Here is a 56,003-nt window from a genome sequence, read left to right on the forward strand (position 1 = left end):
TGATAGACGATGCGACCGGCACCCAGATTGACATGACCAACTTCGGAGTTGCCCATTTGACCATCGGGTAAGCCAACATCCATGCCAGAGCCTGAAATCAAGGTATGCGGGTACTCTTGCCACAGGCGGTCCATCACTGGTGTAGCCGCTTGAGCTATGGCATTGGCATCCTTGTCTTCACGGTAACCCCAGCCATCCAGAATCATCAATACTAACGGTTTTTTTGCCTGGCTCATGCTGTTGATTTCTCCATCGTGTTAGGCCTCGTTCTTTGTCATTTATCTTACCTGTTTTTTCTGCAGGCTGCAGCCCTCAAGCTGGGCTGATGGGGCTGTTTTATTGATGCAAAGCGGGTATACTCTTGCTCTTTCAATTTGCTAAGAGTGCAAGAGAGCGTCATGGAGCAGTGGATAGAATTTATCGGCAACAACCTTATATTAAGTCTGATCTGGGCTGCGTTGGCATTTATGTTGATTTTTGGCATGATCAAAGCCCGCTTGTCCAACATCAAACTGGTGAGTCCAACTGAGCTGACCATGCTGGTGAACCGACAAAATGCAGCGGTGCTCGATATTCGCCCGGAAGCAGATTACACCAAAGGTCATATCACCGCCGCTAAGCACTTGCCATTAGACGACATTATTCAAGGCAAGGCCAAGGGGCTTGAAAAGCTTAAAGCCAACCCCATTATTGTAGTCTGTCAAGCTGGTATTTCCGCACAAAAAGCCGCCGCTGCTCTGGCGAAGCAAGGTTGTAGTGAGGTCAGAGTGTTACAAGGCGGAATGAACAGCTGGCTTGGCGCAAGTTTACCTGTTGTTCGTGCAAAGTGAGGAACCCTATGGCAGACGTAACTATTTACACCAAGGCGTATTGTCCTTATTGTGTTCGCGCAGTGACACTTCTCAACAGCAAAGGAGTAGCATTTCAGGAGATCCGTATTGATGTTCAGCCTGAACTGCGCCCGCAGATGATTGAAAAGGCCGGTGGCCGTAGCACGGTGCCGCAAATCTTTATCAATGATCAACACATTGGTGGATGCGATGATCTGGTTGCGCTGGATGCGGCCGGCAAACTGGACCCGCTATTTAATTAAATGAATCAATATTTTTAGGACTTATCATGGCCGAACAACAAGCAAACGGCGTTGCATCAGAGCAACAGGATCCACAAGCACTTCAATTTGCCATTCAGCGTATTTTTGTGAAAGACATTTCGTTTGAAGCTCCTAATGCGCCAGCCATCTTCCGCAAAGAGTGGAAGCCAGAAGTTAAGCTGGATTTAGATACCCGCAGTGACAAACTGGAAGACGATGTTTATCAGGTGACTCTGTCATTGACCGTGACCGCCACTGTCGGTGACGAAACTGCTTTTCTGTGTGAAGTGCAGCAAGCCGGTATTTTCAGTATCGCACAATTACCAGAAAATCAGCTGGCGCATATGCTGGCGTCGTTCTGCCCAAACATTTTGTTCCCCTACGCGCGTGAGGCAGTTTCTAACCTGGTGAACCGTGGTACTTTCCCGCAGCTAAACCTGGCTCCGGTAAACTTTGATGCTCTGTTTGCTCAGTATGTACAAAAGCGTCAGGCAGAAGCGGGCGAAGCTCCACAAATCAACTAAGTGATTCCGCTTTTAGTGACAACATAAAAAACGCGCTCTGACAGCGCGTTTTTTATGTTGTACAACTGTATTCACTGTCAGCCCGATTTTTGCTGGATGGCTCTGGATTCCCGGGTGAGTACTGCTGCCAGCTCGGAAGGCAAAACAGCCTTACTGAACACGTGGCCCTGGATGGTTTCACAGCCCATCACATGCAGCAAATAGGCCTGCATCTCATTTTCAACCTGACAGGCAACAACGGACAACTGCAAATAGCCAGCCATGCGGATCAGACTTGCTGTGATGTTACGATCTTGCTCCGATTGCTCCAGCTTTTGTATCAGGCGGCCATCAATCTTGATCTGATCAAAAGGGTAATCCCTTAGATGTTGTAAGGCTGATAAACCGCTACCAAAGCGGTCCAGCACCAGAAAAAAACCGGCTGCTTTGGCGTTGGCTAAAATCTGCTTGCTGAGTTCTGGTTGCTCGGTCAGGATGCTTTGATCCAGTTCCAATTCGAACTGTTCTGGTGAAAGATTATGCTGCTGTATCCGTTGCAAGTATTGCGCTAAAAAGCTTGGCTGGAAAAAAGTCTGATTGGCTATATTCAATGCCAGCCGGCCGCGCATTAGTCCTGTGCTTTGCCATTGAGCCAACTGCTGGCAAGCTTGTTGCAGCACCATCTGATCCAACTGCACCATGCACTGGCTTTCAGAGGCAATGGGGATAAATTGTTGGGGTAATAATAAGCCGCGTTTGGGGTGTTGCCAGCGAACCAGTGCCTCAAGCCCGGTAACTCGGTTGCTGCTAACGCAGAGCTTTGGCTGGTAGCTAAGGCGTAGTTGATGCTGTTGCAAAGCCTGTTGCAGCTCTTGCTCCAGGGCAAAAGACTCACTGGTGCGGGGCAGAGCCGCCTGATGAAAGAACTGCACGGGTTGGGCATCGGTAACCTGACTACGCTGCAAGGCATGATCAGCACTGCGCAGTAATTGATCATAGCTGTGACCATCTTCGGGATACAATGCAATTCCCAGGCATGGATTCAGTGCCATCTGTGACGATGCCGCCAGCGCGGACAATAGCCGCTGGGCCAGCCGGTAACTTTGCAAATCAATACGCTGACTGACTAAATGTGCCGGCAGCAACACAGCAAACTCATTGCTACTAAGGCGGGCCAGTATGGCCCCATGGGGTACTTCAGCACGGATCGTTGCAGCTAATTCGGCCAGTGGTATCTGGTGCTGCAGCTCATGGGAGGATAAGGCCTCAATACGCAAAATCATAACCGCGAATCTTGGGTGTTGCTCCGAAACGGTTTGTATTTCCCGCTCCAGGTAGTCTAAAAATACGGCTCGATTGGGCAGCCGGGTTCCCGGATCCTTGGTATTCACCCGTCGCAACTCCAGCTCGCTCATTTTCCGGGCACTGATGTCGCAGAAGGTTGCCATATACAATGCCGCTTGCGATTTGGTCGCCACACGAATACAACTGATAGCCAAATCCAAAGCAAAGACTTGCTGATTGGCTTTTCTGCTCCAGATCTCGCCACGCCAGTGCTGATGTTTTAGTAAAGCTTTTTGAATCGCACGTGCGATATTCTCTGGTTCGCCTTTGCTGTTAAACAGTTTAAGAGGCTGACCTATCGCCTGAGCATCAGTCAAGCCGGTAATGGCAGTAAAGGCGGGATTCACTTGCAGCATGTGCAGCTCGGCATTAAGCAGGCAGACAGCATCCTGATGGTGTTGCATGAAGTTATCAAGTTGCTGGGATTTTTGCATTGAACTGCGTAGTTTCCACCCTAAAATCAGGCACAGGATGCTAAGAAAAAGCAGCGCCAGGGAGCCTGGTAAAGAGACATAAGGAAACTGATACGCCGCCGCCGCCGGCCAGCTCGCAGCCAGCAAGGAGCCAAAACAAAGTAGGCGGCAGAACAGTGCCATGATCACAACATCCCTGTGTATACAAAAAAACCGAATTTAACTATAGCGCTCGCTTGTACGGAAAAGCAACTGTTAATCCCATTTCTACAGCACTTTGTCGAACAATTTGTTTAAGTGCAAGCTAATGTGACATTAAGTGTCGGAAGGCTTTACATAAGCGGTGCATGGCGAGTGAGTTAGGGCTGTCTTTCTGCTATATTTCAATCGTTTTCTGCGCAGCCAAACTATTGTTATGAGGTTCCCCTGTGATAATCGCCCTCTTTGAGCCACAAATTGCACCAAATACCGGAAATATCATTCGCTTATGTGCCAACCTTGGTGCTCAGTTGCATTTGATAGAGCCGCTGGGTTTTGAGCTGGAGGAAAAAAAGTTACGCCGTGCCGGTTTGGATTACCATGACTTAACCAGGGTGCATCGCCATCCAGATTATGCTGCGTTTGAAGCCGCCATTGGGTCTCGTCGTATTCTGGCCTGCACCACCAAAGGTAGTCAGAGCTACCACAAAGTGCAGTATCAACACGATGATGCGTTGTTGTTTGGCTCGGAAACCTCGGGTTTGCCGGATGCTATCCGAGATGCTTTTCCACCAGAGCAGCGGATCCGTATCCCGATGCAGCAAAGCAGCCGCAGCCTGAACCTGGCCAATGCGGTTGCCATTATCAGTTACGAGGCCTGGCGCCAGCATGACTTTGCCGGTGGTCTTTAGCCGCCAGAGACCTTATCGGTTGCGGTATAGCGCGCAAAAAATGCCAGTATCCAGTGCATGACTTGCTGACGGATAGGGGTATTTTCCAATAATAACTCATGTTTAGCGCCAACCAGAGTACGTAATTCGCGTAGCTCCGGGCGCTGGGCAACAAAGCGTTGTTGCGCTTTATTATCCACGACCCGATCGGCACCTGCCTGCAGAACCAGCAATGGCAGTTCTATACTATGGCCGCTGCTGGCTAGTCGTTGCATCACCTGATGAGCTGCCAGCAACCAGTCCAGGGTAACACCTCCCAGCTGCAAGGCCGGTTCAGCCTGATACAAAGACAGCAGCCACTGATAGTGGGCCGGGCAACTGGTCAGGCGGTTCCTATGAAACGGCTCAGGCCGGTAGTTGCCCTGACCTGGCAGGTACCAGCTTTGCGTTGCCAATTGCAAGTTTAACCAGCGCAGTGCCCGAACCAGTGGCATAGCGGCAGCAAAAGGCACCGGTCCGGAATAAATGCCCAGCATCGGTGAGCAAAGTACGGCCGCAGAGAACGGGTGATCCGGAGTCTGGAGCAGATAATTGCCAAAAATGGCCGAGCCCATAGAGTGGCACAAAGCCAGGTAGCCTTGGTGTTGGCCGGGAAGAACGACGTGTTGCATAAAGCGTTGCCAGTCATCGCTGTAGTGATCAAAATTGCTGATGTGACCTTTATGCGGGTTACTCAACTCACGCTGTGAGCTGCCTTGCCCCTGATGGTCCAGAATATAGACACTGTAGCCAGCCTGCACCAGCTCAAAGATCACTTCACTGTATTTAACCGCCATTTCAATACGGCCTGAGCTTATCACAACGGCAGTACTGATACCGGGCTGCCGGTAATGGCTGTAGTGCAATTGCAGCCCACGCTGATTGGCTAAGTTGCCATGATGCATCTGTTGCCATAAAGGCTGCCACAGCCGTTGCCAGCTTTGTTGTACCAGGTTGTCTGTTGCGGTGTTGTCAGAGGCTGTCATAACCAGTTTCCTTAGTACCAGTCGGGTGTCGTGGTAAGGTTAGCTGCAGGCAAAGACCTTGTGGCTGGTTCGGGGTAGCTGCCAATTGCCCGCCATGATGGCGAATGGACTCTGCTGCAATGGCCAGCCCTAACCCAAAGCCGCCGGTCTGGCTATTACGGCTGTCACTCACCCGGTAAAAAGGTGTAAAAATAGCGGCCAGTTGTGGCTCTGGCACACCCGGACCCTGATCACAGATACGCACCAACACCTGTGTTGTTGTTGTCGCCAACTGGCAGTGAATGGTGCTGGCCGGCGGACTGTATTTGATGGCATTGCGCAAAATATTCTCCAGCGCCCGGCAGAGCAGACGTTTATCAGCCAGCAACGCCACTGTGGCCGGACTATCCAACAGGATGGTCTGCTGTTTATTTTGGGCTTCTAACTGACTGCTCGCTATCAGTTGACGTACGATGTCAGCAGCATCCAGCCCTTCAGGTTCAAACGGATAATGACCACTGTGCAGCCTGCTGTAGGTAAGCAATTCATCCAGCAGCGCATCCACTTGCTCTAACTCCTGCTGCAGACGAGGGAGCTGCTCGCCAAGTTGCTGGCGCTCTTCCAAAGCCAGTGCCAGTTGCGCCCGGGTTAGTGGTGAACGTAACTCATGGGAGACATCCCGCAGTAAGCGTTGCTGGGCCTGCAGCAAGCCGCTGATCCGATCGGCCATCGCATTAAAGCCCCGACCCAAAGCGCCCAGCTCATCGGTACGCCTGGCCAGTTTGTTGCTGCGCTGAGTCAGGTCGCCGCCAGCAAAGCTCTGGTAACTATGCAACAGCTCCCGCAGAGGCCGCGTAATGGATACGGCCAGAAATAAACTGGCTACTGCAGACACCAGAAACAAACTGACCAATAACAGCGATTGCGGCAGAGCACTGAGTTGCCACCAGGGTTGCTTTGGTCGTTGTCGCTGTTGATAAAGTGCCAGGGTTTTTCCCTCTATTTCTACCGTGACCGGGCCGGCTAAATACAGGTTGGAGTGACGGAGCAATCGTGGTTGTTCCAGGTTGGATAGCTCGGTCAGCCAGTTGTGATCAAATTGCCTTGGCAAGCCATCGGGATTCAGGATTTGCTGCTGTTGTGGGTCGACCAGCAACCAGCGGCCTTGACGTCCTCGTTCCAGCCGCTGCAATAGATCTTCCAGCGAGCTTGCGTCGCTGTATGAGCGCGCAGCATTATGCAACTGATGTTGCAGTGGCGGCGGTAGACGTCTGATCTCGGTATGTTCTGGTAAGCCGCGGCCAATCAGCAAAGTACCTGCCACTGTGGCCAGAATCACCAGCCAGAACCAGAGAAAAATCCGGCTGGCCAAATAATGCATGGGATTTTTTAGCATGCTGCTGGCTCCGGGATAAAGCGAAAGCCACTGCCGCGCAGGGTCTGAATGTACTCTTGTTCACTGTATTGCGCCAGCTTACGGCGAATATTGCTCAGATGCATATCCAGGCTGCGATCATGCAATTGCAGAGTGCGGCCAAGCACCTGTTTACTTAACTCTTCTTTGCTGATCACCTGGCCGGCCCGGCGCATCAGATAATCCAATAGCTGGAACTCGGTCGCTGTCAGTGGTACCTGCTGTTGTTGCGCCATTAGTTGATGGCTGCTTGTATCCAGCCGCAGATCGTGCAGTTCAAGCACGGCGGTTTGCTGTTGCTTGTTATGCTGCACCAATTCGATGCGACGGAAGATGGCCTTAATACGTGCGACCAATTCACGCGGGTTAAAGGGCTTGGCAAGATAATCATCGGCCCCCAGCTCCAACCCAACAATACGATCCACTTCGTCGCCACGGGCTGTCAGCATCAACACCGGGCAACTGCTGGTCTTACGCAGTTCCTGCAGCAAGGTTAAGCCATCCATACCCGGTAACATCACATCCAGCAGCAGTAAATCGTGTTGCTCTTCCCGGGCCAGCGCCAAGCCAGTCGGGCCATCGTGGCAAGCAGAGAAATCGAAGCCATCCAACTGCAGGTAGTCTTTGACCAGCCCGGTCAGGGTGACATCATCATCGATCATCAGTATACGGTTCATGGCAGCCTCGGGTTATCGACTTTTTGGTTAGTCTAACGTTATCGTTCTCTGGCGAACAGGGCTTTACGGAACCTTTACACTGCCTTTGCACTGCTTTGCATTCAACCTGCTAATCTGAAATCGTCAAGCAAAAGGAGACAGACCATGAAAGCAACGTATTTGATGACCCTGGTAGTAGCCGGCTCTTTGTTGTGTACCGCAGCACCAGTGTTGGCCGGTAGCCATGAAGTCAGTGCCGAATCAGGCACCGCAACATTCGAGCCGCGCAGTACCCGGCGCTGGCAGCAGGGTACTGGCAAGCATAGCCCGAAAGCGGATAGAGCCGGACGCTACGGCTGGCAGCAACTGAACCTGACCGATGAGCAGAAACAGCAGTTGCAAGCACTAAGACGCGAGCATCGGCAGCAGGCTGGTGACAGAGCCGGACAGCGTGAGCAGCATCAGCAATTGCAGCAACTGGTGCAAGCCGACAATTTTGATGCCACGGCTGCACGTTTGCTGCTGGAGCAACGTCAGCAACAGCAATTGGAACGTCAGTTAGCAAGGCTCGAGTTTCGTCATCAGGTCTGGCAGTTGCTGACCAATGAACAGCGTGAGCAGTTGCAACAGCAACGCTCAGAAGCTAAGCCAAGACAACGTGGTGGTCGTCATGTTAACCATCAGGCCTGATGCTTACTAAGATCCAACTCTTTTAACTTACGTGTCAGTGTATTGCGGCCCCAGCCTAAAAAGCGGGCCGCTTCTTGTTTATGGCCGTGGGTATGCTGCAGTGCCTGTTGCAAAGCGATGCTTTCCAGTTGTTGGCTGGCGTCGTTCAGGATATCCATCCGGCCGAGTTTCAGTTGCTGCTGCATCCAATGCCGAAAGCTGTCCTGCCAGCTGCTGTTACCAGGCTCTGTTGCGCTGGCCATGTTTTCCTGCGGTGGTGGGCCACTTAACTCGGGAGGCAGATCCGAAATCAGGATTTGTTTGCCGCTGGCCATCACGGTGAGCCAGCGGCAGGTGTTTTCCAGTTGCCGCACATTGCCTGGCCAGTCCAGTTGCTGCAAAAACTTTTCCGCCTCTGTGCTGAGTTGTTTGGCTTCGACATTGAGTTCCCGGGAGGCTTGTTGCAAAAAGTGCCGCGCCAGGGCCGGAATATCTTCCCGTCGTTCCTTCAATCTGGGTAAATGTACCCGGATCACATTGAGGCGATGAAATAAATCTTCCCGGAACTGGTGTTTGGCGACCAGTAACTCTAAGTTTTGGTGGGTAGCGGCAATAATACGCACATCGACGCTAATCGCCTGATGACCGCCAACCCGGTAAAACTGGCCATCGGCCAGTACCCGCAGCAGCCTGGTTTGTACATCCAGTGGCATATCGCCAATTTCATCCAGAAATAAAGTGCCACCATCGGCTTGCTCGAAGCGACCTTTACGCACATTGGCGGCACCGGTAAAGGCGCCTTTCTCATGGCCGAACAATTCGGACTCGATCAGATCCTTTGGAATGGCTGCCATATTCAGTGCAATAAAAGGCTGGTCGCTGCGGGGGCTGTGTTTGTGCAGCGCTTGTGCAACCAACTCTTTGCCGGTACCGGATTGACCGTTGATCAGGACGCTGATGCTGGAACGGCTCAGCCGGCCAATGGCACGGAAGACTTCCTGCATAGCAGGAGCTTCACCAATGATTTCTGGTAACAGCTGTGGTTGAGTGGATTTACTTTTTTTACTGCTGGCTTTGCTGTGCTCCAGAGCCCGGCTGATCAGAGCCACAGCTTCGTCCATATCAAAAGGCTTCGGCAGGTACTCAAAGGCACCGCTCTTAAAAGCATTGACGGCACTGTCCAGATCCGAGTGTGCGGTCATAATAATGACCGGCAACTCCGGGGCTAATTGCTGCAAGCGTGCGAGCAAAGCCATGCCATCGGTACCTGGCATACGAATATCGGAAACCACCACCGCAGGCTGGTGGTACTCCAGCCGTTGTAGCATCAAATCAGCACTGGCGAAGCTTTCGCACGGGATCTCGGCACGTTGTAGTGCTTTTTCCAAAATCCAACGAATGGAGTTGTCGTCATCAATGATCCATACATCCTGATTCATACGCTTTCCTCTGTGTCACTGATGGGAAGATACAAGGTGAATTCGGTATGGCCTGGCCAACTGTCGCAGTCGATCCAGCCACCATGTTGGTGCAACAGAGTTTGCGCTATGGTGAGACCAAGGCCACTGCCACCGGGTTTGCCACTGACCATGGGATAAAATAGGGTATCGCGAATGTCGGCCGGAATGCCGGGGCCATTGTCGATCACCTTGATGGCAGCGACTAATTTATGGCGCTGACCATTCAGGGTGTGCTGGTACAGGATCCGGCTTTGCAGCAGGATTTGACCGCCTTGCTCCAGCGCTTGTTGGGCATTACGGACTATGTTGAGTAAGGCTTGCTCGATAAGCTCCGGATCAAAGCGGAAGACCGGTATGCTTGGATCGTAGTCGCGCTGAAAACGAATTTGCGCTGGGTTATCCAGTTGCGCCAGTTGGCAGACCCGCTCGATCACCTGATGCAAGTTGGCAAATTGCTGCTGCGGCGGCCGGTAAGGACCAAGGAGTCGATCGACCAGTTTGCGTAACCGATCGGCCTGAGCAATGATCAGCTGGGTGTATTCTTTTTGCTCGTCGGATAAAGAGGATTCCAGCAACTGGGCGGCACCACGCAAGCCGCCGAGTGGGTTCTTGATTTCGTGCGCCAGGTTACGAACCAACTCCCGGGCTGCATGGTGTTGGTGCTGCTGCACATTTTCCTGGCTGATTTTACGCTGGCGCTCAATTTGGCGCACTTCCATCAGCAAATACCATTGCTGTTGATGTTCAAAAGGGCTGAGATACAGATCCAGTAACGTGGGGTGACCATCGTGCAGGATGGTTTGTACATCACTGATGGCGAAGCTGGTCTGTTGCTGCAATGCACGGAGCAAGGGCTCTTTACCCAGATCGCAGTGCTGAAATAGCTCCGGGAATGGCTGACCATTCAGGCGTTTTTCGCTGATGGCCAATACCTGGCAGGTTGCGGCATTAAAAAAGCAGATACGCAGTTGCTGGTCCAGCACCAATACGGCTGTATTTAACAGTTCACTCAGTTGTTCAGCTTGAAAAACCGTTGTGTTTGTTGGCTGTTGCTCTGACTCGATCACGGTTCATCCTCTTCGCACCATAGTGGTGCATTTGCGATGCCAGTGTAAGTCACAAAGCTTAGAAATGCATCACAAATGCGCTATCTAGGGGGTATCACCGTTGCTCTGTGCAAATAAAAGGTGATGACCTCACTCTTTGCAATTAGCTTGCCGTTTTGATCGAGTAACTCCATTTGCAAGTGATGTTCACCGCGTTCCAGATCACGCAGTACAAAGTTGGTACCAGTTTGCGGGCTTTGGTAGGGCTCGCCATTCAGTAGCAGACTGATCTGAAAACCCCGGGGGTAACGGGGCAGTGCCCGCCCGGCAACATGGACGGTACCGGTATTGTCACGGATGGTGGCTTCTTGCTCTGGATTGGTAATTTCAACAGTAAAGGAGACGGAGGCTTCTGATGGTGGTGGCCGAAAGGATGGTGCGGTTTCCATCAGGTTGATTTTGGTGGTCAGGTTGACTTCTTCAGCCCCTGGTTTTGGACTGTCTGAAAATACCAGCACGCCGTTGGCATCTCGCCATACATAGACTTTGCCACTATTGGCCTGCACCGTGACCGGCAAACACAGCAGAAGCAAAACCACAGTGGTAAGGAGTCGTGTGATCACTGTATCAGTCCTGTTCGTTCAATGCTCAATACACCATTGTTAACTGTACGCTTGTTTGAACCATTTAGCCAGATTTGTTGGGCTCTTGGCACAAGCAAAGCAGACGCCAAAAAAAGCCCACCAAGCGGTGGGCTTAACAAACGGTATCAAGCTTAGACGCTGTAGTAAAGTTCGAACTCCAGCGGATGAATGGCAATATTCACCCGGCGGGCTTCTTCCCGCTTGATGGCGATGTAGGCATCAATCATATCGTTCGACATCACGCCACCTTTGGTGAAAACTTCGCGGGAGGCATCCAGCGCATCCAGCGCCTGATCCAGCGAGGTAGCAACCTGTGGAATGTTGGCCGCTTCTTCTGCTGGCAAGTCGTACAAGTCTTTGTCCATCGCATCGCCCGGGTGGATCTTGTTCTGGATACCGTCCAGACCAGCCATTAACTGAGCAACAAAGGCCAGATAAGGGTTGGCTGCCGGATCCGGGAAACGGCACTCAATACGACGTGCTTTGGCGCTGGGCACCATCGGAATACGGATGGAGGCAGAGCGGTTGCGGGCCGAGTAGGCCAACATCACCGGTGCTTCGTAGTGAGGCACCAAACGCTTGTACGAGTTGGTCGATGGGTTGGTAAAGGCATTGATGGCACGGGCATGCTTGATGATACCGCCGATGTAGTAAAGGGCGATTTCAGACAGACCGGCGTATTTATCACCGGCAAACAGGTTGACACCGTCTTTGGCCAGTGACTGGTGACAGTGCATACCTGAGCCGTTATCACCAAACAGTGGTTTTGGCATAAAGGTAGCGGTTTTGCCGTAAATGTCCGCTACGTTGTGGATAACGTACTTCAGAATTTGTACTTCGTCGGCTTTTTTGGTCAGGGTGTTGAAGCGGGTAGCAATTTCGTTCTGACCGGCGGTAGCCACTTCATGGTGGTGGGCTTCCACCACCTGGCCCATTTCTTCCAGTACAGTACACATGGCACTACGGATATCGTGCGACGAATCGACCGGAGGCAGTGGGAAGTAACCACCTTTGACGCGTGGGCGGTGGCCTTTGTTGCCATCGTTCATTTCAGCGCCGGAGTTCCAGGCGGCTTCGCCATCGTTGATTTTAAAGAAAGAGCCGGACATATCGGTATGAAACCGGATGTCGTCGAACATGAAGAACTCTGGCTCCGGCCCAAACAGCACAGTATCGGCGATGCCGGTAGATTTCAGGTACTCTTCGGCGCGCAGCGCAATAGAGCGCGGATCACGATCGTAGCCCTGCATGGTACCTGGCTCAATAACATTGCAGCGAATATTTAGAGTGCTTTCTTCAAAGAAAGGATCCATCACGGCAGTCTCTGGATCCGGCATCAGAATCATGTCGGAATCATTAATACCTTTCCAGCCCATGATGGAAGAGCCATCAAACATTTTACCGTCTTCAAAGAAGTCTTCCGAAATCTGGCTGACAGGCACGGTCACGTGCTGCTCTTTGCCTTTGGTATCGGTAAAACGCAGATCAACAAATTTGACTTCATTCTCTTCAATCATCTTCATTACAGATGCAGCCATGGGTTCCTCCAGTTGGTTCCATAGGAAAATTTTTATCGCCTGAATAGATGCCAGATATGTGCCATTCATTCAATGCCATTAAAATCAAATAGATAAAACTTGCACAATGCCTTTGCACTGCGTTGGCGCACCAAATTGATGCAGTCATTCTCTATGTTGGTGCATACCAGCCTAGCACAATTCCAAGGGACAGCAGGGGGCTTTGACTGCCAGAGGGAAAAAAATCCGACTTTTGTTCTTCTTTTGCGCGAAACAGAGTAGAATATGCGCCCTTATTTAAAGAGTTTGTTGTTTGCCAGGTGGTCACGTTGACGGTCACAGGGTGCCACAGAGGAAAGAGAAAGCATGAGCGTTACCGCGACCGATATTCAGAAACTACGTAATGTTGCCATCATTGCGCACGTTGACCACGGCAAAACCACGTTAGTCGATAAACTGCTGCAGCAGTCGGGTACCTTTGATGAGCGTGCCAAATTGCAAGAGCGGGTGATGGACTCGAACGATCAGGAAAAAGAGCGGGGTATTACCATTCTGGCGAAAAACACCTCGGTGCGCTGGAACGGTTACCACATCAATATTCTGGATACCCCGGGACACGCCGATTTTGGTGGTGAAGTTGAGCGGGTGTTGTCGATGGCCGACTCGGTGCTGTTGCTGGTTGACGCGGTTGACGGCCCGATGCCACAGACCCGTTTCGTCACCCAAAAAGCCTTTGCCCACGGCTTGAAGCCGATTGTGGTGGTAAACAAAATCGACCGTCCTGGTGCCCGGCCGGATTGGGTCATCGACCAGGTGTTCGACCTGTTTGATAACCTGGGTGCGACCGATGAGCAGCTGGACTTCCCAATTGTCTATGCTTCAGCCTTAAACGGTTGGGCCACGCTGGATCATAGCGAGCCAAAAGCCGACATGACCGAGCTGTTCCAGGCCATTGTTGATAATGTCACACCGCCGGATGTTGATCCGGAAGGTGACACCCAGTTGCAAGTTTCCCAGCTGGACTACTCCAGCTACCTGGGAATTATCGGTATTGGCCGGATTAAACGTGGTACCTTGCGGCCGAACCAGCAGGTTACCATCGTCAGTGCCGATGGCAAAAAACGCAATGGCAAAGTGGGCCAGGTTTTTGGTTACCTTGGCCTGGAGCGCATCGATACCACTGAAGCAACAGCGGGCGATATCGTGGCCTTTACCGGTCTGGGTGAACTGAAAATTTCTGATACCATTTGTGCGCCTTCGGCGGTGGAGGCTCTGCCTGCCTTGTCGGTGGATGAGCCAACCGTCACCATGACGTTCCAGGTTAACACCTCGCCATTTGCCGGCAAAGAGGGCAAGTTTGTGACTTCGCGCCAGATCTTAGAGCGTCTGCAAAACGAACTGAAACACAACGTAGCGCTGCGGGTACAGGAAACCGAAGATGGCGATAAGTTCCGTGTCTCCGGCCGTGGTGAATTGCATCTGGGTGTTTTGATTGAAAGCATGCGTCGCGAAGGTTTCGAGCTGGCAGTATCCCGGCCGGAAGTGATCATGAAAACCGTTGATGGCGTTAAAATGGAGCCCTACGAGCAACTGACCATCGACTGTGAAGAGTCGCATCAGGGCGCCGTGATGGAGAAAATGGGTGAGCGTAAGGCGGAGATGACCAACATGCAGCCGGACGGCAAAGGCCGGGTGCGGATGGATTTTGTGGTGCCCAGCCGTGGTTTGATTGGCTTTAGGACCGAGTTTATTACCTTAACTTCCGGTACTGGCCTGATGTACCACAGCTTTGATCACTACGGTGAGTTCAAAGGCGGTACCATTGGTCTGCGCAACAATGGTGTGATGATTTCCAATGCGATGGGCAAAGCGGCTGGTTATGCCATTTTCTCGTTGCAAGAGCGCGGTCGGATGTTTATTGGCCATGCTGAAGAAGTGTACGAAGGCCAGGTGATTGGTATTCATAGCCGCAGCAATGACCTGACCGTGAACTGCTTAAAAGGCAAACAGCTGACCAACGTACGTGCATCCGGTACCGATGAAGCCATCAACCTGGTACCACCGATCCGTTACACGCTGGAGCAGGCACTGGAGTTTATTGACGACGACGAACTGGTGGAAGTTACCCCAGCGTCTATCCGTATTCGCAAGCGTCACCTGACAGAGAACGAGCGGAAGCGGGCATCTCGGACTGCTTCCTGAGTATCCGTCGCTTGCTTTAGTGTGTGAAGCACCACTGTGACTTCAGTGGTGCCTAAGCTCACAGCTTTTATGGCCCTGTTGTTAAGCAATCATTGCTTTGCGCAGGGCCATGTTGTTTCTAGGGGGAAGGTGTGGGAGCGCGGCACCGAATTAGCTGGCAGAGGGGGCCGTAGTCTGCAGAGTTAACCCAGCTGCATCCTGGGTTCTGGCAATGGCCGCAGGCTTGCTTTGTGGTCGCTGTTGTTGTTGGCTGCTGGCTGCGTGCACTTCACCGATAAAGCGACCGCCTTGCTCAATGCTCAGGTTATCGCTGTAGATAGTCCCCCGGATCAGCCCGGATTGCAGCACATCAACCCGGTCGGCATAAAACTCGCCTTCGACCTCTCCTTTCACAATAATATGATCGGCTACTATTTTACCCAGCACCTTGCCTGGCTGGTTGATGGTGACCGAGTGACTGCAGCGGATATGCCCCTGCAACTGACCATAAACTTGCATCGGACAATCCAGCACCAGGTCACCTTCCAGCTCACAGCCTTCAGAAATAATGGTTGTGCCTTTGCAGGTTGCGTTGTTTGTAGCTGTTTTGGTTAAGAACATAGTCTGGACTTCCTGTAATAGTTCCAGCCAGGGTGCTTACAACGGCATCGCAGGATAGCTGGTACGGTTTTGCATCCCAGTCAGTTTGGCTAATAACTGACGCTGTGATGCCAATAAAATGCCATTTTTTTCATTTTGCGCGTGGCACAGCCGGGCTTTCAGTGTTAATTCCTGCAACAACAGCCTGGTACCTAGTTGCACCGGGATTGGCAGTCGACTGACCAGGTGGTGCATGCCGTCACTGCTGTGCTCAAGACCAAATTGTTGTAACAGTTGGTCCCGGCTCACCTGGTTGTGCTGCAAAGCGCTCATTAACTGCAGTGCTTGTTGATTCAGCTCCTCCAGCGGGCCGGAGCTGCGCTGGCTCATCAATTCGTATTGCTGCTCCAGCAGCTGGCTGAGCTGATCCAACCGCTGCACATCTTGTTGCAGCTTACTGATAAACTGTTTTAGCAGCTGAGCGCTCATCGTTTATGCATATCCAGCATGGCATTGATAATGGTGTCTTCATCCAGCTTCAGCTCGCCATTGGCAATCGCCAGCTTTACCTGCTGCACTTTGGCCATATCAATGCTGTCATGCTCCGACAGCGCCTGATAGCTTTGCTCCAGTGCCCGGCTAAAGGCACTGACCTGGCTTTGAGGCGCTTCGCCCTGGCCCGGTGTGACGGCCGTCTCCTTACGGGCAGCAGGCTGCTGCTCATTCTGCAGCCGGTTTACCGGGTTTACCTGCAGGGTATTTTTTGGATCTATATGCATGGTTTTTCTTCCACAATCTGGCTCTGTCTAGTTAAAGCGACCAAAAGGTGCTGCAACTTAAATTTATTTATGGCCGGTTTCTACTAAATCAGCACCGACCACTATGGCATCAATGATCTGGCCGGAGCTGAGGTTTTGCACGCTGATCCTTTCGCCTAACTGGCCATTGCTCAGGGCCAGGGCTCTGGTGCTGACAGCAAAGCCTTCGCCACTGAACTGCACGGTGACCTGAGCCCCTTTTTGCACCAGCCAGTTGGCATGCAGCAAATGGCGGCTTACTGGGCTGCCGAGGTTAATGCGTCGTCGCACGGTCATACCCAACAGCGCGTCGCTGTCAAACTCCAGCCCCCGACGGATACTGCTAATCGGCAGGCTTTGCAGGCTTAGCATGTCCTGCGTTAATACTTCATCGCGCTCCAGAGTACGACCGGCGACAACCAACTCCAGCCACAGCTCTACCCTGGCGGTGGCACGGCTTTGCCAGCGCTGCGGGCTGCTGCAGCTTAAGGTGTAGCTCACCCTGCCAAGTGGCGGCTCCTGTTGCTGCCGCCTGGAAATCTGCAAGTTATCGCACTGACTGCTGGCAACCGCTGCAGGTACGGTCAGTTGAATGTCTTGTTGCTGAGCGGGCCTACCCAACTGCTGCAAAAATTGGGTTAATTCCTGTTCCACATGCTGCTGCAGCTGCATTTCTATGGTGGCAGCAGTCGCAACCGGTAGTAAAGCAAGCCAGAGTAAGCACCACAGCGCAACCCATTGCAGCGCCGGCAAAATACGTCGCTTCCGCAGCGGAAGTACAGCTTCCGCTTTCTGGGGTTGAATGGTGCTAAATCTATAGTAGTTCATTGATAAATATCGCTTTTTAAATTTGGCATGGAGCTTGTACATAGAGCTTCAGCATGTGACAACCTGTGTGAAGAGGTTCTACAGAATATGTTTGATAAAGCACTCGGTGTACACCCGTTTTCATTGCAGCTGCGGCTGGACAGAGCAGAAATTATTGCAGGCAATCTGGCCAATGTCGATACGCCCGGTTTTAAGGCACGCGATATCGACTACAAGCAAGTGATGCAGGATGTCGCCTACGGCATCGAACAGGGTAAGGCACGGCCCTATGCGGCGGCAGAGCAGGGCCATCGCTTATTGTACCGCACACCGTACCAGCCATCCGCCGATGGCAACACAGCCGAGCTGAACATAGAACAGGCGAACTTTGCTGCCAACAGCATGGATTTTCAGACCAGCCTGACCTTTATGAATATGAAGATCAATGGCCTGCACAAAGCCATTAAGGGAGAGTAAGGATGTCATTTAACAGTATTTATGAGGTAAGTGGCAGCGCTATGCGGGCCCAGGTGATGCGACTGGATACCATTGCCTCGAACCTGGCTAATGCCAATACGGCAGCGCCGACCGAAGCGACGGCGTATCGGGCGTTAAAACCGGTTTTTGCTGCTTTGTACAAACAAACCACCGAGCAGCAAAGTTTGTCGGCAGAGGTGCAGATGCTGGGTGTGACTACCTCAACCAGGCCGGTAGAGCAGCGCTATGAGCCAAACAACCCGTTGGCGAATCAGGAGGGGTATGTTTTTTACTCCAACGTCAATGTGCTTGAAGAGATGGCCGACATGATGTCCGCATCACGCAGTTACCAAACCTCGGTAGAAGTGATGGGGCGAGTCGCCAGCATGCAGCAAAGTGTGCTGCGGTTAGGCCAGTAAGGAGTATCAAGTGACAACAATCAGCGGTTTTGCAGCGAACCCGGCCTCCGGACATGAGCATGCAGTTGCCAAAAATGGCACCGTAGCGGCCGAAGGCTTATCCACCATGTTTCTGGAGTTGCTGGTAGCACAAATCAGCCACCAAAACCCGCTGGAACCGATGGATGGCACTCAGTATGTCAGTCAACTGGCTGAGTTTGCCAATGTTGAAAGTCTGCAAAGTCTGAAAATCGACTCGGGTAAAAATCTGGCCCTGCAAGCCAGCCAGCAAGCCCTGCAAGCGACTGCCTTAATTGGTAAGCAGGTGGACGTAGCGGCAGACACCATTGTATTGGAGCAGCCGGCTGCGGTGACAGGCGCTATCAACCTCGGGGTCGAAGCGCAAAGCATTACGCTGCGCTTGTACAACGCCGAGGGGCAGCTGATGCAGCAGCAGGAGCTGCCCTATACCGGCATTGGTACGTTGCGTTTTGCCTTTGAACAGCAAGCGGCCGGCGGTTACTACGTGCAGGCTGACGCTACCATCAATGGCCAGCCTCATCCACTGCAAACCTGGTTAAGCGGTGACGTGGAGCGGGTATCGGTTGGCAGCAACAAAGACGATATTATCTTGCAGGTCAATGGCTTGGGTAACCATGCCTTGTTAGACACCAATCAGCTGGCCTTTGGCAGCAACAGTTAAGGAACTCTGTACTATGTCTATGTTTACTATTGGCTTAAGTGGGCTGAAAACCACACAAAGAGCGTTGGAAGTAACCAGCCATAACATTGCCAACTCCAGCACCGCTGGCTTTAAAAGCGGCAGTGCCGAGTTTGCCTCTGTGTACAACGGTGGCCAGCGTGGCGGTGTGACGGTCAGCGATATTAAAGAGAATTTCAGCCGCGAAGGTGGTGTGGTCAATACTGGCTCGGCACTGGATTTGGCCATTACCGGTCAGGGTTTTTTTGTGGTGTCTGAGAATGGCCGCATGGCCTATACCCAGGCCGGTCAGTTTGGGCTGGATAAAGATCAGCAGATTGTAAACGCCAATGGCAATCAACTGCAGGGCTATGGCATTGATGCCAATGGCAACCTGGTACCGGGCGTATTAACCAGCCTGAAAGTGGAAGCGGCCAATATTCCGGCCGAAGCCACGACCGAAGTAGAGTTCTCACTGAATTTAAGCTCGGCCAGTGATGTGATAAATCCGGCACTCAATCCATTCAATCCGACAGATGGCAGCAGCTATAACTATTCGCAATCGACCGAGATTTTTGACTCGTTAGGCAACAGCCATACGTTAACCCAGTATTTTGTGCATAACGGCGGCGGCAACTGGGATGCGCACTATTTTGTGAATGGCACAGCATTAGCTGCACCTTTTGATACCGCTGCACTGACCTTCGATGTTAATGGCCAGCTTACAGCTCCTGTTGCACCACCGAGTGTGTCGCTAAGTTTTGCGCCGGCTGGCGCTGCTGTGATGAATTTCGATATTAACCTGACCAACAGCACCCAGTTTGGCAGCGGGTTCAATATTTATAAAAACGATGGCAATGGTTTTACCGCCGGTGAGTTTGCCGGCATTGCCGTTGCGGCCAGTGGTGAGGTATTCGCTACTTTCACCAATGGTGAAACCAAATTGCAGGGCCAGGTGGTCTTGGCGAATTTCTCCAACCTGCATGGCCTGGAAACCGCCAACAGAACCATGTGGTATGCCAGCAATGAATCCGGTGCCGCTCTTTATGGAACGCCTGATTCCGGCAGCTATGGCTCCTTGTTATCCGGCGCTTACATTGGCTCGAACGTGGATATCAGCGAGCAACTGGTGGATTTAATGGCGTTTCAGCAAAACTACCAGGCCAATGCCAAAACCATCAGCAGTGCCGATCAAATGATGCAGATTTTGTTTAACGCCACCTAAAGGTGAACCGATATGGAACGCTTAATTTATACCGCAGTATCCGGCGCTGAGCTCAACCAAACGGCGCTGCGGGTATCGGCCAACAACCTGGCAAATGTCAATACGCCTGGCTTTAAAGCGGATATCGAGCAGGCTCAGGCCAGGATGATTGGTGGGGATGGTTTTCGTACCCGTTATCAGGCGCAGTTGATGCCCGTCTTTACCAGCCTGAGTAATGGTCCGGTGCAGCAAACCGGCCGGGATTTGGACGTCGTGCTGAGTGACGGTGGCTTTCTGGCGGTGACCGATGCTGATGGCAATGAAGCCTATACGCGCGCCGGTAACCTGATGGTGGAAGCCGATGGCCGCTTAACGCTCAACGGTTACGCGGTGCAGGGCGATCAGGGCGATATCCTGTTGCCGGAGTTCGGCGCCATCGAGATTGGCAGCAATGGCAGCATCAACTTGCTGCCAGTGGGTGGTGGTGTTCTGGTGCAGGAAGGTCAGTTAAAGCTGGTGAGTGCAGCCGGAGACACCCTGGTCAAAGGGCTGGATGGCTTATTGCGGCCGCAGCAACAGCAGCCACTGGATGCCGATGCCACCATCACCCTGCGCACTGGTGCGTTGGAAGGCTCGAACGTCAATGCGGTGGAAGAAATGGTGAATACCATGACCATCAGCCGGCAGTTTGAAATGAATATTCGCATGATGAAAACAGCGGATGAACTGGCGGTTTCCGGCAATAAATTAATCAGCGGCAACAGCTAACAGGAGCAGTGCAATGAATTCTGCCTTATGGGTAAGTAAAACCGGCCTGGCAGCGCAAGATATGCGTATGACCACCATCTCCAATAACCTGGCCAACGTTAGCACCGCCGGCTTTAAAAAAGACCGGGTGGTGTTTGAGGACTTGTTTTATCAGGTGCAGCGCCAGCCCGGTGCTCAGGCTGATGAGCTGAACCAGGTGCCATCGGGCATACAGGTGGGCACTGGGGTGCGGGTAAATGGTACCCAGAAAGTCTTTACTGAAGGCAATTTCGAAACCAGTGGCAATGCGCTGGATCTGGCGATTGCCGGCCAGGGTTTTTTCCAGATCGAAAATCCGGATGGTGAGGTACTGTACAGCCGCAATGGTCAGTTCCAGTTAAATGCCGAATCGCTGATGGTGAATGCCAATGGCTTACCGCTGTTGCAAAACATTGCCATACCGGAGAACACCATGAGTGTCACCATTGGTCGTGATGGTACTGTCAGCGCGACCGTTGCCGGCCAGGCACAGCCGGTGGAGCTGGGACAAATTCTAACGGTGAACTTTGTCAATCCGGCCGGGCTGGAGGCGCTGGGAGGAAACCTGTTCCGTGCGACCGCCGCCTCCGGTGAAGCCATAGAGGGCATCCCCGGTGAGGACGCCTTTGGTGCTTTGCAGCAGTACACCATTGAAGGCTCGAACGTCAGTGTGGTGGATGAAATGGTCAGCATGATCGCCGTCCAGCGTGCCTACGAGATGAACGCCAAAGTAGTGTCTGCAGCAGACGACATGTTGCGCTTTTTGAATCAGAGCCTGTAATCGGATGAACAAATTCTACTTTCTGGCGGGGGCTTTTGTGCTGATGGGCTGTGCCAGCCAGCCAGAGCCGGTGCATCAGGACGACTGGGAACAAGTGGTAGCTGAGCGCAGTGCCGATGAGCAGGTGCTGTCACAGCAACACGGCAGCCTGTACAGCGATCGTTATATGTTCACCTTGTACGAGGACAAGCGAGCCTACCGGGTTGGCGACATTCTGACGGTTGAACTGAATGAGCGGACGCAATCCAGTAAGCGTGCCGACAGCAGCGTCGACAGAAATACCGGCATTAATGTGGGGGTGCCGTTGGTTGGGGGCTTGAATACGTCGGAGTTGGCGATGCAGCTAAATTCCCGTTCGCAGTTTGACGGCGAAAGCTCAGCCAGTCAGCAGAACTTTTTACGGGGCTCTATCACGGTGCGGGTGACCGATGTACTGCCCAATGGCGCTTTGGCCATTCGTGGGGAAAAGAGAATTAAGCTTAACCAGGGCGATGAGTACATCCGGTTGCAAGGGCTGGTGCGACCGGAAGACATTGATGTTACCAACCGTATCTCCTCGCAACGCATCGCCGATGCCCGCATCAGTTACTCGGGGCAGGGCGATCTGGCCAGTGCCAGCCGGCCAGGGTGGTTCACCCGCTTGTTCAACCGCTATTTGAATCCATTTTAAGGCAGCACAGCTATGATGAAAGGTGTAATCACTGCGTTGGTATGCTTATTGTGTCCGTTGCTGCTGCAAGCCCGGCCTTTGCTGGATCTGGTTGATATTCAGGGGGTTCGGGATAACCAACTGGTTGGCTACGGGCTGGTGGTTGGCTTGCCGGGTTCCGGTGATCGGGCTCAGGTGACATTTGCGGCCCAGTCGCTGAATAATATGCTCAAGCAGTTTGGTGTGCAGTTGGATGAAAACAGCCTGCCCCGCTCAAGGAACGTAGCTGCCGTTGCGGTCACGGCGACGTTACCGGCCAATGCCAGTCCCGGCCAGCAGTTGGATGTCACCATTATGTCGCTGGGGGATGCCAGAAGTTTGCATGGCGGCAGCTTAATGCTCACGCCACTGCGGGGGGTGGATGGCAACGTCTATGCCCTGGCACAAGGCAATCTGGTGGTAGGTGGCGTCAGTGCCAGCGGCCAGAGTGGCTCTTCGGTCACTGTGAATGTGCCCACAGCCGGTATTATTCCTTCTGGTGCCATTATTGAGCGGGCTGTGCCGCAGCATCATTTACCGCACGAAGTGGTGCTGAACCTGAAACAACCGAACTTTCAAACTGCACGCAATGTGGTGACGGCCATCAATGATGTCTTTGGCCCCGATATTGCCCGTGCTGAACACCAGGGGAAACTGGTTGTGAGTGCACCGCGGGATGCCAACAGCCGCATCACCTTTATGTCATTGCTGCAGGATATCCGGGTGCAAGTGGGCAGCCAGCGCCCCCGGGTAGTGTTTAACAGCCGTACCGGCACCGTGGTGATGAACGACGTGGTGCGGGTGAAGCGGGCAGCCGTCAGTCATGGCAGCCTGACCATCACCATCAGTGAGCAGCATGGTGTCAGCCAGCCACCGCCTTTTTCCGGTGGGACCACCATGCCGGTGCAAAACAGCAATGTCAGTGTGGAAGAGCGCACCGCCAACATGATGTTGTGGCCGGAAGGCAGTTCGCTGGATGCCATTGTGCAGGCGATAAATGCGCTGGGGGCTACCCCGGCAGAATTGATGTCCATCCTGATCGCGCTGGATAATGCCGGCGCACTGGATGCTGATTTACTGGTGATTTGAATGACTATTCCCCCTTTGTCCGGCCAGACCCAAGTTGGTGCAGCTTTGGCCATCGATCCTCGCGCTGCTACAGCCATTGATGCCAATCAATCGCCGGCAGAGCGTCTGAACAAAGCCGCCGAGCAGTTTGAAGCCATCTTTTTACAACTGGTGCTTAAAAAAATGCACGCTGGTACCGATGCGATGGCGGGTGAGCATGGCCTGTTCAGCAGCAAAGAGGCCGGCACTTTCCGAGAGATGCATGATGCCCAACTGGCGCAAAGCTTAGCCGCGAATCAGCAGCTTGGTCTGGCAGAAGCCATAGTCCGGCAGTTGGGTGAAGGTTTAAGCCAAACCGAAAATAAATTTAAGCAACTGGCGGAGGCGGTCGCTTTACCAGAGAAGGAGGTGCTGTCGTCAACAGCACTTAAATACACAAACAGCGCCTTTAGCCAGCCATTATGGCCGGTTGAAAAGGGTGGGAAATCCAGCTTATGAGTATGCTTCTAAACGGTGTGTCCGGGCTTAACGCTGCCAACAGTGCCCTGAACGTGGTCGGGCAAAATGTGGCCAATGCGGCGGTCAAAGGGTATAGCCGGCAGACAGTGTACCTGGAAACCGCGGCCGGTGGTTTAAATGGCGTCAAAGTGGTCAAGGTGGATCGCATCGTGAATGAGTTTCTGAACGATGACATTTGGCGCACCGGCTCGGATCTCAATTATTACCAAGGGTTTCACAGCTATTTGGGCTATCTGGAGGAAATTCTCGGGACTGAATCACTGAACCTGAACGATGCAGTTGCTGGGATTAATGCTGCCTTTAATGCCGCCATGTCTGCACCAGACTCCAACGCCTATCGCCAGCAGGTGCTGTCTTCATCTCAGGCTTTGGTGCAGGACTTATCGCAAATCAATGGTGCCTTGTCGGATCAGCAGGATAAGTTGAGCAAAGAGCTCTCCAACCTGGCGGATAACAGCACTGCTTTGCTGCAGCAAGTGGCCGAGTTAAACAGCAAAATCAGTAAAGCTCAGGCGTTGGGCCAGGCAACTGCGGAGTTGGCCGATGCTCGTGAAGTGCTGATTAGCGAATTGGCCGGTTTTATCGGGGTGGACGTTCTTGATCCGGGAGACGGTACCCTGACGGTCAGCAGTAAAAATGGTGCCCCTTTGGTGGTTGGCTCCAAAGCATCCGAAGTGCATGTCAGCGGCACCAACGTTCATGTCAGCTTCAATGGCCTGGATTTTCCGCTGAATGAATTTATTGGCGGCCGTATCGGTGGCCTGCTGAATGTCGATGCGACTGTGCTGCAACCGGCCAGGCTGCAATTGGAGCAGATAGTCACTAATATTGCCGACTCGGTGAATACGGCTTTATCCGAAGGCTTTGATCTAAACGGACAGCCGGGAGAGCCATTGTTTCAGTACAACCCGGCTGATGTACTGGGCACTATCCGGGTAAACGACTCGCTGCAGCCAGATGATCTGGCATTTATCGGCCGGGTGGACGATGGCTTTGGTGGCTGGATCCCGGCTGGTGGTCGTGGTGATAATGGCAATATTGCCAATCTGGTGTCGTCTTTACAGGGGGGCACCGCCGGTTACGATACCCTGATTGGTGATCTGGCGATTCAAAGCAAACAGGTACAAAGCAGCATTAAAACAGCACAGCTGTTAAACCAGAATGCGGTGGCAGCGCGCGACAATGTCAGCGGGGTCAACCTGGACGAAGAGGCCGCAAACCTGATGTATTACCAGCAGCTGTATGATGCGAATGCCCGGGTTATCAGCACCGCCGATCAATTGTTTAAAACCCTGATTAACATTTTCTGAGGCAGTGGCTATGCGCGTGAGCAGCAATCAATACCACCTGAATACGATTCGCAATATTCAGCAAGCGACAGCTGAGTACAGCAAATTATCCACTCAGCTTGGCACCAATCAGCGTATTCAAAAGCCGTCGGATGATCCGCTGGGTACTGTCATGCTGTTGACATTAAACAGTGAACTGACCAAGCTGGAACAGTTCAAGGCAAATATGAATGCGGTGCACTTTAATCTTGGGCAGCAGGAAACCCAACTCAGCAGCATCATCAATACGCTGTATTCGGTGCAGGAAATTGTCACCACGGCAGCCGATGGATCCATGGGGCAAGCCGAGCTGCAAGCTTTTAGCCAGGAGTTGTCGGTGTTGTTTCCAGCCATTGTTGATCTGCTCAATGCTACCGACGGCAACGGCAATTATTATTTCTCCGGCAGTTTAACCGATGTCAAACCTTTCGAGCGGGATGCGCTGGGTGTCTATCAGTACCAGGGGGATGACAGGGTGCGGCAGATCGCCGTATCGGACAATTCCAGTGTGCCAGGCAACATCGTGGGCAGTGCGCTGGACCCGGGGGTTAACTTCTTAAATCAGATGCAGGATTACCTGGATCTGATCAGTTCTGCCCCTGCTGGCGGTGTCGGCGATGAATCGCGTGCCATGCTGGCTCATATCAGCAGTTTTATGGCCACAGTCAACGGTGAGGTAACCCGCATAGGTGGCACTTTGGCGTCGCTGGATGAGATGGCGATGGGCAATGATGATATCGCGCTTTTTACCGAAACTTTGCGTGATGATATTAAAAACGTCGATTACCCAACGGCTTTTGTGCAGATGAATCAGGCGATGGCATCGTATGAATCCTCGTTAAAAGTCTATTCCAGTGTGTCCAGGCTGACACTGTTTTCTTACGTCTGAATAAGGTTCGTTCATGCAGCTATCCGCTACGTCAGATACGATCAGCCTTAGTGCTCTTAGTCCCCTTAGTGCGACCGATCGGGCGGCGGTGATTCAGGCTGTTCGCCAGGATGATAGTGGTCAGCAGGTACCGATATCGCGTCAGGCGCGGCAAATTCAGGTATTAAGTAAATGGGCGCAGGCAGCGGATGTCAGCAAGCAATTAAGCCAGACTGAACAAACCGAACGACAGATCCGCCAGGCCTATCAGGCACTGGAGCGTTTAAAGCGACAGCTAAATTCACCTGCGTACACTAAGTTATCGGCCCAACAGCAACAAGACGCACAACAACAACTGCAGCAGTTGGAGCAGCGGCTGCAAGGGTCTGCTGGGGCTCTGACGACGAATCTGACCCTTGCCGGGGCCACAGCCGCCCCTTTTAAAGCCACCTTAAACCAGAGTATTGATTTGCTTAGTGAACGCCGTCAAACCGAGCAGGTTCAGATACTGCTGGGTCGAAGTGGCAGTGCGGTGAGTCTGACCCTGGCTGCCGGCCAAAGTGCCGGGCAAAATCTGCAGGCGGTGCAGCAGGCATTCAGTCGTCAGCACATCAGCGTCAGTGTGGATTCACAGCAGCAGCTGTATTTTTCTGCCGAAGCTCGTGACGCCCGTAAGTTGCAGGAACCCTGGCTGATGACTGGTCAGGGGGTTCGCGTTGCGGCCGGCAACCCTGTCAGTGTGCAGTTGCAGCCGGCAGACAGCTTGTTAACGCAACTGGGCAAGGCGGCAACCTCGGCTGACACTGTGCAGCAATACCGGCAACAGATACAACAGGCGCAGCAGCAATTAAAAGAAGTGCTAAGCAAGGTGCAGGCGCAGCGTACAGCCCTGCAGGCACAGCTGGCAGCCATCCAGCAGAGCCAGAGCAGTGATGCAGAGTTGCAGGCACGAAGTGAGCAGTTACGGCTGGATATGCAAAGCGGCACGAAAAGTACGGTGTCGGTGGTGATGTCTCAGGCCAATATTACCCGCAGTCTGGTTGCTTTTGGTTTAGGCTGAGTGTGTCGTCCTTAGTCTCGATGCATCCCGCTACGGCGGGATTTTTTGTTTTTGCCGGCGCAAAGCATCTCTCAGTCATCGTGAAAAAATTCGAGAAAAAATTTCAGTTCTGTTGGCGCCTTGTCGCTTTATATCTTTGAGCATCAATTACAGGAGATCCTACGATGGCTTTATCAATTCAATCCAATATGGCGTCAAAAGCAATTCAAAACCAACTGAGCCGCACCAACAGCGATTTGTCGGTAGCGCTGGAACGTTTAGGCTCTGGTTTCCGTATCAACTCAGCGAAAGACGATGCGGCTGGTCTGCAAATTGCTAACCGTCTGAATGCGCAGGTGCGTGGTCAGGAAGCGGCTATTTACAACGCCAACAATGCCAATTCTATGCTGCAAACCGCAGAAGGCGCGTTTGAAGAGATGACCAACATTGCTTATCGCATGAAAGAGCTGGCGACTCAGGGTGCTAACGGCACCAACAACGATTCAGAATATACCGCATTAAATGCTGAGTTTGATGCATTGTCAGCAGAGCTGACCAACATTATGACCAATACCTCTTATGGTTCAGGTACTACACTGTTGGATGCTGCTGGCAAGTTTGGTGCCGGCGCAGTAACTTTCCAGATTGGCTCTACTGCAGCAGAAACGCTGGCGGTTGACGTATCTACCGAGTTGGGTGAAATTACCACTACAATCACTGGCCTGACAGGCCTGGATGATCAGACTGACTCAACAGCTACTATGGCCGAGATTGATACACTGATCGACAATATCGGTGCTGCCCGTGCCAACCTTGGTGCGACCATGAATCGCTTGGATCATACCATCAATAATCTGACCAATATGTCAGAAAATACTCAGGCATCCGCTTCACAGCTGATGGATGCTGACTTTGCCAAAGAAACGTCCAATATGACCAAGCATCAGTTGCTGATGAACTCTGGTATTTCTGTGCTGAGCGCATCGAACAGCACCACTCAGATGATTGGTTCACTGCTACGTTAATCGCAGCTAGCCGGGGCCTGCGTGCCCCGTGCTTTTTGTATTCGCATCCTGGCGGCCATGGTCGCCGGGTGCTTTAACACCTTATTCTCTGGCAAAGGGGAACGACTATGTCGTCATTTCTTACGATAGATCCGCAGTATCTGGCCAGCCAGTACACCCAAATTGAACGGGCTGGCAAAGATAAAGTATTGGCCAATAAAGCGAATCAATTTACCGGCCAGTTGAATGCGATTCGAAAGTTACAAACCGCTTTAAAAGACTTCTCTACCCAGTTAAAAGATTTTCGCAGCGGCGACAACAGCATGCTGGCAAATACTGCCACTAGCAGCAGTGAGTCGACGCTTAGTGTGAAAGCCGGTGCGAAAGCAGTCGCCGGTAGTTATGAGATTTTTGTTGAGCAACTGGCACAAAATCATCAGTTGGCGATGTCCTTTGATCCCAATGCCACCCTGGCCACGGATGGTGAATTCAGTATCGATCTGGCTGGCAGCAGCTTTTCAGTCGACCTGGCCAGCTTGCCTGCCGGTGCAACGTTAACGGATCTGACGGCAGCCATCAATAATCATGTCGATAATCCAGGCGTGAAGGCAACACTGATGCGCAGCGGTACTGAAACCTTTCTGGTGATTTCCAGTGAAGAAAGCGGAGAGGCCAATCAGCTGACGCTTGATTTTACCCCCGGTGCAGATGCCGCCGGTGCTGATATCACCGCGGCCCTGGCAGCCAGACAAGAGCTGACTAAGGCACAGGATGCCAAAGTGCGGTTTGGTAGTGATGCAGCCATCAGTGTGACCAGCGCCAGCAATACGCTGACCGATGTGATTGAAGGCGTTAGCATCGACTTGCTCAGAGCCCAGGCTGGCACCGATGGTCCGGTTCGCGTCACCATTGGTCAGGATGAGCAGGCGATTAAAGATAACCTGCAACAGTTTATATCCAGCTACAACAGTGTGGTGAGCGGCATCAGCAAAGATGACAGCCTGAAAAGAGACAGTATGGCCCGCAGTATTCAGAATCAGTTCCGGGCTGCTTTGCAGGGCACTTTCGAAGGCAGCTCGTTGTACAGCATTGGTATTGAGTTTGATCGCAATGGTGTTTTGAGTATCAATGCAAGCCGGTTTGAGCAGGCACTGGCAGCAGATCCAGCCAAGCTGGAGGCCATGCTGACAGGTGAGGACGGCATGCTGGCAAAGCTGGAAAATACCATAGAGCCTTACAGCAAAAACTTTGGTTTATTGACCGATAAGCAGAAAACTTTACAGGCCAGTCTGGATTTAATCACCGATCAAAAAAAGCGGCATGATTATTCCATGGAGTTAGCCTTTCGACGCTATCTGGGCCAGTTTACCCAGATGCAGGTGACCATAGCGCAACTGGAAAGCTCGCTTGGCCAGTTTTGATTTTAGAGAGACAAGTTATGTTAGATTTTTCCAATGGGTATCAGGCGTACCAAAACACGTCAGTTGAAGGCAAAGCCGCCGGTGCTGACATTCATAAACTGGTGCTGATGTTGTTCGATGGCTTTCTCGATGAACTGGCACGGGTTGAGGGGCATATCCAGGCTAAGCGCTTTGATAAAAAGGCTGCGGGTATCGAGCGTATGCTGAAAATTCTTGGGGGCCTTGATGCTTCACTGGATCAGCAAAATGGCGGCGAAGTAGCGGCGACGATGCAACAGCTGTATCAGCACTGTGGTCAAGCCCTGCTTAATGCCAGCCTTAAAAACGATCTAGCCGAACTGGATACTGTTCGGGTTGTTATGACCAACCTGCAGGAAGGCTGGCAAGGGCTGGCACAACAGGCAGCCTGAACAGCAAAGGTTCTACCTGCTGCTTTTGTCATACCATACCAGGTTGCACCGCTGCTTTTGCAGCGGTTTTTGTATTGAATAACTGACACCCCCTTCATCATGGCAACCGCTGTCCGAACGGAAAACAGCATCGGCAGCAGTTCCGTTTGGCGGAAGTAACACTTCCGCATTCTTGGTTCCAATTGATTTAAATCCTTCAAAAACAACAGTTTAATTTGTGGCCCGTGACTTGCTAACCTTGATGGCTAACACGGGTAGCTGAAATGTATTGAACCGGGACTGAATGTGACATTAACCCCTCTACAGACAACTGAACTAGCCAGGCAGCTGATGCGGTTGCAGCACAATTTGTTACTGGCGGTACGGGCGCAGGACTGGCAGAAATTGCGCGGCCTGGATCGGCAACTGCTGGCTTTAGTAAAGCAACTGGAGCAGGCCGGGGTGAAAGAACTGTTTACGGCTCAGCTAAGTACCCTGCGGCAGAATTACCAGCATGTGCTGGAGCTGGCAAACAATGAACTGAAACGCACTGAGATCCAAATGAAGCAATTCAATAAAAAGCGACAGGGGCTGGTGGCCTACAGGCAAACGACGGAAGGAAAGCTGTCGTGACCCCGTTGCTAGCCGTCATTAACAAGTCGCAGCCAGCGGCGTTACCAAGCAACTCTGCGGTCTCTCAAGAGCCGGATGCCGGGTTGCAGGACTATGCTGCCTTGATTGCTGGTTTAACGCAGCAGACAACACCGCTGGCCGCGGCGGACGATACCGCTCTAAGCGACAGTGACGCAGCGTTGTTAACCGCAGCCGATCAGGCCGCGGCCGTGGTCGTGGCGGAGCTGACGGAAGCAACAACAAGCAGCCAGCAGTCTCTGCACAGCAGCCAAAGTGACAGCATGAACGCTGCAATGCAGTTGTCTTATAGCTTTGGCGCAGAGCGAAGTGTGTTTTACAGCACCATGCAGACCGGTGTTACTCCAGATCTGTCTGGCGGGCATGGTCTGAGCCACAGTATTACGGCAACGGTGACAGAGCCAGCCGCCGTGCAGCAAAGCATCGTGCAGGCAGCTGAGCAACGCTTAACTGTCTTGCCTGCGGCGCAGCATGCTGCCAGTTTGCATCAGGCGTTATCGCCGCAAAATACCAGCTTGCCGCCGTTGCTTTGGCAGGCGGTGAACATTGAGCAGCAGGATAACCCTGCTGCTGTCTCCGGCCCCTTGGCAAGTGCAACAGCTACCGGCAGTAGCGCCCAGGCGGCTGAGCCACTGACACACTGGAAAGCTGACCTGACCGGACTACAAAGCAGCCAGTGGGGGCAAAAGTTGGTGCATCTGCTGTCAGACAAAATCAATGTACAACTGGGGCAACAGATTCAGCGCGCGCAAATTCGGCTTGATCCACCGCAATTGGGTGTGATTGAGCTGAGTGTGAGTGTCGATGGCGATAGAACCAGTGTGCAGCTGTACGCCGCGAACAGCCAGCTGCGTGAGGCCATGCAACAGCATCTTGACCAATTGCGCCAGCAACTGACGCAGCGTTTTGGAGCAGAACATAGCCTGGAGCTGGATGTGCGTGATCAGGCGCAGCAGCAGACAAAACACCATCAAAGTGCAGTACAGACGATTGCCAGCCAGCAGGGCAGTGAGGAGGCCGAACTGAACACGGCGGCTTCACAGCAGGGTACAGGCTGGCTGGACCGGCTGGTATAGGAGAACCAAAAAGATGAAAACCTTAATTTTGATCGTTGCAGCCGTTTGCCTGATTGCGGTGGGTGTGGGTGGTAGTTATTGGTACAGCCAGCAAAACCCACAAGTAGCAGAGCCGACCAGGCCACTGTTTTTTCCGCTGGAACGCTTTGTGATCAGTGTCGACAGCCAGCATCACTCTCGTTATCTGGTATTGGAGCTGACCTTGGTCAGCCATGATCCTGTGGTGCTGGCTATGTTGCAGGACGCCGTGCCATTGCTGCGCAATGCGTTGGTCCAGCACTTTAGCAACAGCCAGCATCTTGATGTGAAGAATGACTTTAAAGATATTCCACAGGTGCAGGCGCAACTGCTGCACGAGTTCAATCAGGCTTTACGTTTGCACAAGTTCAGTCATCAGATTGAACAGGTGCTGGTTACGAATGTGTTTATCCAGTAAGGCGCGATGATGTTGGCAACCAATCAATGGTGTGAGCCTGAGCAGGCTGGCAGTTTTACACGGACAGAAGCGCAGGAAACCGCTGCACTGAACCGCTACGGATATCTGGTGAAGCGGGCGGCAGCCCACTTGCGCAGCCTGGTGGGCAGCATGGTCGATAAAGATGATCTGCAGCAAATTGGTTTGATGGGCCTGCTCAGTGCATTGCGCCGGTACGGCCGGGAGCCGGATGAGCAATTTGAATCCTATGCCTTTAAACGGATCCGGGGTGCCATGCTGGATGAATTTCGTCGGACCGATTGGCGCCCACGTCAATTGCGGCAGCAATCGCATCAATTACGGGATAAAACCCGTGAGTTGACCCGGCAGCTTGGGCATGTGCCGGGTGATGAGGCACTGTGTGCCGCCTTAGGTATTGATATGACAACCTTGCTGGAGCTGCAGTATGTCGGCCAGGCTGAAGCCATGGAAAGCCTCGATATGCTGTTGGAGCAGCAGTCCGAATCGCAGCTGGGCAGCAGCAATCTGAATCAGTTGGAGTTGAAACTATCGCTGAAAAAAGCCATGGCATCGCTGCCGGAACGCAACAGGCTGCTGCTGCTGCTGTATTACAGCCATGAGCTGAATATGAAGGAGATTGCGCTGGTACTGGAGCTGACAGAGTCCAGGGTATGTCAGTTGCATAAACAATCGGTCGAAATGCTCAGCAAAAAGCTGGCGCAGTGGTAAGAGTACAGGAAGCAACGTCATGCAGAGAATTTTAGGGTTTGCCATAGTGCTGGGTGCAGTGGTTGGTGGCTATATGTTTGCCGGGGGCAATGTCGCCACTTTGTGGCAACCAGCCGAGTTTTTGATTATTTTCGGTGCTGGTTTTGGCGCCTTAATCGTGGGGAACTCCGGCTATGTCTTAAAAGAAATGTGGAGTCAGGTACGGTCGCAATTTATCAAACAAAAAAACAGTGCGGACTTGTATCGAGAGCTGCTGTTATTAATGCATACCTTGCTGGATCTGGCCAAGAGTAAAGGTTTACGCGAGCTGGACGAGCATGTGGAAAACCCCAGTACCAGCTCCGTTTTTCTGGCCTACCCGCTGGTGCTGGAAAATGAGGACCTGGTGGTCTTTGTCTGCGACAACCTGCGGTTGATGAGCATGGGCAAATTAACCGCCCACGACTTTGACAGCCTGCTGGAGCAGGAAATCTACACCATCGAGCAACAAAAACTGAAACCATCGTCGGCGATGGGGGTGATTGCTGAGGCCATGCCCGGTTTTGGTATTTTGGCTGCTGTCGGCGGCATTATTATCACCATGCAGCATCTGGATGGGCCGTTAAGCAGCATCGGCTATCACGTCGCCGCAGCTTTGGTGGGGACCTTTATCGGTATTTTCGGCTGTTATTGTTTTATGGCACCGCTAAGTGCAGCGATGGAGCAGTATGTGAAAAAGCAGATCGCCTTGCTGGAGTGTGTACGGGCTATCCTGGTGGCGCACGCCAAAGGGCATGTTGCTATCGTAGCAACGGACTCAGGCCGGCGCATGATCAATGAAGAGCAAAAGCCATCTTTCACCACGATGGAACAATGGATCAATGACAGGGCCGCCTGATGAACAGCATGCCAATAATAGTTAAGCGCGGCCCACGCGCCTCAGGAAAAGGCAAAGGCGGTGGTGCCTGGAAGGTTGCTTTTGCCGATTTTACCCTGGCGATGATGGCCTTTTTTATGGTGCTGTGGATTTTAGAAGTTTCAAACGTGCAAGAGCGGGCGGAGATTGCTAATTACATGCGCACCCACTCCATTTTTGATGGCAGCCCACATCCCTTTGCCCCAAAAAACAGCCCATTTCCGGTTGATTTGGGGGGGACTCCATCGGTGGCGGACTCGCACTCGGCCAATCGATTGCCACCGGATAACCCGATACCAGGCATGTCGGAGTACCTGCAGGTTCCCTCTGGTGATGAGCAGCCGCTGGCTGGCATGGGGGACAAGCTAAACTCGCTGATTGACGGTCAGTTTGATAGCCCGGCCCAGCTAAGCTTACTGCTGCAGGCGTTTGAGCATCTGATGGCAGAACAGTTGGCGCAGGGACACATTCAACTGGATATAGTGCCATCCGGCTTACGAGTGATTATTCGCGATGCACAGGAGCGGCAAATGTTCGTGCGTGGGCAAATCCACATGACCCCCTTTTTCGAAGATTTGCTGCTTAGCCTGGGGCCGGTGTTCGTCAAAGTGCAGAACAAACTGATTATTTCCGGCCATACCGATAATACCCCCTTTAGCGGTAGCCAATACAGCAACTGGGAGCTGTCTGGAGATCGGGCTCTTCAGGCCCGCCAGGTGCTGGTGGCTGGTGGCATGCCAGCAGAGCGGGTGGCTCAGGTGGCGGCTTTTTCAGCAAACCGGCCGTTAAACAAAGCAGATAAAGGCAGCAGCGAAAATCGCCGGATTGAACTGCTTATTTTAACCAGTGCGGCCGAAGCCGAGCTGAATAAATTGTTTTCGCCGGATCATGGCGCAGACGCGGTACAGCATGCGGCCGATGCTGCACGTCGTAATCAGCCCGTCGGACGCTCAGGGGTACAGGTACACGATGCCAATCACTAAGACAGATGTATCCCGCAAGTATTTACGCTGGTACTTTTGTGCGGCAAATCAGCCTCATGAAGTGCAAACGAAGGGAGTGCCGGTGACGCTGTGGCAAAGCAGCTTGTTTGGCAGCCAGATTTGTAAGGCTGTCGTCAAGGATATGAGTTTAGGGGGTGTTGGCTTGCTGGCGCCGCTGAGTAAAAACGTGCCGGATGTGATTCTGGTTCAGTACGATGAACGGATCCGGATGGCTGCTGAAGTGGTTTACCGCCGTCAGGTCAGTGACAAGCTGGTGTTCCTTGGTTTGAGCTGGCTGGATGCTAAACGTGAACAGCGACTGAAGTTACTACGCCTGTTAAGTAAAAAAGCGTATCGCCTGTCGCAAGACAGTGCCCGCACCACACAAAAAACCGCAGATGAATAAGATGATGACACGCTCAAAAATCATACCTGCCGCTGAGGCAGCAGGCTATCCACCTTTTGCACTGGTGCTGGACCAACGCAACTATGGCCGGGCGCTGGTACTGGCCAGGCAGAGGCTGCCAGAGCTGGCTCAGGCCGTCGAGCTGGAGCTTAGCCGCCTGCTGCAAGATGTTGAATTTAGTATTGAGATGAATCTATGTCAGGGCACAGGCCTGGACAGCTGGTTGGCCGAACCCGGTCGTTTACTGTTGCACTGTCCGGTGTTGGTGCCGACAGACAGCAACTGCTATCTGGCGCTGGATTACACGGGTGTACACCACCTGGCGGATCTGATGCTGGGGGGACAACTGAGTAAAGCCGTTGCCAGCGAAGATAAAACCGAGTTGAGTGCCTCTGAGTTACGCATTTGCAGCCGCATTGCACAGCGCCAGTTACAGGCCATGCAGCAGCGGCTGTTTAAGGAGCAATCGGTGTTGCCAGCTACGGCGGTGAAGCAGCAGTTGGAGTCGGAACAGTTTCAATATCTGCCCTTGAAGGTGCGGCTGCTGCTCGATAGCGAAGCCATCAGTTGGTATTTGTGGTTACCACAGGACTTTTTTATCCAACCAGAAGACAACAGCAGCCCGGTACAGATAGCCGCGGTAGATGCTGCCCAATGGTCGCACGTACCTGTGCAGTGCAGCATTGAGATGGCACGTAAGAAAGTTAGCTTGCGCCAGTTGCAGGACTGTCTGAATGGCAAGGTGCTGCCTATTGAGCTGCACAGTGCTATGGCGCTTCACTTAAATAAAGAGCGGTTGTTGTACGGCAAAGTAGCTGAAGAAGGCAACCGTCTGGTATTCCAAATTACTGATATCGTCACCCGGGAGCAAGAACAATGAGCGACACTCTGAATAACAGCAATGGTCTGGATGCAGCCCTGGCCGGACTGGATATGATGGATATGGACGAGATGTTTGAGCCGGAAGGTCTGCCGCTGTCAGCCTCAACCGATGGCTTGTCAATGTTTCGTGATGTACCGCTGACCGTCACCCTGGAAGTTGCCAGTGCTGAGGTCACCTTAGGTGAGCTGAGCCGGGTTGCGGTAGGGGATGTACTGCCGCTGGAGAAAGCGGTTGGAGAACCGCTGGATGTGAAAGTCAATGGTGTCCTCTTTGCCAGAGCCGAAGTGGTGATGGTCGATGGCAAATATGGTCTTAAGTTTGTACAGCGCAATGCTGCGGAAGAACAAGATGCGTAACAAGCTGTCATCCGGTCTGTTGTGGCTGCTGCCATTGGTATTGCTGCTGGTACCAAGCTTGGCATCGGCGAATGAGCTTACCCTGCTATCGGTCCGGGATACCGATGGTGGCCAGGAGTACAGTGTCAAACTGCAAATCCTGTTGTTGATGACGGCGCTCAGTCTGATCCCCGGCTTGCTCATGGTGATGACGTCCTTTACCCGCATCATCATTGTGCTGGCGATATTACGCCAGGCACTGGGCTTGCAGCAAAGCCCGCCAAACCGCGTATTAATTGGTATCTCTTTGATGTTAACCCTGCTGATTATGCGGCCGGTATGGCAGGACGTCTACCAGAACGCCTTTAAACCCTACCAGGCCGAAGAAATGACCATGGAGCAGGCGCTGGCCCGGGCTGAACAGCCGATACGGCAGTTTATGCTGGCGCAAACACGTGAAAACGAATTGCACCAGGTGCTGCTGATTGCCAATGAGCCCACCAGCATGGCCGCGGCTGATGTGCCGCTGGAAGTATTAATGCCGGCCTTTGTGCTCAGTGAGCTAACCACGGCATTTCAGATTGGTTTTATGTTGTTTATTCCTTTTTTAATCATTGATCTGGTGGTGGCCAGTGTGCTGATGTCGATGGGTATGATGATGTTGTCCCCCCTGATTATCAGTTTACCCTTTAAGTTGATGGTGTTTGTGCTGGCCGATGGCTGGTCCATGGTGGCAGGAACCCTGGCAGCGACATTCGGAGCCTTCCCATGAGTCCGGAACAGGCCACGGAACTGATCTCCCAGGCCGTCTATACCATTATTCAGATGTTGTTGGTATTGATTGTACCGGGCCTGGTCCTTGGCATCGTCGTCGCCGTGTTTCAGGCGGCAACCTCGATTCAGGAGCAAACCCTGACCTTTTTGCCCAGGATGTTGCTGACGTTGCTGATGGTGGTGTTTTCCGGCCATTGGCTGATTAAAACCCTGCTGAACTGGTTTGCAAATTTGTCGCAAATTATTCCGGGTGTATTTGGATGAACTCGCTGATATCGCTAAGCAGTGGTGAGTTGATGAGCTGGATAGGCACTGTGTGGTGGCCTTTTATCCGGTTGTCGGCGCTGCTGTGGGCGATGCCGGTGTTTGATAACCCTGCGGTGACACCACGCTCGCGCATTATTCTGGCGCTATTTTTAAGTTTTCTGGTAGGGCCAACCCTACCGGCCATGCCAGAGGTGGATCCCTTTTCGCTGGATGCGGTGGTGATCACGGTCGAACAAATTAGTTTTGGCATTATGATGGGGTTGGCTGTCCGTATCTTGTTTGAAGTCCTGGCCCTGACCGGGCTTATTTTATCGATGCAGATGGGCTTGTCGATGGCGATGATGATGGATCCCGGCAGCGGTGATTCGACATCCTTGCTGGGCCATTTATTCTGGGTGATGTCAGCTCTGCTGTTTTTTTCGCTGAACGGCCATCTGGTGACGCTGGCTATTCTGGTCGACAGCCTGACCTTGTGGCCGGTAGGCAGTGGTTTGTATCAGTTGAATATTGGGGTGTTGCTGCAGTTGTTTGGCTGGATGTTTGGGGCTGCACTGCTGGTCGCTTTGCCGGCGGTGATAGCCATGCTGCTGGTGAATCTGACCTTTGGGGTGGCCACGCGATCGGCACCATCGTTAAACCTCTTTGTGCTGGGTTTTCCGATGACCTTACTGCTTGGCTTTGTCTGCGTGTATTTAACCTTAAGCCAAACTGGCGTGCACTATGCGGCACTGGCAAGCCAGGTGTTGGATAGCATGCGGTTGCTGGTGGGGTAAGGGATGTCAGAGCAAAACAGTTCGCAGGAAAAAACCGAACAGCCCACCGAAAAACGCCTGAAAAAAGCCCGTAAAGATGGTCAGGTCGCGCGCTCGAAAGAATTGAATACGGCCATCTTGCTGATGTTGGGAGTCGGTGGTTTGCTGTGGTTTTCGCAGTTGTTGTTCACGCTGTTTATGCAACTGATGCAAAGCAGCATGCAACTGAATAAAGAGATGCTGGCAAACGATAAACTGATGCCGCTGGCGCTTGGTCAGGCATTGCTGGCGATGCTGAGTGCGCTGACACCATTTTTAGTCTTGCTGTTTGTGGCGATGTGGGTTGTGGGGACCTTGCCGGGCGGTTTTACGTTTTCAGCAGCTTTGGCTGCGCCCAAGTTTAATAAGCTCAACCCGCTGACTGGTCTGGCACGGATGTTTAGCATGAATGCCCTGGTCGAGCTGCTGAAATCCATCATTAAGGTAGTGCTGCTGGGCGGTTGCTTGTATGGCTTTTTAAGTCAGCTCTGGACACGCTTGCTGTTTTTACAACGGATGGGGTTCACTGCCGCCCTGCAGGAAGGCTTTGCCCTGTTGGCATTGAGTTTGATGATCACAGTCACTTTGTTGTTGCTGGTTGCAGCGATAGATGTGCCTTATCAGCAGTACAAGATTTCCTCCAAGGTGAAGATGACCAAGCAGGAAGTCAAAGAAGAGCGGAAGTCGTCGGATGGCAGCCCGGAGATTAAAGGGCGGATCCGTCAGATCCAGTTCCAGATGGCGAATCGGAAAATTGAGGAGCGGGTGCCGAAGGCCGATGTCATCGTAATGAACCCAACCCATTATGCGGTGGCGATTCGCTACAGTGAGCAAGATGCCAAAGCCCCTTATGTGGTGGCGAAAGGCATTGATGAGATGGCGCTACGGATTAAAGCGGTGGCGCAGCGTCACCAGGTTGAAGTGCTGGAAGTGCCGGTATTAGCCCGGGCGGTGTATTACTCGACCCGGGTTGATCAGGAAGTCCCGAAAGGTTTATACACGGCGGTCGCCTATGTGCTGACCTATGTGATGCAGTTAAAGGCATATAAAAATGGCCGTGGTCAGCAACCAGCCCCCTTACCGGCGCTGGAGATCCCGAAAAGTTTGTTAGATAAAGCGAATGTCCGAGGTAGTTAAACAGTGAACTGGCGAACTCTTACCCAACCTTACACCGCAATACCGGTGCTACTGCTGGCCATTTTGGCAATGGTGGTGTTGCCATTGCCCGCCTGGATGCTGGATGCATTGTTTACCTTCAACATTGTACTGTCCGTGATCGTCTTGTTGGTGGCGGTATCCAGTAAGAAGCCGCTGGACTTCTCAGTGTTTCCAACTGTGTTGCTGGTGGCTACCCTGATGCGGCTAACCTTGAATATTGCGTCAACCAGGGTGGTTTTGTTGCATGGCCATGAAGGCTCTGATGTTGCTGGTCGGGTGATCCAGGCCTTTGGTGAAGTAGTGATTGGCGGCAATTACGTCGTCGGTCTGGTGGTGTTTGTTATTCTGATGGTGATTAACTTTGTGGTGATCACCAAAGGGGGCGAGCGGATTTCGGAAGTCGCTGCCCGCTTTACACTGGATGCCTTACCCGGCAAGCAGATGGCGATAGATGCCGACTTAAATGCCGGTTTAATCGGCCCGGAGCAGGCAAAAGAGCGACGCAATGAAGTGGCGCGCGAGGCCGATTTCTATGGTTCCATGGATGGTGCTTCCAAGTTTGTGCGTGGGGATGCCATTGCCGGCTTAATTATTCTGGTGATCAACCTGATTGGTGGCATCAGCATTGGTGCCTTCCAGCATGGTCTGAGCATGGGGGAAGCCTTCCAGCGCTTTGCCTTGCTGACCATAGGTGACGGCTTAGTGGCGCAAATCCCCTCGTTACTGCTGGCCGTAGCGGCGGCCATTATCGTGACACGGATGAACGATGAAGGCGAAATGTCCGATGAAGTGGGGCGGCAACTGCTGGCATCACCACGGGTACTGTTCACCACTGGTGGCATTATGCTGATCCTGGGGCTAGTCCCCGGTATGCCGGGGATGGCTTTTATTGGCTTTGCTTTGCCGCTTATTTATGTTGCCTGGCGTATGCAGCAGCGGGTGGATAAGGGCGAGCTGGCGCAGGTGGAGCAATTTACCGAGACCATAGTGCAAACCCCTTCAGCGCTTAGTTGGGAGGATATCCCTTATGTGGATCGTATTTCGATTGAGCTGGGCTTTCGACTGGTCTATCTGGCCGACAAAGACAAAGGGGAGGAGCTGGTGCAGACCTTGCGTGGCATTCGTAAAACCTTGTCTGAACAGAGCGGTTTTTTGTTACCCGAAGTGCGGGTGCGGGATAACCTGCAGTTAAACCCGCAGGAATACCGTATCAAACTGGCGGGGGTGCCCTTAGCAACCGGCCGGTTAAATCCGCAGCAGTTACTGGCACTGAACACCGGTGAAGTCTATGGCCAGTTGGATGGGGAAATAACCCGGGATCCGGCCTATGGCCTGGAGGCCGTCTGGGTTGAAGCTGACAACCGGGCGAAAGCTCTGAACCTGGGGTACTCGGTGGTGGATCTGGCTACCGTGATCGCCACCCATGCCGGCAAAGTCATTAAAGAGCATTTGGCCGATCTCTTTGTGTATGAAGATGTAAAACAACTGAATAAGCGACTGGCTGCGGTAGCACCAGTACTGGCCGAAGCCCTGGATAAAGCCCTGAGTGATACTGTGCAGCTGAAGGTATACCGCCTGTTGCTACGTGAACAGGTCAGTCTTGGTGATATTCTCAGCATTGCCAGCACCCTGCTCGACAGCAGCGAGGTGACCAAAGATCCTATTCTGCTCACGTCCGATGTGCGCTGCGCTTTGCAGCGGGCGCTGGTGCGGCAAATCAGTGGTGACAAAGAAGAGCTCAGTGCTTATACGCTGGATGAGAAGCTGGAGCAAACGCTGCAAAGTGCGCTGAACCAGGCGATGCAGGCGGGTAAGGTGGCGCTGGATAGTTTTCCGGTTGCGCCCAATCTGCTCAGTCAGTTTCAGCGCCATATGCCACTGATCAGCAGCCAGATGCAGCAGCAAGGTTTAACACCAGCCCTGGTAGTGGTGCCACAATTAAGACCTTTGCTGGCACGTTATGCCCGTACTTTTACGCAAAACTCACTGGCGGTGTTGTCCTACAATGAAATCCCGGAAACGGTGCGGGTTAACGTGATTGGGGCCTTGGGTTAAGTGGTGATTGAACGGTCAGCCAGGCTGAATAGTGGGCTGTCATCTGCTGGTCACAGCCCGGTGCTATGGTTGCATTTCCTGGCGAAATGGCACCGGTTTATTAACATTAATGTCTTGCATAAGCTACTCTGGTCCGAACAGTTACGGCAGTGTATTTGTGATAGGTGAAAAAATGTACGGCGATAAGCCTTTGATTTTAAAAAGTAAACACCATGGTGCAAGAAAATATGCTTGCCTTATGGTACTGATTTAGTTATCGTTTAATTTGTTCAGTTTCAATTCATAATCAGCACTGCTGTTTATGAAAAATGTTAAGACAATTAAAAGGCAAACTGCACCGAAAGGGCAGGACGCAAAGCCTCCGGTCTACAGCGTATGTGTACGCTACGATAGCGGGGTTGCATTAGCTTAGCGGCATCCTTCTGGGTTGCCTCTGTCTGCGCGGCTGTCCGCTGCAAAGCAGAGCGCTTTTCTATGCAGTTTTCCTTTTAGTTTCTTCAACCTTGGTGTTGCTGCCTGGCAGTGACCGTTGTGGTTTATTAAAAGGTTTACGATGTGTCTATGGTATTTCTGACTCTCTGGTTCACTGCCGCAGCTGGTGCCCTGCCTGCACCTGTGCTGGTGCAACCGGCGGAACGGGCTGACTGGCAGTTGCACGGCAGTGCCTTTTATTGCCGTATGCAACAGGAAGTTCGTGGTTTTGGCCAGGTAAGTTTCCTGGTAGAGCCCGGTTATTCTCTGCGGCTGGAATTGGAATTGATACAACCGCATCAGGCGTTAACCGAGGCCAGTGTGATGGCCCGGCCTGCAGACTGGCAGCAGCGCATCGTTGCCACTAGCTCCTATCCTTACAGTGCTGAGTTGTACCACGACCGGCAGGTTAGCTTTATCGCAGCGGCTTTGCCGCTATTGCAACAGATACAATCCGGCCATTGGCTGGAGTTCGAGTTGGGTGCTCCGGGTCAGGTACAACCACTGTTACTCACCAGTGTGCGTGGCGCGGAAGCTGTCGCGCAGTTTCGCCGCTGCATCGCACAGATGGCACCGCTGTCCTGGCAACAAGCCAGAGATAGCGACATTCCATTTGAAGCTGGCCAGCGTACTCTCACCCGACCACAGCTGGCGCAGTTGGCTCAACTGGTGCGTTATCTGCAATTTGATCCATCCGTCCACAAAATTCTGATTGATGGCCACAGTGATGATGTGGGTACCTCGTTAGCCAACCGACTGGTATCAAAAGAAAGAGCCGATGAAGTGGCTGCACAGCTGATCGAGCTGGGTGTCAAAGCCGCCATGTTGGAGGTGAGGGCCCATGGTAATCGCTACCCATTGTTACATCACCAAGGCGCGTCTGGAGCGACGAACAGTCGGGTTACCGTCCGACTTATTCGCGCAGGAACAGAACAGGAGGTTACTACTCGATGAATGTTGCTTATGTCCTTTGGATAGCACAACAACAGCCGGATGCGGAAATCCGCCAATGTATCTGTAGTGAAGGCTATCAACTGCTGCATACCGCCCAGGTTACTGACATCGTCAGCTTGTGCCATGATTATGAACCGGCGCTGGTGTTTATCGATTGCGATATGACACAAATGGCGTTGCCGGATTTGGTCAGTCTGGTGTGTCGCAAGCTGCCGTCAGCACAAATTATCAGCATGGTGGGTAACGACCAAAGTGTAGTAGCATCCGATACCTTACAAAGCGGCGCAATTGATTATTTACTGAAGCCTTTTTTTACGTCTCAGTTAAAAACGTCCATTCGCAATGCCACAGCAATGAGCCGGGGCTTACAAGATCTGGTCGCGGTTTCGCATGCAAGCCGGCAGATTTTGCAGTTGGCCAACCGGGCCGCGCAAACAGAAGCCAGTGTGTTGATCCTTGGCGAGTCCGGCACAGGTAAAGAGCGTTTGGCTAACTTTATTCATCAGGCTTCAGATCGTGCCGACCAGCCTTTTATTGCGGTGAACTGCGCTGCCATTCCTGAACATATGTTAGAAGCCATGTTATTTGGCCACAACAAAGGCGCCTTTACCGGGGCCGTAAACCAGCAGATTGGTAAATTTGAAGCCGCCAATGGCGGCACTATTTTGCTGGATGAAATTTCAGAGCTACCGCTGGCGCTGCAAGCCAAGCTGTTGCGGGTACTGCAGGAGCGTGAAGTAGAGCGGCTGGGCAGCAACCATCGCATCAAGCTGGATATTCGCGTGATTGCCGCCAGCAACAAAAATCTGCGCAGCCAGGTGGAGCAAGGCTTATTCCGGGAAGATTTATTTTACCGGCTGGATGTGTTGCCACTCAGTTGGCCGGCCTTGCGTGAGCGGCGGGACGATATTTTGCCACTGGCGGAGTTCTTTCTTCAAAAATACGGCAATGGCAACTATCGCTTAAGTCGTGACGCGGCGAATGTGCTGCTGCAATACAACTGGCCGGGCAATGTGCGTGAGCTGGAGAATGTGATGCAGCGGGCATTGGTGATGGCTCGTGGTATGGAGCTGCAAATTGCCGATCTGAATTTACCGCAATGCCATCCACAAGCGGCGGCGATTTGCGCCAGTTTGTTAAAACAAAGCAAGAAAAATGCTGAGTTTGATTACATCTTAAATGTACTCAACAAGTTCAACGGTCACCGTACACTCACTGCCCAGGCATTGGGGGTGAGCACCCGTGCCCTGCGTTACAAATTAGCTGCCATGCGTGAGCATGGTGTCAACATTGATGCATTAGCTTCTTAAGGATAACGATGATGATTTCACCCGTAAACAGTCAAAGCCAGATGCTGGACATGATGACCAGGTTGCAGCAAGTCGCCGGGAATGAAGGCATTGCGCCTGCCCGCAATGACAGCGGCATCAGCAGTGATTTTTCCCAGGTCATTCGCGCGGTAAACCAGCAACAGAATATTGCCGCGGATCTGATGACGGCTGTGGATACCGGTCGCAGCGATGATGTGGTTGGCGCTATGGTTGCGAGCCAAAAAGCGGATTTAAGTTTCTCTATGTTGCTGCAGGTACGCAATAAAGTATTGAGCGGCATCGATGATGTGATGCGGATGTCATTGTAAGGACACTGTGATGAAAGGTGAAATTGTAAAAGCCACGCCAGCGGCTGCCAGTGACAGTAACTTGCGGGAGAAGGTTATTAACCTGTCCAGCCGTTTCAGCTGGTTGCAGGCCGGGGACCGGAGCATTGCGTCCATTGCCTTGCTGGCAACGCTGGTGGCGGCCACCATTGTGTTAATTCTTTGGACTTCCGCCAAGAATTATGTGCCGCTCTATGGCAACCAGGAGCATTACGACAAAGCTGGAATTCTGGAAATACTGGACCGGGAGAAGGTCACTTTTCGTATTGATACCAACACCGGCAATATCATGGTGCCACAAAATCGTTTAGCTGATGCGCGCATTATGCTGGCGGCTCGCGGTGTCAAAGCTGCCATGCCTGAGGGGCTGTCGACTATTGGTGACAAAGTCACGATGGGAACCAGTCAGTTTATGGAGTCCATGCAGTATCAGCATGCCTTGGAAGGTGAGTTGGCACGTACCATTATTACCATGGATGGTATTCGTAACAGCCGGGTGCATATGGCTATTCCGAAACGGAGTTTGTTTGTTGGCCGGCAGGAAGAGAAATCCGCAGCTTCGGTGATGGTGGATTTAGCGCCGGGCTATGAGCTAAGCGGTAATCAGGTCGAGGCGATTGTGAGCCTGATTGTTGGGAGTGTCTCCGGATTGGATCCCCGCAATGTATCGGTGGTGGATCAACGAGGCCGGTTGCTGACCGGTGATTTGTACGACGATGCCCCAATCGGCAAAGAAACAGATAAGAAACTCGCCTTTGTGCAGAAGCTGGAACGCAATATCGAACAGCGTGCTGCCATTATGCTGCTCCCTATTTTAGGCGATGGCAACTACCGCATTCAGGTGTCGTCTGATGTTGATTTTAGTGTGGTCGAAGAAACCCGTGAAGCCATCGATCCTGCCTCAGTGCTTCGCTCCGAGTCGGTGAAAACAGATACCATGCTGGATCAACTGGCCATGGGGATCCCTGGCGCGTTGGCAAATCAGCCACCCCTGCCGGCCGATCAGCAAGCCGCAGACAATAATCAGCGTACCTCTGAACGCAATGAAAGCAGCCGGCAGTTTGAGAGTGGCCGGGCGGTGACCCACACCCGCTATGAAGTGGGGAGGCTCCGGTCAATGAGTGTGTCGGTGTTGGTGAATCAGGGAGCCGCCGGCGAGGAAGGCTGGACCGAGGCGCAACTGCAGCAATTGGGTGAGATGGTCAAAATTGCGACCGGCTTTCAGGCCGAGCGTGGTGACCAGTTCAATATTACCAGTTTTGATTTTATGCCGGTAGCGCCCCTGACCACCCCACTGGCGGGTTTGCCCTGGTGGCAGTTGCCGGAGATCAGAGAATACGCCCGTTACTTGTTTGGCAGCTTAATTGCGCTGGCGCTTATTCTGTTTGGGGTCCGGCCCTTGGTCAATCATCTGATCAGTGGCAAAAAGCAACGCCCTCTGGATACCGAACCGACGGCTGCTCTGCCGCAAGATGAGCCGGTTGCAGCATTGTCTGACCGTCAGGCAGCTTCGCTGAATGACAGTGCGACAGACAATCGTCAAGCAAACAGCGGGGATATGCCGCAGCCTGGCTTTAACGTCATTAGCTTGCCACAGGTTGGCTCTGAATTTGCTGAGCAAATTGCTCATATGCAGCTGTTAGCCAGCAAAGAGTCTGAGCGGGTCACCGCAGTGATTAAATATTGGGTAGAGCAGGGAGTCAGCATTGAATCAACTAAGATCTGAGTCTGGCCGCAGCATCACCGATCTGGATCGGGCGGCCATTTTATTGTTGAGCATGGGCGAAGAAAATGCAGCCGGTATCATTAAAAAGCTGAACCGGCATGAAGTCCAGGCTTTGTCTGAGCGGATGGCGAAAATCACCAATGTGACGCAAGAAGATGTTGCGTTGATTTTGCAGGACTTCTTTGATTGCTACCGCAGTGAGAGTGGTGTCAGTGGTGCTTCCCGGCTTTATCTGGAACGAGCGCTGGACAGGGCTGTCGGGCGCAAGCTGGCGCGGGGTATGCTGGATGATATCTATGGCGGTGCACTGGCAGATGATATTCGCCGGTTGGAATGGGTGCCAGCAGAGCTGTTGGCGCGCTTTTTAGAGCAAGAGCATATCCAGATGCAAGCACTGCTGCTGGCATTTTTACCAGCCGAGCAGGCATCTGCCGTGATTATGCTGTTTCCCAAACCGAAGCATGACGATATTTTGTATCGGATTGCCAGTTTACGCGAAGTAAGTGAACACGTGATGGATGATTTACGCCATACACTGGATGCCTGCATTGCTTACGTTGGAGAGCAGGTTGGGGCCCGGGTAAATGGGGTGGAAAAAGTAGCCGAAATCATGAACCGGTACCGCGGGGATAAAGCCGAGATCATGGATTTACTGAAACTGCACAATGTAGAAACGGCGGAAGCGGTGCAGGACAAAATGTACGACTTTGGCTCGCTGGCGCGGCAAAATGCGGATGTATTGGCGTATTTGCTCAATGAAATTCCGGATGAACTATGGGTGGTTGCGCTCAAAGGCTGTGAGGCAGAGCTGCTAAACAACATTATGGCGGCCTTGCCAAAGCGGCTGGCTCAGGTGTACCGGCAGCAAATTGAAAACACCAAAGCACAAACCATCAGCAAAGTTGAAGCGGCAAGGGCAGAGATAATGCAAATGATCCGGCAAATGATGACCAAAGGTGAAGTGGACTATCGCCTCTACGAAGAAGCAACCCTGGGGTAAATGATGGCGGACCTGTATCGTTTTCCCGGTGTGCAACGTGATACATCCCTGCAAAGCATTGAGCAGCAAGTGCAACTGGCCTATGAGCGCGGGTTGGCTGAAGGGAAGCTGTTGGGTATTGATGCAGGAAAAGAGCAGGCTTTACACCAGGCTGAGCAGCAGGCACAGCGTACGGTGGATGAACAATCCAGGCAGGCTGTACGGGCGCTACGGCAACAATTCGAACAGCAATTGCAGCAGTTACAGCAGCAATTGGCAGAGCATCAGCAACTGCAGGAACAGCAGTTGGCCCAGGCCCTGTATGAATTGGTCAGTACCCTGGCTGAAAGTACCCTGGAAGCAGAGCTCAGTGTGCAACCAAGGCATTTACTGCAGGCCGTGCAGTCATTGCTGCCGCTGTTGCAGTTAAAAGAACAGATCCACACGGTGAAGCTGGCACCAGAGGATATGCTGGTATGGCAGCAATTGGACGTCTCCACCCTGGGCAGTGTGCAGTTGCAGGCTGATCCCAGTGTCACCGCCGGCAGTGCGGTCTTTGTGGGGGCGGCGCAGTTGCACCTGCTAGACTTTCGTCAGCGCCTGACGGCTATGTTGCCGCAGCTGCAGCAGCAATTGCTGGGGGGGACCGATGCCGGTGCTTGAGCGCTTACAGCAAGCAACACAACAGGTGCAACCTGGCCCACTTAGCCTGAGTTTTGGCACCTTGGTGCGGGTGAATGGCATGATCCTCACGGTTGCAGGCGGTCAGTATACCCTGGGGCAGCGTTACCAGGTGGAAGGGCAACATGGCCACTGGATCGAAGCGGAAGTGGTTGGCTTTGATCGTGACCAGGCTTTTTTAATGCCTCTGACGGATGCCAGTGGTTTAACAACCGGGGCCCGGGTACGGCCGTTGATGCAGGATCAGGCACTCACAGTCAGCCATGCTTTGCTTGGACGTGTGGTCGATGGCTTGATGCAGCCGCTGGATGCCGGCCCGGCTTTGAACAAAGGTGAGCCTATCACAGCGCAATTGACCGCAGTGAATCCCATGCAAAAGAAAGGGGTCACCACACCACTGGATGTTGGTATTAAAGCCATCAATGGCTTGTTTACTGTTGGCCAAGGGCAGCGGCTGGGTTTATTTGCCGGCTCCGGGGTGGGAAAAAGTAAATTACTTGGCATGATGACACGCTTTACCAGTGCTGATGTGGTTATTGTTGGCCTGGTGGGAGAGCGTGGCTGGGAAGTTAAGGATTTTATTGAACACAGTCTGGGCCGTGATGGCATGCGTAAAGCTGTGGTGGTGGCGGCTCCGGCCGATCAGTCGCCATTGTTGCGAATGCGCAGTGCAGAGCTGGCGCACCGGTTAGCGGCCTGGTTTCGTGATCAGGGCTTGCATGTGTTGTTGCTGGTTGACTCGTTAACCCGGTATGCCCAGGCGCAGCGGGAGATTGCCCTCTCTGTTGGCGAGCCACCTGCTACCCGGGGCTATCCACCCTCGGTGTTTAGCAAGCTTACTCAACTGGTCGAGCGTGCCGGTAACAGCAACGACAGCTCTGGCAGCATGACGGCTATTTACACGGTACTGGCCGAGGGGGATGACCAGCAGGATCCGATTGCCGATGCCGCCCGTGCTATTCTGGATGGTCATGTGGTGTTAAGCCGGGAGCTGGCTGAGAGTGGTCATTATCCGGCCATTGATATCGGTGCTTCAATCAGCCGGGTGATGCCCAATATTGTCTCAGAGCAACAACTGAAGCACTGTTACAGCCTGAAGCGTTTGTATGGCCGTTACCAGGAAGTGCGGGAGCTGCTCCCGTTAGGGGCTTATCAGGCGGGACGGGACGCAGAACTGGATAAAGCGGTAGCCCTCTATCCAGACATCGAGCATTTTTTGTGTCAGGGCTTACAGCAACAAGTCACACTGGCAGAAACTGAAGAACAGCTGGCAACTCTGGTGGCGAAGTATGCTTAAAAAATATCTGGAAACCCAACAAGAAAACTTCAAAGTCATGCAAAGTCGTCACAGCCAGTTGCAGGCACTGGCGGTGCAGGAACAAGCACGGAGTTATTCACTGGCACAGCATTTAGGCAGCCTGGAATCCAATCAGCAGATGCTGTGCAGTTTAAGCCTGCAGAACTTATCCGGTTTAAAACATATCTTGCAGGGCCTGACAGAGCAGCAGCAGCAGCGGAGTGTGCAGGCAGAGCAGGATGTTGCCAGGCAGCAACAAGCTTGCAATAAGCAGGCGGCCTATAATCTGGCGATGACAAAGTTATTGCAAAAGCGTCAGCTGCATCAGCAACAGTTACTGCGGCGACAGGAGCAAAAACAGCAGGATGAACTTGCTATGCAGATGCATCTGCTAAGGCGAACCAGTTAAACAGCAGGCACCAAATCAACTAAAGTTGTTGTACGTCAGGCAGGTTCTTAGCGTATTTTTTTGATACCATGATAGCCAGGCGTCCAACGCAAGGAGATGGTGAGTGCACGCAATCAGGTGGCGGGACTATATCAATGCCAGCCCGCAATTTATCAAAGGCTATATTCAGCGTTGCCAGCAGGATCAGATCAATCTGGTGGGTGGCTATCTGGCCTATATTTCCTTGTTATCACTGGTACCTTTTATTGCCGTGATGTTTTCCATGCTGAGCGCTTTTCCGATGTTTTCGGAGTTCCGCCAAAGCCTGGAAAGTCTGCTCTATGCCAATGTGGTGCCGTCGCGTGGCGATGAAATCAAAGATTATCTGAATGAATTTATCGGCAATACCCGCGGCATGACTGCCATAGGTATTTCGGCGCTGATCGTAGTGGCCTTGCTGCTTATTCACAATATCGACAAAACGCTGAACAAGATCTGGCGGATTAGCAAGCGGCCACGGCCGGTGATTTCGTTTTCCATTTACTGGATGATTTTAACCTTAGGCCCTATCTTGTTTGGCACCTCGATCGCGGTTAGCTCCTATCTGGTCACGCTGACCCGCTTTGCCGATGATTTTACCCCAGGCTTGTCCAGCTTCTTATTGGGCCTGGTGCCTTATCTGATGTCCTGGCTGGCATTTTGTATTTTGTATTTGGTGGTGCCCAATACCAAGGTAAGGATCCGGCATGCTTTTTGGGGCGGTTTATTGGCCATGCTGCTGTTTGAAGTGCTGAAGTACGGCTTTGCGCTCTACATCACCCACTTTCCATCCTACCAGGTGATCTATGGCGCCATGGCATTAGTTCCCATCTTATTTTTATGGGTGTATCTGTGCTGGCTGGTGGTTTTAGTCGGAGCAGAACTGACTGCTTACCTGAAAGACTGGGAGCAACTTAGCGGGGGTGATACCAGCGAAGCGGAGGAATGCTGCGAATGAAAGCTTTAATTCAACGGGTCCGTCACGCCAGTGTCAGCGTGGCTGGCGAGCAAATTGCGCAGATAGAGCAGGGTTTGTTGGTTCTTTTGGGCGTGGAGCAAGCGGATACCGAGCTCAGTGCCGCCCTGTTGGCGGATAAAGTCTGTAAATACCGGATCTTTAGCGATGATAACGGCAAGATGAATTTGAATGTGCAACAAATCAAAGGACAGTTGCTGGTAGTATCACAGTTTACCCTGGCGGCAGATACCAACTCGGGGCTAAGGCCCAGTTTCTCGCAGGCAGCCGCCCCTGCACAAGCCGAGCTGTTATACCGGCATTTTGTAGAGCGCTGTGAAGCACATCAACTCCAGGTTGCAACCGGCCGATTTGCAGCAGATATGCAGGTTGCCTTAGTCAATGATGGCCCTGTAACCTTTTTACTGCAAACGGATAATCACTAATTTATGCGTATTCGACTAAGCAGTCCGCAATCGGATGCACAATGGCAAGCCTATTATCAGTTTCGCTGGCAGCAACTCAGAGCCCCCTGGCAGCAGCCGATAGGCTCGGAACGTGACGAGCTGGAGACAAGCAGCATTCATCGCATGCTGCTGGATGGCGAAACGGTGGTTGGGGTAGGGCGGCTGCATCAGGTGGATGCGACCAGAGCGCAGCTGCGTTATATGGCGGTTGCCTCCAGTTATCAGGGGCAGCAATTAGGTGCCAGGCTGGTTGCAGAGCTGGAGCAACAGGCTTTAGCTCTGGGCTGCAGCGAAGTGGTGCTCAACGCACGCGAAAATGCACTCGGCTTTTATCAAAAGCTGGGTTACAGCCAACAAGAGGAGCTGGCCAGCCAGTTTGGTGTTCGTCACTTTCGGATGCAGCGTTTCATTCGTTTCACAGCTAACACCGGGAGCTGGCAACAGCAATGTCAGCAGTTAGAGCAGGTTTGGCATCAGCAAATTCCACTCAGCCAGTTTATGCAATTGCAGATTACTGCCTTCGATGGCTGTGAACTACGATGCCAGGTGCCGCTGCCACCTAACATCAATCTGCATGGCACCATGTTCGCCGGTAGTATCTACAGTCTGGCGACGCTCACAGGTTGGGGGTTGCTGCATTTGCAGCTGCAAGCGCTTGAGTTGCAGGCGGACCTGGTGTTGGCAGATGCCAGCATCCGTTATCTGAAACCCATGCAAACTCAGCCGCAAGCACGCTGCTCCTTGCTGGGGGCCAAAGGTGATCTGACCGTATTGCGGCAGGGGAAAAATGCCAGCCAACGGATCGACGTGGAGCTGCTTAGTGCCAATAAAGTAGTGGCCCTGTTTTCCGGCCACTACAAAGCCTTGTTACCGAGGAATACGCCATGAAAATTATCATGCTTGGCTGTGGCTGGCTGGGGCAGCAACTGTTGCCGCTGTTGCAGCAGGATGGTCACCAGTTGATTGTGACCCGGCAATCAGCCGCCGCCGTGCAGCAGTTACCGGGTACAGTGCAAGGAGTGGTTCTTAGTTTGCCGCTGTCGGAGCCAATCACGGCAGAGTTGCAGGCGCTATTTCAGCAGGCTGTGGTGATTTGTTCGCTGACCCCGGGTTGGCGCAAGCAGGCTGGCGCTGGCTATGTAGCAGCACTGGAGTCACTGGCTGCACTGATGCAGACTGCCGGCAGTCTGGCTTGTATCCATTTCAGTTCTACCGGGGTGTATCAGGGGCTGAGTGGTGAGGTGGATGAGTCCACGCCATTGCAGCTCAGTGATGCCAAAGTACAGTTGCTGGTGCAAGGAGAGCAGATTGTGCGAGCCGCAGTTCCCACTTGCACTTTGCGGTTGGGAGGGTTATTCGGACCAGGCCGGCATCCTGCCAACTTTTTGCGCTCCGGGGTGATTGATGAGCCGGATGCAGCTGTGAATATGGTGCACAGTAGCGATGTGCTGGCAGCTGTGCAGCAGATTGTGCGGCAACAAGCCTGGCCGGCGCTTTTCAATCTATGTTGCCCGGTGCGGGCCAGTCGTCAGCAGTTTTATCAGCAAGCCAGAGCCAGTCTGGCATTGGATGCTCTGCAAATTGGAGTAGCACAAGGACATAATCAGCGGAGGGTGCTGTCGGATCAGATCGGCCGTCAACTGCCATTCCAGTTTCGCTATGCATCAGCACTCGATGCGTTGAAGTTGGTTGATAAGCCGCCATTGTCTGCTTCAGACACAAATTTATCAGAGTAAAAGTGACTTTATCGGAGTTTTATCAGGCTTTTGTCAGGACTTAGCGTGCCTGGCTACGCATACTAACCTTAGTAGTTTTGCCACTCAGGGTAGAGTCGTTATGCGTAGCCAATGGTTATTATTATCCACTATTAGTACTTTGCTAGGGATAGCGGCAGGTGCTATTTTTTTGCTTTTTTCTGAACACTCCATCGTTTTTTCCCAACCCGCTCTGGTGCTCTCAGAGTTCTGGTCCACTTTCCTGTTGTGGGCTTTTGTCCTGCTGTTTGTGTCGGCCCTGATGTTTAATTTGATAGCTTTTATTGAAATGGACTCTGGCAACCGCTGGTTGTCATTGCCACAACGGTTTCAACGAGAGCAGGAACGGCTCAGGCAGCAGGAATTTTTTTTCAGTCGCCTGAAACAGTCTTTGCAGCAACATGGTGAGTTGGAGCCTGCAACCGCTGATGATAACGAGGTATTCTTTTGGCACAATCCAGAGAGTAAAACATTGGTGTATTTTCATCCTGATGCCGACAGCATGGTATCCATGGAGTGTTTGCGGGAGCGCTTTCAGCAAATGCTTGGCTTTCATTGCCAGCAAGGCATGATTATCAGCTTTCAAAGTTTTACCAGTCAGGAACGTATTTTTGCCCGCGAAGCAAATATTGAACTGATCGAGTACCAACCAGCCTTGATGGAAAAAGAATTTCGTTTTAGTTTCGGTTTAACCCCGCAAGCGGAAGGTCGCACTGGCGTGCTCCAGTTCTGATGCCAGCTTGGTGACATCCTGACTATGCGCCTGGGTGCTTTCGGCTTTATCCGAGCTGTTTTGCACCAATTGCACTACCAACTCCATCGCCGTCTCTATGGTTTCGCCCTGACTCAGCTGTGTCGCGGTTGCATCCGCGATTTTGCTATTGATGCCATGTATTTGGTGGATAGCATGGTGTATTTGCTGCAGCGCCTGCAATAACTGCTGATTTTCCTCGACACATTGGCTGGCATCCTGATTGCCCTGTTGCACCGCTTTTGCTGCCGCCATGGTGCTGTGCTGCAAGGTCTCTATCATGGCTTGGATATCGTTGGTGGCTTGCTGGGTGCGGCCAGCCAGGGTGCGTACCTCATCAGCGACCACGGCAAACCCCCGGCCCTGCTCACCTGCTCTGGCTGCTTCTATGGCAGCGTTCAGCGCCAGCAGGTTGGTCTGCTCGGCAATGCTGCTGATCGTATCGAGAATGCCGCCAATCTGTTTGCCTTGCTCACTCACCTGTTGCATCAAAGCATCAATACTGTGCAGTTGTTCAGCTAAGTGGCCTATGCGTTGATTGTTTTGCTCTGATAGCTGATGTACCTGCTGGTTGTGTTGCATGCCTTGCTGCATTTCGTGCACTGCTTGCTCTGCTTGCTCGGCAATATGCTGGCTTTGTGTGCTTAATTGGTGTGTGCTGGTGTTAATGTTGGCAATTTGGCTGGTTTGTTGCTGCAAGGCCTGACGAATATCCTGCACATCCAAACCGGAGCGCTGTGCATTCTGGTTCAGTTCGCGGGCGTAGTTTTGAATACGCTGGACCAGGCTACTAAGCGACTCGACCAACTGATTGACGTTATTGGCCAACTTGCCAAACTCGTCATCGCGCTGAATGGTCAAACGCTGACTAAGATCGCCTTTGGCCATCACGCCCAGCACCTGGTTGATTTTGGCCAATGGTTGCAGCATAGCGCGGATGGTCACCCAGGCAATGGCTGTGGCCAGCACGATAAGCACCAGCAATATGATGACATTGCGCCAATTGCCTTGTGAAATAGTACGGCTAACGGCTTGCTGCAGTTGACTGACTTGCTGATCGGCGGCACTGGCCATTTGTTGCAGGGCCATGATGCCGTTGCTGAGCTCCTGTTCCGCCTGGTACAGATGCTGGCGAGCTTGTTGCTGTTGCGTTAGGCGCTGCAGTTGCAGGCGAAGTAACGGTTGCTCCTGAAGTAAGTTCTGTTCCAGTTGTTGTCGCTGAGCCTGAAAATCCGACCAAAGCCCACCGGTGTCAATGTTTGCCACCAACTGAGCCAGGTAGTCGATATTGACCTGCATATCACTATAGGCGAAGTTGATATTGTCTTCACTGCGCTGCAACTGGCCGAGCTCGGTGGCATTCGCCACCTCTCGTAAGGTATTGATGAGGCCAAGCAACTGGCCGTCAATACGACCAGCGGTGCCTTCGATCAGCTCCAGCGTATCGCTATCGACCCCATCCAGATAGGATAGATCCAGTAACAGAGCACCAAGAGCATCCAATTGCTGCTCTAATTGCTGAAATACCTGCTGCACCTCCGCCCGGCTTTGCTCCACCTCCAACCTGAGCGCAAACATCTGCTGCACCGATTGCCGGTAGGCACTGCTGTATTGTTCGCTCTGCTGCAAAGCCTGTTGCAGCGCACTGTGTTGTTGGGAAAGTTCTGTCACTTGCTGCAGCAATTGCACCAGACCGTGGTCGGCTTGTGCAAATAGCTGGTGTTGCTGATTGATCAAAGCAGGTTGTTCGGCGGCAAACCCCTGAGCACTGGCGTTGGCCATGCTTAGTAGCTGAATTTGCGCTTGATTGCTAAGCTGCTGAGCAGGAATAGCGCGCTCATTCACATTGCGGGTGGAGGCTTCGATGGATAGAAAGCTCAGCAGCGCAGAGCCGCTGGCCACAATCAGCAGAAGGACCATCAAGCCAAATCCAAGGATGATACGGTGAGCAATGGTTAGCGTCATGGTAAGGTTCCAGCCTGATTGTTTTTTTTATTATAGCTGGTCCTGACCTTAGCAAACTTTGCACAACTGGTCTAGCCAGATGGGCTTAATGGTGTTTTAGCATTGCGCAATCAATCTGGCCCAGGCCCACTGCGGTGGACCTGGGTGTGAGCGCTTACTGGCTGGGCAGCATGGCCGCAGGCAGCAGGCTGCTTAAGCGGCCACTGGCCAGCAGCTCGGCGGCGGCTTTGATATCCGGCGCGAAGTAGCGATCTTCGGCATAAAAGCTGACCTGGTCGCGCAACAGCGCCCGGGCCTGTTCCAGCCGCTCGGTGGATTTAAGCGGTGCGCGAAAATCCAGCCCCTGCACCGAAGCCAGGTACTCGACGGCCAATACACCACGGGTATTGTCGGCCATCTGGGCCAGCCGCAGGGCGGCGAAGGTCGCCATCGAGACATGATCTTCCTGATTGGCCGAGGTCGGCAGGCTGTCGACACTGGCTGGGTGCGCCAGCGACTTGTTTTCCGATGCCAAGGCCGCGGAAGTAACCTGGGCAATCATAAAGCCACTGTTAACACCGCCATTGTTGACCCAGAAAGCGGGTCGCTTGTTCAGGTTAGCATCGTTCAATAGCGCCATCTAGCCTGTAAACACCTCAATCTATTTGGCATTGAAGGTGTCGGAATTATTCATTAAATTGCGCGCGGTTAAACTGTGAGCGTTTTTCAGTTAATTTGCGAGCTAAAAGTTATGATGAAAAACCTATGAGTTACATTTTGGGTGCTTGGTTTAAGTTGCAGGGAAATCGTTAAT

At 52.6% G+C, this 56,003-nt stretch carries 62 protein-coding genes, 1 pseudogene and 1 riboswitch (1 of these 64 running past the window's edge); of the genes and pseudogenes, 48 read left to right on the top strand and 15 right to left on the bottom strand.

The window, feature by feature from the left end; translation table 11 throughout:
• Positions 1-236 carry the 5' end (the start) of a 2,3-bisphosphoglycerate-independent phosphoglycerate mutase gene (gene gpmM, locus QWF21_RS07100; RefSeq protein ID WP_330087349.1) on the bottom strand. Its footprint begins 1,309 nt before the window's first position, so the window shows 236 of its 1,545 coding nt (coding positions 1-236); its start codon is at positions 234-236; the stop codon falls past the left edge of the window.
• 162 nt (positions 237-398) lie between these two features.
• Between gpmM and QWF21_RS07105 the strand changes: the two genes are divergently transcribed.
• The 3 genes from QWF21_RS07105 to secB are packed head-to-tail and all read left to right on the top strand — an operon-like array spanning position 399 to position 1,617.
• Positions 399-830: a rhodanese-like domain-containing protein gene (locus QWF21_RS07105; protein WP_330087350.1), complete on the top strand. Its 432-nt coding sequence runs from the start codon at positions 399-401 to the stop codon at positions 828-830.
• An 8-nt stretch (positions 831-838) separates the two neighbouring features.
• The gene (gene grxC / locus QWF21_RS07110; protein ID WP_330087351.1) at positions 839-1,093 is read left to right on the top strand and encodes a glutaredoxin 3; all 255 of its coding nucleotides are present in this window, start codon (positions 839-841) and stop codon (positions 1,091-1,093) included.
• Positions 1,094-1,119: 26 nt separating this feature from the next.
• On the top strand, positions 1,120-1,617 hold the full coding sequence (secB, locus tag QWF21_RS07115) for a protein-export chaperone SecB (RefSeq protein WP_330087352.1): 498 nt from the start codon (positions 1,120-1,122) through the stop codon (positions 1,615-1,617).
• Positions 1,618-1,694: 77 nt separating this feature from the next.
• On the opposite strand, the gene QWF21_RS07120 is transcribed toward secB, so the two are convergent.
• On the bottom strand, positions 1,695-3,536 hold the full coding sequence (locus QWF21_RS07120; RefSeq protein WP_330087353.1) for an EAL domain-containing protein: 1,842 nt from the start codon (positions 3,534-3,536) through the stop codon (positions 1,695-1,697).
• A gap of 245 nt (positions 3,537-3,781) precedes the next feature.
• Here QWF21_RS07120 and QWF21_RS07125 point away from each other — a divergent pair, with 245 nt between their 5' ends.
• Positions 3,782-4,243 carry a tRNA (cytidine(34)-2'-O)-methyltransferase gene (locus QWF21_RS07125; RefSeq protein ID WP_330087354.1) on the top strand — a complete coding sequence of 154 codons (462 nt, stop codon included), beginning with the start codon at positions 3,782-3,784 and terminating at the stop codon, positions 4,241-4,243.
• On the opposite strand, the gene QWF21_RS07130 is transcribed toward QWF21_RS07125, so the two are convergent.
• From QWF21_RS07130 to QWF21_RS07140, 3 genes are read right to left on the bottom strand one after another with little or no spacing between them, the layout of a single operon-like run.
• Positions 4,240-5,247: an alpha/beta fold hydrolase gene (locus tag QWF21_RS07130; protein ID WP_330087355.1), complete on the bottom strand. Its 1,008-nt coding sequence runs from the start codon at positions 5,245-5,247 to the stop codon at positions 4,240-4,242. The genes QWF21_RS07125 and QWF21_RS07130 overlap by 4 nt on opposite strands.
• Positions 5,234-6,622, bottom strand: coding sequence for an ATP-binding protein (locus QWF21_RS07135; protein WP_330087356.1), 1,389 nt, complete (start codon positions 6,620-6,622; stop codon positions 5,234-5,236). The genes QWF21_RS07130 and QWF21_RS07135 overlap by 14 nt, the downstream gene beginning before the upstream one ends.
• Positions 6,616-7,317, bottom strand: a complete 702-nt coding sequence (locus tag QWF21_RS07140) for a response regulator transcription factor (protein ID WP_330087357.1) — start codon at positions 7,315-7,317, stop codon at positions 6,616-6,618. Before QWF21_RS07140 ends, QWF21_RS07135 begins: the two co-directional genes overlap by 7 nt.
• Before the next feature lie 144 nt (positions 7,318-7,461).
• Between QWF21_RS07140 and QWF21_RS07145 the strand changes: the two genes are divergently transcribed.
• Entirely contained in the window at positions 7,462-7,986 is a 525-nt protein-coding gene (locus QWF21_RS07145) for a Spy/CpxP family protein refolding chaperone (protein ID WP_330087358.1), read from the top strand.
• Here QWF21_RS07145 and glnG read toward each other — a convergent pair.
• The 4 genes from glnG to glnA all read right to left on the bottom strand — a co-directional run bounded on the left by glnG (position 7,977) and on the right by glnA (position 12,653).
• The gene (gene glnG / locus QWF21_RS07150; RefSeq protein ID WP_330087359.1) at positions 7,977-9,404 is read right to left on the bottom strand and encodes a nitrogen regulation protein NR(I); all 1,428 of its coding nucleotides are present in this window, start codon (positions 9,402-9,404) and stop codon (positions 7,977-7,979) included. The genes QWF21_RS07145 and glnG overlap by 10 nt on opposite strands.
• On the bottom strand, positions 9,401-10,492 hold the full coding sequence (glnL, locus tag QWF21_RS07155) for a nitrogen regulation protein NR(II) (protein WP_407935269.1): 1,092 nt from the start codon (positions 10,490-10,492) through the stop codon (positions 9,401-9,403). The genes glnG and glnL overlap by 4 nt, the downstream gene beginning before the upstream one ends.
• An 80-nt stretch (positions 10,493-10,572) precedes the next feature.
• A complete protein-coding gene (locus QWF21_RS07160; protein ID WP_330087360.1) occupies positions 10,573-11,094 on the bottom strand; it encodes a DUF4124 domain-containing protein in 522 nt (173 codons plus the stop codon).
• A gap of 152 nt (positions 11,095-11,246) precedes the next feature.
• A complete protein-coding gene (gene glnA, locus QWF21_RS07165) occupies positions 11,247-12,653 on the bottom strand; it encodes a glutamate--ammonia ligase (protein ID WP_330087361.1) in 1,407 nt (468 codons plus the stop codon).
• 345 nt (positions 12,654-12,998) lie between these two features.
• On the opposite strand from glnA, the gene typA reads away from it, so the two are divergent.
• A complete protein-coding gene (typA, locus tag QWF21_RS07170) occupies positions 12,999-14,834 on the top strand; it encodes a translational GTPase TypA (RefSeq protein WP_330087362.1) in 1,836 nt (611 codons plus the stop codon).
• Positions 14,835-14,984: 150 nt separating this feature from the next.
• On the opposite strand, the gene QWF21_RS07175 is transcribed toward typA, so the two are convergent.
• The 4 genes from QWF21_RS07175 to flgA form a co-directional block, all read right to left on the bottom strand.
• Positions 14,985-15,434, bottom strand: coding sequence for a bactofilin family protein (locus QWF21_RS07175; RefSeq protein WP_330087363.1), 450 nt, complete (start codon positions 15,432-15,434; stop codon positions 14,985-14,987).
• A gap of 36 nt (positions 15,435-15,470) precedes the next feature.
• Positions 15,471-15,902, bottom strand: a complete 432-nt coding sequence (gene flgN / locus QWF21_RS07180; protein ID WP_330087364.1) for a flagellar export chaperone FlgN — start codon at positions 15,900-15,902, stop codon at positions 15,471-15,473.
• Positions 15,899-16,192: a flagellar biosynthesis anti-sigma factor FlgM gene (gene flgM / locus QWF21_RS07185; protein WP_330087365.1), complete on the bottom strand. Its 294-nt coding sequence runs from the start codon at positions 16,190-16,192 to the stop codon at positions 15,899-15,901. Before flgM ends, flgN begins: the two co-directional genes overlap by 4 nt.
• Before the next feature lie 63 nt (positions 16,193-16,255).
• Positions 16,256-17,038, bottom strand: coding sequence for a flagellar basal body P-ring formation chaperone FlgA (gene flgA, locus QWF21_RS07190; RefSeq protein ID WP_330087366.1), 783 nt, complete (start codon positions 17,036-17,038; stop codon positions 16,256-16,258).
• An 87-nt stretch (positions 17,039-17,125) separates the two neighbouring features.
• Here flgA and flgB point away from each other — a divergent pair, with 87 nt between their 5' ends.
• The 42 genes from flgB (at position 17,126) to QWF21_RS07400 (ending at position 53,227) form a co-directional block, all read left to right on the top strand.
• Positions 17,126-17,494, top strand: coding sequence for a flagellar basal body rod protein FlgB (gene flgB, locus QWF21_RS07195; RefSeq protein WP_330087367.1), 369 nt, complete (start codon positions 17,126-17,128; stop codon positions 17,492-17,494).
• A gap of 2 nt (positions 17,495-17,496) precedes the next feature.
• Complete coding sequence (gene flgC, locus QWF21_RS07200; RefSeq protein ID WP_330087368.1) at positions 17,497-17,913, top strand: flagellar basal body rod protein FlgC; 417 nt, start codon at positions 17,497-17,499, stop codon at positions 17,911-17,913.
• Positions 17,914-17,923: 10 nt separating this feature from the next.
• Positions 17,924-18,595 (top strand): flagellar hook assembly protein FlgD, encoded by a 672-nt coding sequence (locus QWF21_RS07205; protein WP_330087369.1) that lies wholly within the window; start codon positions 17,924-17,926, stop codon positions 18,593-18,595.
• Positions 18,596-18,608: 13 nt separating this feature from the next.
• Entirely contained in the window at positions 18,609-19,817 is a 1,209-nt protein-coding gene (flgE, locus tag QWF21_RS07210; RefSeq protein WP_330087370.1) for a flagellar hook protein FlgE, read from the top strand.
• 12 nt (positions 19,818-19,829) lie between these two features.
• Positions 19,830-20,564 carry a flagellar basal body rod protein FlgF gene (locus QWF21_RS07215; RefSeq protein ID WP_330087371.1) on the top strand — a complete coding sequence of 245 codons (735 nt, stop codon included), beginning with the start codon at positions 19,830-19,832 and terminating at the stop codon, positions 20,562-20,564.
• A gap of 13 nt (positions 20,565-20,577) precedes the next feature.
• Positions 20,578-21,363 (top strand): flagellar basal-body rod protein FlgG, encoded by a 786-nt coding sequence (gene flgG, locus QWF21_RS07220; protein WP_330087372.1) that lies wholly within the window; start codon positions 20,578-20,580, stop codon positions 21,361-21,363.
• Between the two features lie 4 nt (positions 21,364-21,367).
• Positions 21,368-22,033 carry a flagellar basal body L-ring protein FlgH gene (gene flgH / locus QWF21_RS07225; RefSeq protein WP_330087373.1) on the top strand — a complete coding sequence of 222 codons (666 nt, stop codon included), beginning with the start codon at positions 21,368-21,370 and terminating at the stop codon, positions 22,031-22,033.
• 15 nt (positions 22,034-22,048) lie between these two features.
• Positions 22,049-23,140: a flagellar basal body P-ring protein FlgI gene (locus tag QWF21_RS07230; protein WP_330087565.1), complete on the top strand. Its 1,092-nt coding sequence runs from the start codon at positions 22,049-22,051 to the stop codon at positions 23,138-23,140.
• A complete protein-coding gene (locus tag QWF21_RS07235) occupies positions 23,141-23,617 on the top strand; it encodes a rod-binding protein (protein ID WP_330087374.1) in 477 nt (158 codons plus the stop codon).
• A complete protein-coding gene (gene flgK / locus QWF21_RS07240; protein ID WP_330087375.1) occupies positions 23,614-24,948 on the top strand; it encodes a flagellar hook-associated protein FlgK in 1,335 nt (444 codons plus the stop codon). Before QWF21_RS07235 ends, flgK begins: the two co-directional genes overlap by 4 nt.
• A 10-nt stretch (positions 24,949-24,958) precedes the next feature.
• Entirely contained in the window at positions 24,959-25,855 is an 897-nt protein-coding gene (flgL, locus tag QWF21_RS07245) for a flagellar hook-associated protein FlgL (RefSeq protein WP_330087376.1), read from the top strand.
• Between the two features lie 13 nt (positions 25,856-25,868).
• Complete coding sequence (locus tag QWF21_RS07250) at positions 25,869-26,894, top strand: flagellin (RefSeq protein ID WP_330087377.1); 1,026 nt, start codon at positions 25,869-25,871, stop codon at positions 26,892-26,894.
• Positions 26,895-27,058: 164 nt separating this feature from the next.
• Positions 27,059-27,898, top strand: a complete 840-nt coding sequence (locus QWF21_RS07255; RefSeq protein WP_330087378.1) for a flagellin N-terminal helical domain-containing protein — start codon at positions 27,059-27,061, stop codon at positions 27,896-27,898.
• A 107-nt stretch (positions 27,899-28,005) separates the two neighbouring features.
• Complete coding sequence (fliD, locus tag QWF21_RS07260; protein WP_330087379.1) at positions 28,006-29,298, top strand: flagellar filament capping protein FliD; 1,293 nt, start codon at positions 28,006-28,008, stop codon at positions 29,296-29,298.
• 17 nt (positions 29,299-29,315) lie between these two features.
• Positions 29,316-29,708, top strand: a complete 393-nt coding sequence (gene fliS / locus QWF21_RS07265) for a flagellar export chaperone FliS (RefSeq protein WP_330087380.1) — start codon at positions 29,316-29,318, stop codon at positions 29,706-29,708.
• Positions 29,709-29,993: 285 nt separating this feature from the next.
• Positions 29,994-30,320, top strand: a complete 327-nt coding sequence (locus tag QWF21_RS07270; protein ID WP_330087381.1) for a hypothetical protein — start codon at positions 29,994-29,996, stop codon at positions 30,318-30,320.
• Positions 30,317-31,414 (top strand): flagellar hook-length control protein FliK, encoded by a 1,098-nt coding sequence (locus QWF21_RS07275; protein WP_330087382.1) that lies wholly within the window; start codon positions 30,317-30,319, stop codon positions 31,412-31,414. Before QWF21_RS07270 ends, QWF21_RS07275 begins: the two co-directional genes overlap by 4 nt.
• Before the next feature lie 13 nt (positions 31,415-31,427).
• Positions 31,428-31,850 (top strand): flagellar basal body-associated FliL family protein, encoded by a 423-nt coding sequence (locus tag QWF21_RS07280; RefSeq protein WP_330087383.1) that lies wholly within the window; start codon positions 31,428-31,430, stop codon positions 31,848-31,850.
• A 9-nt stretch (positions 31,851-31,859) separates the two neighbouring features.
• The gene (locus QWF21_RS07285) at positions 31,860-32,579 is read left to right on the top strand and encodes a FliA/WhiG family RNA polymerase sigma factor (RefSeq protein WP_330087384.1); all 720 of its coding nucleotides are present in this window, start codon (positions 31,860-31,862) and stop codon (positions 32,577-32,579) included.
• 19 nt (positions 32,580-32,598) lie between these two features.
• Positions 32,599-33,456 (top strand): flagellar motor stator protein MotA, encoded by an 858-nt coding sequence (gene motA, locus QWF21_RS07290; protein WP_330087385.1) that lies wholly within the window; start codon positions 32,599-32,601, stop codon positions 33,454-33,456.
• 8 nt (positions 33,457-33,464) lie between these two features.
• Positions 33,465-34,457: a flagellar motor protein MotB gene (locus tag QWF21_RS07295; RefSeq protein ID WP_330087386.1), complete on the top strand. Its 993-nt coding sequence runs from the start codon at positions 33,465-33,467 to the stop codon at positions 34,455-34,457.
• Positions 34,444-34,863, top strand: coding sequence for a PilZ domain-containing protein (locus tag QWF21_RS07300; protein ID WP_330087387.1), 420 nt, complete (start codon positions 34,444-34,446; stop codon positions 34,861-34,863). The genes QWF21_RS07295 and QWF21_RS07300 overlap by 14 nt, the downstream gene beginning before the upstream one ends.
• Before the next feature lies 1 nt (position 34,864).
• A complete protein-coding gene (locus QWF21_RS07305; protein WP_330087388.1) occupies positions 34,865-35,743 on the top strand; it encodes a FliM/FliN family flagellar motor switch protein in 879 nt (292 codons plus the stop codon).
• The gene (locus QWF21_RS07310; protein WP_330087389.1) at positions 35,740-36,102 is read left to right on the top strand and encodes a FliM/FliN family flagellar motor switch protein; all 363 of its coding nucleotides are present in this window, start codon (positions 35,740-35,742) and stop codon (positions 36,100-36,102) included. Before QWF21_RS07305 ends, QWF21_RS07310 begins: the two co-directional genes overlap by 4 nt.
• On the top strand, positions 36,095-36,853 hold the full coding sequence (gene fliP / locus QWF21_RS07315) for a flagellar type III secretion system pore protein FliP (protein WP_330087390.1): 759 nt from the start codon (positions 36,095-36,097) through the stop codon (positions 36,851-36,853). Before QWF21_RS07310 ends, fliP begins: the two co-directional genes overlap by 8 nt.
• Positions 36,850-37,119: a flagellar biosynthetic protein FliQ gene (locus QWF21_RS07320; RefSeq protein WP_330087391.1), complete on the top strand. Its 270-nt coding sequence runs from the start codon at positions 36,850-36,852 to the stop codon at positions 37,117-37,119. The genes fliP and QWF21_RS07320 overlap by 4 nt, the downstream gene beginning before the upstream one ends.
• A complete protein-coding gene (gene fliR / locus QWF21_RS07325; protein ID WP_330087392.1) occupies positions 37,116-37,895 on the top strand; it encodes a flagellar biosynthetic protein FliR in 780 nt (259 codons plus the stop codon). The genes QWF21_RS07320 and fliR overlap by 4 nt, the downstream gene beginning before the upstream one ends.
• A 3-nt stretch (positions 37,896-37,898) precedes the next feature.
• A complete protein-coding gene (gene flhB, locus QWF21_RS07330) occupies positions 37,899-39,050 on the top strand; it encodes a flagellar biosynthesis protein FlhB (RefSeq protein WP_330087393.1) in 1,152 nt (383 codons plus the stop codon).
• Between the two features lie 3 nt (positions 39,051-39,053).
• Positions 39,054-41,126 (top strand): flagellar biosynthesis protein FlhA, encoded by a 2,073-nt coding sequence (flhA, locus tag QWF21_RS07335; protein WP_330087394.1) that lies wholly within the window; start codon positions 39,054-39,056, stop codon positions 41,124-41,126.
• A 316-nt stretch (positions 41,127-41,442) separates the two neighbouring features.
• A riboswitch (cyclic di-GMP riboswitch) is annotated at positions 41,443-41,532 on the top strand.
• A 155-nt stretch (positions 41,533-41,687) separates the two neighbouring features.
• Positions 41,688-42,551 carry an OmpA family protein gene (locus tag QWF21_RS07340; RefSeq protein WP_330087566.1) on the top strand — a complete coding sequence of 288 codons (864 nt, stop codon included), beginning with the start codon at positions 41,688-41,690 and terminating at the stop codon, positions 42,549-42,551.
• The gene (locus QWF21_RS07345) at positions 42,548-43,861 is read left to right on the top strand and encodes a sigma-54-dependent transcriptional regulator (protein WP_330087395.1); all 1,314 of its coding nucleotides are present in this window, start codon (positions 42,548-42,550) and stop codon (positions 43,859-43,861) included. Before QWF21_RS07340 ends, QWF21_RS07345 begins: the two co-directional genes overlap by 4 nt.
• A 14-nt stretch (positions 43,862-43,875) precedes the next feature.
• On the top strand, positions 43,876-44,190 hold the full coding sequence (locus QWF21_RS07350; RefSeq protein ID WP_407935275.1) for a flagellar hook-basal body complex protein FliE: 315 nt from the start codon (positions 43,876-43,878) through the stop codon (positions 44,188-44,190).
• Between the two features lie 10 nt (positions 44,191-44,200).
• Positions 44,201-45,934, top strand: a complete 1,734-nt coding sequence (fliF, locus tag QWF21_RS07355) for a flagellar basal-body MS-ring/collar protein FliF (RefSeq protein WP_330087397.1) — start codon at positions 44,201-44,203, stop codon at positions 45,932-45,934.
• The gene (locus QWF21_RS07360; RefSeq protein ID WP_330087398.1) at positions 45,915-46,934 is read left to right on the top strand and encodes a FliG C-terminal domain-containing protein; all 1,020 of its coding nucleotides are present in this window, start codon (positions 45,915-45,917) and stop codon (positions 46,932-46,934) included. Before fliF ends, QWF21_RS07360 begins: the two co-directional genes overlap by 20 nt.
• Positions 46,935-46,937: 3 nt before the next feature.
• A complete protein-coding gene (locus tag QWF21_RS07365) occupies positions 46,938-47,576 on the top strand; it encodes a FliH/SctL family protein (RefSeq protein ID WP_330087399.1) in 639 nt (212 codons plus the stop codon).
• Complete coding sequence (locus tag QWF21_RS07370; protein WP_407935276.1) at positions 47,569-48,891, top strand: FliI/YscN family ATPase; 1,323 nt, start codon at positions 47,569-47,571, stop codon at positions 48,889-48,891. The genes QWF21_RS07365 and QWF21_RS07370 overlap by 8 nt, the downstream gene beginning before the upstream one ends.
• The gene (locus QWF21_RS07375; protein ID WP_330087401.1) at positions 48,884-49,300 is read left to right on the top strand and encodes a hypothetical protein; all 417 of its coding nucleotides are present in this window, start codon (positions 48,884-48,886) and stop codon (positions 49,298-49,300) included. The genes QWF21_RS07370 and QWF21_RS07375 overlap by 8 nt, the downstream gene beginning before the upstream one ends.
• Before the next feature lie 103 nt (positions 49,301-49,403).
• Positions 49,404-50,276 (top strand): virulence factor BrkB family protein, encoded by an 873-nt coding sequence (locus QWF21_RS07380; RefSeq protein WP_330087402.1) that lies wholly within the window; start codon positions 49,404-49,406, stop codon positions 50,274-50,276.
• Positions 50,273-50,719: a D-aminoacyl-tRNA deacylase gene (dtd, locus tag QWF21_RS07385; protein WP_330087403.1), complete on the top strand. Its 447-nt coding sequence runs from the start codon at positions 50,273-50,275 to the stop codon at positions 50,717-50,719. Before QWF21_RS07380 ends, dtd begins: the two co-directional genes overlap by 4 nt.
• Positions 50,720-50,722: 3 nt before the next feature.
• Positions 50,723-51,628 (top strand): bifunctional GNAT family N-acetyltransferase/hotdog fold thioesterase, encoded by a 906-nt coding sequence (locus QWF21_RS07390; protein ID WP_330087404.1) that lies wholly within the window; start codon positions 50,723-50,725, stop codon positions 51,626-51,628.
• Positions 51,625-52,476, top strand: a complete 852-nt coding sequence (locus QWF21_RS07395) for a Rossmann-fold NAD(P)-binding domain-containing protein (protein WP_330087405.1) — start codon at positions 51,625-51,627, stop codon at positions 52,474-52,476. The genes QWF21_RS07390 and QWF21_RS07395 overlap by 4 nt, the downstream gene beginning before the upstream one ends.
• 100 nt (positions 52,477-52,576) lie before the next feature.
• Positions 52,577-53,227 (top strand): hypothetical protein, encoded by a 651-nt coding sequence (locus tag QWF21_RS07400; protein ID WP_330087406.1) that lies wholly within the window; start codon positions 52,577-52,579, stop codon positions 53,225-53,227.
• Here QWF21_RS07400 and QWF21_RS07405 read toward each other — a convergent pair.
• Together QWF21_RS07405 and QWF21_RS07410 are read right to left on the bottom strand one after the other, a co-directional pair.
• The gene (locus QWF21_RS07405; protein ID WP_330087407.1) at positions 53,183-55,210 is read right to left on the bottom strand and encodes a methyl-accepting chemotaxis protein; all 2,028 of its coding nucleotides are present in this window, start codon (positions 55,208-55,210) and stop codon (positions 53,183-53,185) included. The two genes, QWF21_RS07400 and QWF21_RS07405, sit on opposite strands and share 45 nt — an antisense overlap.
• A gap of 154 nt (positions 55,211-55,364) precedes the next feature.
• Positions 55,365-55,829 (bottom strand): annotated as a pseudogene (locus QWF21_RS07410) (aromatic amino acid lyase); the annotation flags it as partial.
• Positions 55,830-56,003 lie beyond the last annotated feature (174 nt).

The sequence above is a fragment of the Alkalimonas mucilaginosa genome, assembly GCF_036327005.1.
Taxonomy (GTDB): Bacteria; Pseudomonadota; Gammaproteobacteria; order Enterobacterales; family Alteromonadaceae; genus Alkalimonas; species Alkalimonas mucilaginosa.

Coding starts and splice junctions, on each gene's coding strand:
- typA (WP_330087362.1), top strand. CDS start 12,999: ATGAGCGTTACCGCGACCGATATTCAGAAACTACGTAATGTTGCCATC.
- QWF21_RS07120 (WP_330087353.1), bottom strand. CDS start 3,536: ATGGCACTGTTCTGCCGCCTACTTTGTTTTGGCTCCTTGCTGGCTGCG.
- fliF (WP_330087397.1), top strand. CDS start 44,201: ATGAAAGGTGAAATTGTAAAAGCCACGCCAGCGGCTGCCAGTGACAGT.
- QWF21_RS07390 (WP_330087404.1), top strand. CDS start 50,723: ATGCGTATTCGACTAAGCAGTCCGCAATCGGATGCACAATGGCAAGCC.
- QWF21_RS07175 (WP_330087363.1), bottom strand. CDS start 15,434: ATGTTCTTAACCAAAACAGCTACAAACAACGCAACCTGCAAAGGCACA.
- QWF21_RS07345 (WP_330087395.1), top strand. CDS start 42,548: ATGAATGTTGCTTATGTCCTTTGGATAGCACAACAACAGCCGGATGCG.
- QWF21_RS07320 (WP_330087391.1), top strand. CDS start 36,850: ATGAGTCCGGAACAGGCCACGGAACTGATCTCCCAGGCCGTCTATACC.
- QWF21_RS07145 (WP_330087358.1), top strand. CDS start 7,462: ATGAAAGCAACGTATTTGATGACCCTGGTAGTAGCCGGCTCTTTGTTG.
- QWF21_RS07280 (WP_330087383.1), top strand. CDS start 31,428: ATGAAAACCTTAATTTTGATCGTTGCAGCCGTTTGCCTGATTGCGGTG.
- QWF21_RS07140 (WP_330087357.1), bottom strand. CDS start 7,317: ATGAACCGTATACTGATGATCGATGATGATGTCACCCTGACCGGGCTG.
- secB (WP_330087352.1), top strand. CDS start 1,120: ATGGCCGAACAACAAGCAAACGGCGTTGCATCAGAGCAACAGGATCCA.
- QWF21_RS07250 (WP_330087377.1), top strand. CDS start 25,869: ATGCAGCTATCCGCTACGTCAGATACGATCAGCCTTAGTGCTCTTAGT.
- QWF21_RS07235 (WP_330087374.1), top strand. CDS start 23,141: ATGACTATTCCCCCTTTGTCCGGCCAGACCCAAGTTGGTGCAGCTTTG.
- fliS (WP_330087380.1), top strand. CDS start 29,316: ATGTTAGATTTTTCCAATGGGTATCAGGCGTACCAAAACACGTCAGTT.
- QWF21_RS07395 (WP_330087405.1), top strand. CDS start 51,625: ATGAAAATTATCATGCTTGGCTGTGGCTGGCTGGGGCAGCAACTGTTG.
- fliP (WP_330087390.1), top strand. CDS start 36,095: ATGCGTAACAAGCTGTCATCCGGTCTGTTGTGGCTGCTGCCATTGGTA.
- flgN (WP_330087364.1), bottom strand. CDS start 15,902: ATGAGCGCTCAGCTGCTAAAACAGTTTATCAGTAAGCTGCAACAAGAT.
- glnG (WP_330087359.1), bottom strand. CDS start 9,404: ATGAATCAGGATGTATGGATCATTGATGACGACAACTCCATTCGTTGG.
- QWF21_RS07255 (WP_330087378.1), top strand. CDS start 27,059: ATGGCTTTATCAATTCAATCCAATATGGCGTCAAAAGCAATTCAAAAC.
- flgE (WP_330087370.1), top strand. CDS start 18,609: ATGTCTATGTTTACTATTGGCTTAAGTGGGCTGAAAACCACACAAAGA.
- flgM (WP_330087365.1), bottom strand. CDS start 16,192: ATGCATATAGATCCAAAAAATACCCTGCAGGTAAACCCGGTAAACCGG.
- QWF21_RS07310 (WP_330087389.1), top strand. CDS start 35,740: ATGAGCGACACTCTGAATAACAGCAATGGTCTGGATGCAGCCCTGGCC.
- flgA (WP_330087366.1), bottom strand. CDS start 17,038: ATGAACTACTATAGATTTAGCACCATTCAACCCCAGAAAGCGGAAGCT.
- QWF21_RS07135 (WP_330087356.1), bottom strand. CDS start 6,622: ATGCTAAAAAATCCCATGCATTATTTGGCCAGCCGGATTTTTCTCTGG.
- QWF21_RS07105 (WP_330087350.1), top strand. CDS start 399: ATGGAGCAGTGGATAGAATTTATCGGCAACAACCTTATATTAAGTCTG.
- QWF21_RS07295 (WP_330087386.1), top strand. CDS start 33,465: ATGCCAATAATAGTTAAGCGCGGCCCACGCGCCTCAGGAAAAGGCAAA.
- flgH (WP_330087373.1), top strand. CDS start 21,368: ATGAACAAATTCTACTTTCTGGCGGGGGCTTTTGTGCTGATGGGCTGT.
- grxC (WP_330087351.1), top strand. CDS start 839: ATGGCAGACGTAACTATTTACACCAAGGCGTATTGTCCTTATTGTGTT.
- QWF21_RS07215 (WP_330087371.1), top strand. CDS start 19,830: ATGGAACGCTTAATTTATACCGCAGTATCCGGCGCTGAGCTCAACCAA.
- glnA (WP_330087361.1), bottom strand. CDS start 12,653: ATGGCTGCATCTGTAATGAAGATGATTGAAGAGAATGAAGTCAAATTT.
- dtd (WP_330087403.1), top strand. CDS start 50,273: ATGAAAGCTTTAATTCAACGGGTCCGTCACGCCAGTGTCAGCGTGGCT.
- QWF21_RS07400 (WP_330087406.1), top strand. CDS start 52,577: ATGCGTAGCCAATGGTTATTATTATCCACTATTAGTACTTTGCTAGGG.
- QWF21_RS07305 (WP_330087388.1), top strand. CDS start 34,865: ATGATGACACGCTCAAAAATCATACCTGCCGCTGAGGCAGCAGGCTAT.
- QWF21_RS07340 (WP_330087566.1), top strand. CDS start 41,688: ATGGTATTTCTGACTCTCTGGTTCACTGCCGCAGCTGGTGCCCTGCCT.
- flhB (WP_330087393.1), top strand. CDS start 37,899: ATGTCAGAGCAAAACAGTTCGCAGGAAAAAACCGAACAGCCCACCGAA.
- QWF21_RS07285 (WP_330087384.1), top strand. CDS start 31,860: ATGTTGGCAACCAATCAATGGTGTGAGCCTGAGCAGGCTGGCAGTTTT.
- motA (WP_330087385.1), top strand. CDS start 32,599: ATGCAGAGAATTTTAGGGTTTGCCATAGTGCTGGGTGCAGTGGTTGGT.
- QWF21_RS07365 (WP_330087399.1), top strand. CDS start 46,938: ATGGCGGACCTGTATCGTTTTCCCGGTGTGCAACGTGATACATCCCTG.
- fliD (WP_330087379.1), top strand. CDS start 28,006: ATGTCGTCATTTCTTACGATAGATCCGCAGTATCTGGCCAGCCAGTAC.
- QWF21_RS07375 (WP_330087401.1), top strand. CDS start 48,884: ATGCTTAAAAAATATCTGGAAACCCAACAAGAAAACTTCAAAGTCATG.
- QWF21_RS07130 (WP_330087355.1), bottom strand. CDS start 5,247: ATGACAGCCTCTGACAACACCGCAACAGACAACCTGGTACAACAAAGC.
- QWF21_RS07230 (WP_330087565.1), top strand. CDS start 22,049: ATGAAAGGTGTAATCACTGCGTTGGTATGCTTATTGTGTCCGTTGCTG.
- flgK (WP_330087375.1), top strand. CDS start 23,614: ATGAGTATGCTTCTAAACGGTGTGTCCGGGCTTAACGCTGCCAACAGT.
- flgC (WP_330087368.1), top strand. CDS start 17,497: ATGTCATTTAACAGTATTTATGAGGTAAGTGGCAGCGCTATGCGGGCC.
- QWF21_RS07300 (WP_330087387.1), top strand. CDS start 34,444: ATGCCAATCACTAAGACAGATGTATCCCGCAAGTATTTACGCTGGTAC.
- flgB (WP_330087367.1), top strand. CDS start 17,126: ATGTTTGATAAAGCACTCGGTGTACACCCGTTTTCATTGCAGCTGCGG.
- flgG (WP_330087372.1), top strand. CDS start 20,578: ATGAATTCTGCCTTATGGGTAAGTAAAACCGGCCTGGCAGCGCAAGAT.
- flgL (WP_330087376.1), top strand. CDS start 24,959: ATGCGCGTGAGCAGCAATCAATACCACCTGAATACGATTCGCAATATT.
- QWF21_RS07405 (WP_330087407.1), bottom strand. CDS start 55,210: ATGACGCTAACCATTGCTCACCGTATCATCCTTGGATTTGGCTTGATG.
- fliR (WP_330087392.1), top strand. CDS start 37,116: ATGAACTCGCTGATATCGCTAAGCAGTGGTGAGTTGATGAGCTGGATA.